This window comes from Flavobacterium sp. PL002, from assembly GCF_054165825.1.
Map to the genome: position 1 here is coordinate 290,858 of NZ_CM135110.1, position 57,671 is coordinate 348,528.

Below are 57,671 nucleotides of genomic sequence, written 5' to 3' on the forward strand. Positions count from 1 at the left end.
TTTACATAAATAAAACATTTAACTATTAATCAATTGCTTACCTTTATAAATTAACTGATTTTTTTAGCTCTAAACATTTCTCTTTTACCTGGAGGCCCAGCTAGTTTTTCAACAACAAACCCTACTTCTATCATGCTTCTTTTCACAACTCCACGAGCGGCATAAGTTACTAAAACCCCATCATCCTTGAGTGCGTCATACATTTTTTGAAAAATTTCAGTACTCCATAATTCTGGTTGTACTCTGTATCCAAAAGCATCAAAGTATATCAAATCAAATTTATTTTTATCTTCTATGTCTGCAAAAAACTGCTGCCTCTTAGTTAAGGTGAACCTATTACTTAAAATGGTTTTCTCATTCCAGGCCGAACCGTGCATTTGATCAAAAATATTTTCTTGATCTAAAGCATTTAATTCTGCTACGTAATTCATTGAAACAAGCTCTTCTGATGATATTGGGTACGCCTCCACTCCTACATAATCGATAATTTGATTCATTTTAGCACCTTCTAAATAGGTTATAAAAGCATTCAAGCCGGTTCCAAAACCTATTTCTAAAATAGCCAATTCTTTATCCTTGAACAACGATAGTCCGTTTTTTATAAATACATGTTGTGCTTCTTGTATTGCTCCATGCTTAGAATGATATGATTCATCCCACTCCGGAATATGGATTGTAGTGGACCCGTCTAGTGTTTGTATAATTTCTCTTTTCAAAATAGTTTTATTTTTTAAAACCCTAACAGCTCCATTAGCGCTAAGATTAGGTCAAAAATACTCAAAAACAACTATACAAATGCGCTTATACACAATTAGTTTTTTACTTCTAATTTATTGCTTGCAAGTGTAATTTTCGATAAAAACAATAGTGAAAAAAGTGGATTTACATCAAAAACAATCCCTTATAAATCTCCTAACAATGTATACGCATTTATTTTATTGGACTTAAAAACCACCAAAATTACATTTAACCAAATTACCCTTAATGGTTTTATAGTTAGTTTAAAATAGCCTTTATAATATTACATATTTAATATAAAACATACTATTTTAATTTAGTTTGTTATAATATCAATAAATCACAATTAAAAGCGCTAATTAATGGTGTTTTAGCAAGGAAATTACTGATTTTTATTTAATTTTGCAGAAGCCAAACTTCTTTATTCTAATATAATTAAGTAGACCCTTTTTATACCAAAAATAACCATCGTTAAAAGCGAAACAAATAAAATATTATTATGAGTACTACTCAAAATCAACAAATTGACATTACTAAAGCCGCTTCGTCTAAAATAAACGAAGTAGATTTTGACAACTTAACTTTTGGTTCTGTATTTACAGATCATTTATTTGAATGTGACTATATTGATGGTCAATGGCAAACTCCAGTTATCAAGCCTTACGCGCCGTTTTTAATGGATCCTTCTTCTCGCGTTTTTCATTACGGTCAAGCAATTTTTGAAGGTATGAAAGCCTATAAAGATGAACAAGATGCTATTTGGCTTTTTAGACCTGATGAAAACTACAAGCGTTTCAATAATTCAGCAACACGTATGGCAATGCCTGAAGTACCTGAAAATGTTTTTATGAATGGTTTACACCAATTATTAAAAATTGATGAAGCTTGGATTAAAAAAGGAGACGGAAGTTCTTTATACATTAGACCCTTTATGATTGCTACTGGAACCGGCGTTATGGCTAATCCATCTGATAATTATAAATTCATGATTCTTTTATCTCCAGCAAAAGCATATTATTCTGGTGAGGTAAAAGTACTTATCGCAGAGCATTTTAGTAGAGCGGCAAATGGTGGTATTGGAGCTGCAAAGGCAGCAGGAAACTACGCTGCACAATTCTACCCTACAAGCTTAGCTAATAAAGAAGGGTTCCAACAAGTGATCTGGACGGATGATGCTACACATACTATGCTTGAAGAAGCAGGTACAATGAATGTGTTTTTTAGAATTAACGATACCTTATATACAGCACCAACTAGCGAAAGAATCCTTGACGGAATCACCCGTAAAAGTTTAATCGAAATGGCTCAAAAAGACGGAATCGAAGTTGATGTGCGTCCAGTATTAGTTTCTGAATTGGTTGCTGCTGCAAAAGATGGTTCTTTGAAAGAAATTTTTGGTGCTGGAACAGCTGCTGTAGTGAGTACTATAGCTGGTTTTTCTTACCAAGATGTTTACTACGAATTGCCTAAAACAGCAAATTCATACGCTGCACAATTAAAAACTAAATTAACCAACTTACAAAACAAACTTACCGAAGATACTTTTGGTTGGACTGTGAAAGTATAGTACGTTACAACATACAAAAAAGCGATTTTCAATATCTTGAAAATCGCTTTTTTTATGCCTTTTTTTAAATGTACTAGCGTGCTAAAATTTTAGAAAAATCCGGTTTAAAATAATTAGGCCCTTTTAGTACTTTCCCATCTTCTCTATAAATAGGATTTCCGTTTTCATCTAACTTACTCATATTACTACGCTGAATTTCATCAAACACAGCTTCCATTTTATCTTGCAGTCCGTGTTCTATAATTGTTCCGCATAAAATATACATCATATCACCTAAAGCATCAGCTATTTCGATCAAATCCTCATTTTTTACTGCTTCAAGATATTCTTCATTTTCCTCCTTCATTAATTCATACCGAAGATTATTTTTTTCGGCGCCTAAATTGGCTTTCGGTTCTTCGCTATATCCTATTTTAAATGCAGTATGAAACTCCTTGACGGCATTGATTTGTTTTTGCATGATTTTTATTTTAAGAAATGAAACGGCAAATTAGCAACTATTGGTAAACTATTAACTAAATTTGCTAAAAATAATTTACACTATGTTTAGTCAAGGACAATTGATATTTGCTGGCTGTTTTTTTATTGCTTTTGTTATCGCAATGGTAATTGCTTATAGAAAAGATATAAATACACACAGAGAATTTTACAAAGGGAATTATAAAATCCTATTGGGTTTTTTACTTTTTATTGGAATTTTATTTTTGATAAAAATATTCTTCAAACGTTAATTCACTCGTTTCAATGCACAAAAAAGCCCGCTACAAAGCAGGCTTTTTTTATGCAGTAAATTATTCGAGTATTAATTTTCTAAAGGTAAAAAACTAAAATCTTTTGAGTAATTAAGCATTTGCTCTTCAAATGATTTAGGTTGCTCTACAGCAATAGAAATAATATTTCCTTTCGCATCCATTTTTGGAACTAAAACTGGATTTACAAAACCACTATAAGGAGCCGAAGCAAACTGCTTGTTACGTGCTAAAACCTCAGCATGTAACTTTTGATCTACTTTTACACCGTAGTTTTCTACTAAAGCTTTTCCAGCTTCATAATCTCCCTCTGACTTGATGCGTTGCACTTCACGCAATAAATCTCCAAAGATGGCATGTAATTTTACGTAATCAGTAATATTGAAATAGGTTTTTCCGTTGCGAGTTAATTTCTCAATAACGTTATCTTTCTTTCCTTTTTCAAAAGCCCATGCACTCACCCACTGACGGTTTCTCATGTGTGCTTCTTCAATATTTGCACCTAAGTCTAAACGAACTAATTGCGTCATTAATCCATTACGAATGTAGCTATCATAAGATTCCATTCCTGTTTTTTTCCAGTCATCAACTAATCCTAGTTCTTGAATTTTAGGATTGTATAAATAGTACAAACCAACTAAATCAGCTCTTCCTTCTTCTAAAGTAGAAGCATAACTTTTTAAAGTTTCTTTTGGTGTACCCACTCCTTCGTTAATTTGCCCAGAAGCATGACCTACAACTTCATGTAAAGCAGTGTGTAATTTATCACCTATTTCAGCATATTTTTCAGCCAAAGCAATTTCTTCAGCATCATTTGCAAATTCTTGTAACTTTCCTTTTCCGCCTGCATTAGAGTAAGCATCAATGATATTCCCTAAAGAAACAGACTTAGAACCATGCTCTGCACGAATCCAGTCAGCATTAGGCAAGTTCACACCAATAGGCGTACTAGGAGAAGAATCTCCTGACTCACCAGCAACAATAACAGTTTTGTATGAAACTCCTACTACATTTTTCTTTTTATGTTCTGGCATTAAAGGAGAATTATCCTCAAACCACTGTGCACTTTCAGAAACCACAGCCATTTTTTTAGACATATCAAAATCCTTAATTTGCACCACACCTTCATAAGAACCTCTATATCCTAAAGGATCATTATATACTTCTATAAAACTATTGATGTAATCAATATTCCCCTCTGTAGCGTCAAGCCATGCAATGTTGTATTCATCCCATGTTTTCAAATCTCCTGTTTGGTAATATTTAATCAACAATCCTAAAGCATCGGCTTGTTTTTGATTTTCAGCAACTCCTTTAGCTTTCTCTAACCAAAAAATAATTTTGTCGATTGCTGCACCATACATTCCGTTACTTTTCCATACTTTCTCTTCTAATTCACCATTAGCATTACGAACTAACTTAGAGTTCAAACCGTAGGAAAGAGGCTTTTTAGGATCTGCATTTGTTTTTTTAGCGTAAAAATCTTCAGCTTCTTTAAGCGTGATCCCTTTATCATAAAAGTTAATTGCTGAACCAGCTAACAATCCTTTTGACTCATCAAGATTCACTTTTTTATCATCTACATCATTAAAAAGAACGTCTACAACAGCTGCTTCTAAAACAGTATTAGTTGTTTTCATTAAATCAGCAAAATACGCCTGATTAAATTCAGGTTTAATTTTATCATTTGAATAATGGTGGTGTATTCCGTTAGAAAACCACACTCTTTTTAAATAGATTTCAAAATTAGCCCAGTCTTTACTTTCTTTATCTCCAGCATAATTTTGATAAATATTTTCAAGTGCTTTTCTAATTTTTAAGTTATTTCTATAGTTTTGATCCCACATAATATCACGTCCAGAAGTTCCTGCTTGTGTAAGGTAGTAAACTAATTTTTGCTCTTTTAAGGTTAGATTTTCCCAACCTGGAATTTGGTAACGCAACACTTTAATGTCGGCAAATTGCTCTACAAGATTATCAAACGCTTTTACATCTTGCTTTGCAGTAGCAGTGCTCGCTGCAGGTTTTTGTGTATTACAAGCAACAAAAACTCCAGCCGTAAGGATTAATCCAGCTATTTTTTGTAATTTCATTATTAATGGTATTTAGTTTTCAATATATTATTATTTACAAATATACATATTCTTTAAAGAAGTTATAAAAATCAACATTCGCAAGCGCAATAAATTGCCGAATTATTAAAATATCAGTCAAAAACAAGCTTTCATTGAATTACAATCATAGTACTTTTATTACGCCAAAAGTGTCCGTTATTGCAAGCTTTTTTAGAATTATAAGATTATAAATGCGCTCAACAAATTAAAAAAGCAGGCATTTTATATTTTTTCTATACTTAGTATAGCATATTAATAAAATTTCTAACTTTACAACACCAAATAAACCACTTAACATGAGAATTTTAAAATATCTATTTCTTTTATTTTTACTAAGTTTAGTAGCCTTGTCCATATTTATTGCTACGCAAAAAGGGGATTTTCAAGTGGAAAGAAGTAAAATTATAAATTCTCCTAAAGCTGTAGTCTTTAGCTATGTAAATGATTATAAAAACTGGAGCGAGTTTGGTTCTTGGGCAACTGAAGATCCTGAAATAAAAATGATTTTCCCTGAAAACACCATTGGTAAAGGAGCTGCATATTCTTGGGAATCTAAAGATGGTGATGGTGACATGAAAACTCTTTTTGCTAAAGAAAATGACAGCATTTCTCAAAAAATGAATTACAACGGAACTTTATCTTCTGTTTATTGGACATTTAAAGATGCAAAAGGCGGCACAAAAGTTACGTGGAATATTAAAGGTAAAATGAGTTTTGCCTTCAAGGTATATACCGCTTTAAATGGAGGTGTCGATCGAGTTATAGGAAGTATGTTCGAAAAAAGTCTTGAGAACCTAGACAAATCATTAGTATACGAAATCAATACTTTTAATGTAAAAGTAGATGGATTAGTACAAAAACCTATGACCTATTATTTAGGACAAACATTTACAACGGAGATTTCGAAAATCAATAAAAATTTCAAAATTGTAGTTCCAAAGATTAAATCTTTCTGTCAACAAAATGACATCAATACAGTAGGAAGGCCTTTTATTGTTTACCATACCTATGATGAACAAACACAATTAGCCCGCATCACAATAGCTGTACCTATCGAGAGAGAAATATTTATAAGTTCCGGTAGTGACATTATTTCTTCTAAATTAGCACCATTTGAAGCTGTAAAAGCAACTTTAACTGGAGACAATTCACATAATAAAGCTGCTTATGATAAAGCTCTCGCTTATTTCAATCAAAACAAACTTACGCACGATCCTACTATTACCCATATAGAAATATACAATACTAATAAAACAGAGGTAAAAGATCCTTCAAAATGGATCACCGAAGTATACATCCCTATGCCTCCTAAAGTTGTCGTGCCTGTAAAAACATACACACCAGCCCCAGTTGAAACAGAAACAGATTATACTCGTGATGCTGAGACTAACACTAATCCTACCACGCCTAAAACTACAGTAGTTAAACCTACCACTCCAAAAGTTGGAACTCCAAAAGCGGTTACACCCAAAGCTCCAAAACCAGAAGCTGAGAAAGTGGTAAAACCAGAAGTGCCTAAAAAAACCGTAATTGAAAAACCCGTAACAGAGGAAGATGAATTCGAATTTTAATTTATTTTTTAAATCACATTAAACCTTTATTATAAATTCTATTCTAATATAAATAAAAGCATACTTTGTCAGAAGAAGAAGAATTTATACAACAGTTATTGAATAGTAAAACGCAAAACGAAGCGTTTCAAAAACTCTTGTTAACCTATCAAAAACCGCTTTACAATCACATACGTAACATTGTTCTCAACCACGATGATACTGATGATGTTTTGCAGAACACTTTTGTGAAGGTTTTCCAAAATCTTAAAAATTTTAAAGGAGAGAGTAAGCTCTTTTCTTGGATGTACCGCATTGCCACAAATGAAGCGATTAGTTTTTTAAATATAAAATCTAAAAAAAGTGGTATAAGTTCCCAGACACTTCAAGATAAAGCAATCGATAATCTTAAAGCAGATGACTATTTTGACGGAAATGAAATACAAATCAAACTCCAAAAAGCCATAGCCAAGCTTCCAGAAAAACAACAACTAGTCTTTAAAATGAAATATTTTGAAGAATTAAAATACGAAGAAATTTCAGAAATTCTAGGCACATCCGTAGGAGCATTAAAAGCTTCATACCATCATGCTGTAAAAAAAATAGAAAGCTTTGTTACATCAAATTAAACCTTTTACTCATTTTGAAGTCAAACTAATGTTATGAAAGAATTTAAACTCGAAAATAGTACAAAAATTGAAACCGGATTTTCAACTCCAGAGAATTACTTTGAGGATTTCTCAGCAAAATTAATGCTTAAAATCCCTCAAAATGATACCGCTGAAGCAAAAGTGATTCCGTTTTTCAAAAGACGAAAAACTAGTATCATGTTAGTTGCAGCATTACTTGTAATTGGCTTGATGATCCCCATCGCTTTCAATCAAACAAAAAAGATTGCTACTACTGAATTAGACGATACCACTTTAGAAAATTACCTAAGTTATCAAAGTAATATGAGTCAATATGATTTAATCAACTCACTAGAATCAGAAGATTTACAAAATATAGAGACAGAAAATACCACATCCTTAGAACAAGAAACTATAGAAGATCTATTAGTTGACAATGGCAATTTAGAGCATTATATAATAGAATAACCTTCTTTATTGCCTATTATGATCCATGATAATTTTAAAAATAAACAACATGAAATTTAAAAAAATACTACCACTATTACTGCTTCTTACTTCTTTTAGCATTTTTGCACAAAGCGAAGGAATGAAAGACAAAAAAGAACAAATAAAAGCTATGAAAGTCTCTTTTATAACTTCTGAATTAGACTTATCTACTAAAGAAGCACAACGTTTTTGGCCTGTTTATAACTCCTTTGACGACAAGCAGTTTGAAATCAGACACGAGAAAATGAAAATGTGTAAAACACAATTAAACGACATCACATTAAATAAAATAAACGAAAAAGATGCTTTGAGTTTAATTGACAAAATGGAAGACTCAGAAGATGAATTATACAGCTTACGCAAAAAATACATCAAAGATCTTAAAGAAATTCTTCCAGCTGCAAAAATCTTAAAACTGCGAAAATCAGAAGATGATTTCAACAGAAAACTTTTGCATCAATATAGAGATAAAGCCAAAAGGAAATAATCAATACCACACTATGAAACACAAAACCCTAAACAATTTGTTTAGGGTTTTGTGTTTTTACATCATAAATAATTAAAACATCACTTTATTGCAATCCTTTTAAAGCATCAATAAGCAAGTCTATATCTTCTTTAGTATTATAATGGCTAAAAGATATTCGAAGACTCGGTTTTTTTAAATCTTCGAGCGAAAGCATTTCAGCAAGTACATGAGAAGGCCTAATACTACCGCTTTGACAAGCGCTACCTCTTGATACCGCAATTCCTTTCATATCTAAATGAAAGAGTATCATAGCTGTTTTATCTGCTGCGAAAGGCAATAATACATTTAGAATATTATAAAATCCATTAGCGTCTCCATTTACAATAAAACCAGGTAACGAAGCAGTCAATTGTTCTAATAAGTAGGTTTTTAATCCTTGAATGTGCTTTTTTTCCTGATCAAGGTTGGCATAAGAAAGTGTCAATGCTTTTGCCATTCCTGCAATTTGATGCACTGCTTCTGTTCCTGCGCGCAATCCTTTTTCTTGCTCACCGCCAAAAAACATTGGCTGCAGCCCAGAGTTTTTCCTAACAAAAGCAAAACCTACTCCTTTAGGACCATGAAATTTATGTGCACTTGCCGCAATAAAGTCAATAGGAATTTCTTGTAAATCCAAGACTTGCTTTCCTATAGACTGAACAGTATCCGAATGAAATAACACATTGTGTTCCTTACATATTTGACCTACTCTAGCCAAGTCTAAAACAGTTCCTACTTCATTATTAACATGCATTAAACTCACTAATGTTTTAGCTGGATTAGCCAGTAACTCTACTAAATTAGTAATATCAATACTACCGTCTGGTTTGACCGCAACGTAGTCCACTTGAATTGCAAATTCCTTCTCTAATAACATTACTGTATGCAAAACCGCATGATGCTCAATCTTACTAGTGATGATTCGGGTTACTTTCAAGTCTTTTACCGCCGAACGTAAAATCCAGTTGTCTGCTTCAGTACCACAAGAAGTAAAAATTATTTCTTGAGCAGGGACATTGAGTTCTTTAGCAATTGCTTTTCGAGACAATTCTAATACACTTTTGGCATTTCGACCAAAACTGTGTGTAGATGATGGATTACCATAATCCTCAGCCATAACTTTAGTCATTTCTTCAATGACCTCTGGTCGTATTGCTGTTGTTGATGCGTTATCGAGGTATACTTTTTTCATTGCTGCAAAGTTAATGAAATATCAATTATGAATTCTCCAATATTAATTGTCATTTTTTTAGCTATTTTTGTATCAAATTAAATATACAATGAAAAGAGTACTAGGTCTATTGGTTTTTGTGATGCTTTTTAATAGCTGCGATGATGGAAATTTAATACAAGAGGACATCAGTTTTGAAGATGTTACAGCAACACAAAGTTGTACTGATAATGATGTAATTTATAAATTAAAAGATAATGAAGCGCTACTAGTTGAAATTCCGAGCGTAAATTTCACTGATGAAGATTCTGATCTTACTGAAACAACATTAACAATAAGCAGCACCACTAATCGCGTAGTATATCGTTTTTACAATGGTACAGTAACGGCAGATAATATTTGTGAAACTATCCCGCCAATAACTCCCGCTGTTACTGATCAATGGATAGCAACTGGTGGTACAATCGTTATCACCAAAGAAGCCAAAAAAGAAACCGATGCTACTGACAACAGCACTAGAATTTCAGGATACAGCCACAATATAGTTTTTAAAAACATTACTTTTTCTAAAAGTACAGGAGGAACACAAGTATATGATGTCTTTAATTTTGGAAGTTATGTGACTACTGCAACAACATTACCTTTTGGTTTTGACGAGACAAAAGCGTTAAATAAATGCAGTACCAATGATCAAGTTTATAAATTTACTACCGGCGAAGCAATGGAGCTTTCTATTGATCCATCATTAATTATTAATGAAATCACTGTTGCTAATTCCCCTCGAAAAGGAATTATTGGAACCACTCAAAACAAACTAACATACCGTTTATTTACAGCTGGTTTACTAACTGCAGACTATTTTTGTAACGCAACAACTCCTGCTACTCCAACAGTAAATCAAGAATGGAATGGTGTAGCTGGAGTTACTGACAAAACCGGACTTATTGAAGTAACCACCACCACTAGTGGGCCATCTAGTTTCAAGCATACCATTGTATTAAAAAATACTACTTTAAGTAAAGGGAATTACAGTTTTTCACTTGGAGATAATTATACTTTGGGCGTACTTTATACGAGTAATTAATTACTCAAATTAATAATGTACAAGCATAAAAAAACCATTTTGTAGTACTACAAAATGGTTTTTTTTATATGAATATTAAAGCTCTTATTTACTGTTTTGCTTGATAAAAACTTCAGTAGCTCCTTGACCATATTTTTGGTAGTTAGCTTCTTTAAAATCAATATTATCATACCTACCTAATAAAAAATCCAGTTCAGCTTTTAAAATTCCTTCCCCCACGCCATGTATAAAAACAATCTTTGGGATGCGATTACGAATTGCAAATTCAATATGTCTTTTTGCCGTATCCGCTTGTAAAGTTAGAATATCATAATTAGACATTCCCTGTTTATTTTTCACTAGCTTTTCTATATGTAAATCAAATTCAGGAACAATACCTTCGCCTTTATCTTTGCGTTCTTTAACAAAACTTCGTGGTTTTGGGATCTCTTTCTCCTTTGTGATTTCATCTATATTGATTCTTTTAATAGAATCCATTAAATTACTGGCTCCGTTCACCTTAAGCAACTCGTTGACAAGAAACGTCATCATGAACCCATCCTCAGTTTCTATAGTAACATCGTTCCCTTTTACTGAAATCACTATGCCATTTATTGCCTCATCAAGTACTGAAACACTATCTCCTTTACTAAACATCTTTATCGTCTTTTTCTTGATTTTTACTCGGTGTTTTTGCACTTAATTGCATCATTCCAAACATAAAGATGGCAATAGCAATTACGGTTACATATACATTCTTGTCAGTGCTCACTTGCTCATAAAAAGCAACAATGATCGCAATTATCATTATAGGAATTATAAACTTTTTCATATCTTTATCTATCAGAATCCAAAAGTAACAAATTTAATATAGCTTCGTTTATTTAAGCATATCTTTCCTGAAATTTTATAAACGCAATTTTAAAAACAATTGATGAATTTAGAAAAATACATGCTGCCTTGTTTAAGTAAAACACTCTTTGGAGTAGAATGTTTGGGTTGTGGATTTCAACGTGCTTTTTTACTTTTATTTCAAGGAGAATTTATTGCTTCTTTTAAAATGTATCCTGCCATTTTTACCACCTTAATTTTTCTATTTTCTTGGGGATTAACATTTATTTTTAAAGGAATTTTTTCTCAAAAAACCATTCTAATTTTAGCCTTTATAAATGTCGTTTTTATGATTTTAGGATATGCTTATCGCCACTATTAAATGTGATTCTTTTTAAAATATTATTTATTGATCTTACTCAAAATATCATTCATCATTTCGATTTGGATTTTTTGAATCTCAATTAATTCTTCTTGCTGATGCATCACTAAATGATCTAATTTTTCATGGAGTAATCTAATTTCAAGTTCTGATTTTAGATTGATCATATAATCTTTTTTGCCACGTTCTCTATCTTTTTCTTCTTGACGGTTTTGACTCATCATAATTATTGGCGCTTGAAAAGCAGCAACACATGACAAAATTAAATTCAATAAAATAAATGGATAGGGATCAAAACCATTATTGGACAAAAAATAAATATTAGATAAAATCCATATCACAATAAAGAAACCAAAAAGCGAAATAAAACGCCAACTTCCACCAAAGTCGGCTACTTTATCAGCAATAACTTGACCGTACGATCTTAGTTCAACTTCATCTTCAACTTGAGAGACTAAAGACTCTTCTTTATTAAAATCAATCACAAGATCCGATTCTAAACTCGACAACTCCCCTATTTCTTTTTGTAAAAAATTAGCAATGTATTTCTCTCGATACAAGTTCAGCTCTCCCACTGATAAAGATTGTGCATTATTAAAATCTGGATAATCTTTATTAATTAATGCCATGATTGGGTTTCTAATCATCGTTCCTAGCACCCTTTGACTTATAGAAAATTCTTTATTTGAGAGACCACTTATGAAAGTCGTTTTTAATTTCATTATACTTTTTTTATACCTATTTAATGTAACAGTCGTTCTAAACAAACAACTTCTCTTTTGGATTAAAAGTACAAAAAAAAGAGTCTGTTCTAAAACAATTTAAACTACAGTTGTTAAATAAAAACTAAAAAGAGCGCAAACAAAAAAGTGCCTAACGTTAAGCATACTAAAATCCAAAATAGTTCAATATATTTGTAAAGCATTATATTAGAAAAAGCAATTATGTACCGCAGCAACCTTTTCACTAACACCTCTAAAAGCTTAATAGCTTTCTTGCATTATTGTTGTTGCTGCAACTAATACAATGCCTTATTCATCCTTTTTTATATTAACAATTCAATCCTATAATCGTGACGAAAGATCAGATTATCCAAAATATTAGTGCTTTAAAAAGCCATACTTCTATCAACTACGGAATAAAAACTAAAACAGAAGTTTTTACAGAACAATTATTCTATACTTTGTTTGACACCAATGCCCCTCTTGAAGAAAGCATTGACGAACTCGAAAAACGCTTTAAAGAGGTTGCCTTAATTGCATGTAAAAAACCCAAAGGAGATTGTGAATCTATGTGGAAAAGTTTTCTAGACCAATTGCCTCTTGTACTAGAAATGCTAAATAAAGACGCCCATTATATTTTAGAAAACGACCCTGCCTCAAACAGCATCGAAGAAGTCTATTTAGCCTATCCCGGTTTTTATGCTATTGCAATCTACAGGTTAAGCCACGTTTTATACAATTTAGATTTATTACTATTTTCTAGATTGATGAGCGAATATGCTCATCGCATCACTGGAACAGATATTCACGCTGGCGCAAAAATTGATTCTCCTTTCTTTATCGATCACGCCACCGGAATCGTAATTGGAGAAACTGCAGAAATAGCTAAAAATGTCAAAATATATCAAGGAGTAACTCTTGGCGCACTAAGCGTTAGCAAAGAAATGAAAAACGCTAAAAGGCACCCTACCGTTGAAGAGGGTGTATGTATTTATGCCAATGCCACTATCCTTGGTGGAACGACCGTAATAGGTAAAAAAAGTATCATAGGAGGAAATGCTTGGGTAACTAAATCAATTCCACCAAAATCAATGGTGCTAAATACTACAACAACCGAAGTAAAAATTAAAGAGATCAAATAATATGAAACCTCAAAATATATTAGACCTTATAGGAAACACTCCGCTAGTCGAGACTGTTAACTTGGTTAAAAATAAAAATGTAAAACTTTTACTAAAACTTGAAGGTAATAATCCTGGCGGAAGTGTGAAGGATAGGGCTGCCTACAACATGATTGCATCGGCTCTAGAACGTGGCGATATTAAAAAAGGGGACAAGCTAATTGAAGCCACCAGCGGAAATACCGGAATTGCCTTAGCCATGATCGCACAGTTAATGAATATTGATATTGAATTAATCCTTCCGGAAGATTCCACTAAGGAACGCACACAAACTATGAGAGCGTATGGAGCTACAGTAATCTTAACTCCCGCCAAAGAAGGAATTTTAGGCTCTAGAGACTATGCCGATAAAAAAGTAGCCGAAGGAGGTTACATCATGCTCAACCAGTTTGCGAATGATGATAACTGGAAAGCGCATTACAAAACTACAGGTCCTGAGATATGGAATGACACCGAAGGTACTGTAACGCACTTTGTATCTGCAATGGGAACTACAGGAACAATCATGGGAACCTCAACTTATTTGAAAGAGAAAAACCCAGCCATACAAATCGTAGGAGCACAACCTAGTGATGGCTCGCAAATTCCAGGGATTAGAAAATGGCCAAAAGAATACTTGCCGAAAATTTTTGATTCCTCAAAAGTGGATCGTGTGGTTGAAGTAAGCGAAGATGAAGCACGCGCTATGACCAAACGTTTAGCTCTTGAAGAAGGTGTTTTTGCTGGAATGAGTAGTGGTGGTTCTGTAGCAACAGCGCTTAAAATTGCCGAAGAATTAGAATCGGGTGTAATCGTAGCTATTATTTGCGATCGCGGTGATCGCTATTTATCCTCAGACTTGTTTGACTAAATCCTATTTCTAATGATCCAAATTATACGAACAACCCCAGACAATCCTGACTTCATTCAATTAATTGCCTTACTTGATAAAGACATTCAAGAACGAGACGGTGATGAACATGTTTTTTTTGCTCAATTCAATAAAACAGATAACATCAAAAATGCTATTGTTGTCTACGACAACCAAATTGCGGTAGGCTGCGGTGCTTTTAAATTTTACAAAGAAGATGTTGCCGAAATAAAAAGAATGTTTGTAGATCCAAAAACTCGAGGAAAAGGAATTGCTTCAAAAATTTTAACCGAATTAGAATCTTGGGCAAGAGAAGAAAACTATAAAAGTTGTATTCTAGAAACGGGGCATAAATATCCCGAAGCCGTTGCTCTCTATATAAAAAATGGTTTTGCTATAACAGAAAATTATGGTCAATATGAAAATATCGAAGATAGTATTTGTTTCCAAAAACAGCTTTAGTAGTATAAAAAACAAGGCATCACTGAATTTAGTAACGCCTTGTTTAATAATAATAACAGCTTAAGCCAATGTAGCTGTCGATGTAATTTTAGTATTCAATAACTTCGAAATTGGGCAATTTTTCTCTGCCTTTGTTACTAATTCTTGAAAATCAGTATCGGTGATTCCTTTAATTTTTGCATGAACCGTTAAATGGGATCCTACAACGCTTCCATCTTGGAAATCGATGTCACATTTTGTTGTTATACTTTCAATTTCGTGTCCTGCTTCACCCACAAAAGCCGATAATTGCATTGTGAAACAACCTGAATGCGCTGCTGCAATTAACTCTTCAGGGTTTGTTCCTACTCCATCTTCAAAACGAGTTTTAAAAGAATATTGTGCATTATCTAATGTTTTACTTTCTGTTGATATTTTTCCAGCACCCTCTTTTAGAGAACCTGTCCATACTGCGGTTGCATTTCTTTTCATAATATTTTTTTTTTAATTTACTCAAATTTAACGCTTTAAAACGTACTAAAATACTCTAGATTCAGTTTTAACGTAAATTTAAAACAGCTTTACAAATGATAACGCAACTCTTAAACAAGAGTCCCTTTTGCAACAGCGTTCTAAAAAATAAAGAAACTTTAAGATTTAAAGCAACTACAACTATTAAGTTTTCTTTAACTAACCAAAATATTATACTGAACGCACAAACTTGTTTATTACTTTAAAATAAAAAACCCAATCCTAAAATCAGGATTGGATTTTTAAATAAATTATAAATTACTTTTATTTTAAAACAGTAAATATAATTTTCGAATCATCATACACTCGCTGTGTTTGCTTTTTAAAATCTTCGGGTTTTGCATAGAAGATATTATCGACATAAGTTTGCGGGTTTAAGTCAATCAAAGGGAACCAAGTACTTTGAATTTGGATCTGGATTTTGTGTCCCTTCTTAAACGTATGCATCACATCCTGTAATTTGATATTCACAGCTGTTTTTTGATTGGCTACAAAAGGTTCTGGATTGATAAAACTATTTCTAAAACGACCACGCATCACCTCGCTACGTACCATCATGTGGTAATTGCTCATTTTTAAATAAGGAGCTACATCGGCAGTTTCTGGTTCATCGTCTGGAAAAACATCAATTACTTTTACAATCCAATCCGAGTCGGTTCCTGATGTAGAAACTTGTAATTGTGCCAAAATTTCTCCAGCCAAAGTCGTTGCTTCGGTTAACCTTTCAGTTTCAAAAACCAAAACATCTGGGCGTCTTGCAGCAAAACGCTGATCGTCGGTCATGTATTTTCTAGGTGTAATCCCTTTTTGATTGATGTCTTCAGTAAAAGGCACCGGTTTTTTAGGATCACTAATAAATTCTTGAAATGCACCGTCTTTTTTATCTGTGGCAGTTAATTTATTTTCAGCCAAATAAAAGCTTTCTTTTGCTGTATTTTTTGGAGGCCAAACATCATAGGTTTTCCAATCTTTAGAACCTGTATCAAACACATACGCTTCTGGTAGTTTGTTCTCCCCTTTTCCGTTGTCTTTTAAAAAATGATGAAAAAAGTTGGCTTCAATATTTTTTTGATAAAAACCAGAAATACTATCCCCAAATTTTATATTTCCAATTGTAGCTGTCGCCGAATTTCTAGCCCAATCGCCATGACTCCAAGGTCCCATAACGATAGTATTGTAGTTTTTACTCGTTTTTTCAATAGCTTGGTAAGTGTTTAAAGGACCATATAAATCCTCGGCATCAAACCATCCTCCTACAATCATTACGGCAGGTTTAATATTTTTTAAATGTTGTAGAATGCCGCGCTTTTGCCAGAAATCATCATAATTAGAATGGTCTTTAAGCTGTTGCCAAAATTCATTGTCTTTTCCATAATATTTATCCAAGTTTGTCAATGGACCAGCATCAAGGAAGAACTGGTAATCGTCCTTTGTTCCTATATCTGGCAATTGGTACCAAGACTTGGTCGTTTTCTCCGTTTTTTGAATACCAAATAATGGTGTTGCTTTCCAATAACTCAATAAATAAGCTCCATTGTGATGGAAATCATCAAAAAAGAAATCGCTAATACACGCCTGAGGCGAAACCGCTTTTAAAGCAGGATGATTGCTCAACAGCGAATAAGTAGAGTAAAACCCTGGGTATGAAATTCCCCACACTCCTACATTTCCATTGTTGTTCTCCACATTTTTTATTAACCAGTCAATAGTGTCGTAAGTATCCGAGGCTTCGTCTACTTGTGTTTTTTCTTTTTTATTTGGTATAAAAGCGCGCATATTGTCATACAAACCGTCGCTCATCCATCGCCCGCGTACGTCTTGATATACTACAATATAACCTTCCTTCATCATCGTTTCACTGGGACCAATGCTCTTTTTGAACTCGGTTGCACCATAAGGAGCACAGCTATATGGCGTGCGTTGCATGATGATAGGATATTTTTTTGAGGTATCTTTTGGGCTGTAAATGGCCGTAAACAAGGTGTTCCCGTCGCGCATTTTAATACTAACTTCTTTTTTAGTGTAGTGCTCCCCTACCGTACTTGGTGTATTGTCCTGAGCAAAAACAGTGGCCGTAATTGCGAAAAACGCAATAAATAATAGTTTTTTCATGTAAATAATAGCTAATTATAGAAACGTAAAGATATTACGTTTAATGCTATAACAAAACTTAGTGTAAAAGAATTTATCAGCATTATTATGGATGTTATAATTAAAGTAGCTTATAGTCTATATATTTGGCTGTGTCCCTCTTTCACTATCGTTACAGTGGGTCGGGTCATTCGCTGTATCTTTTATTGCATTCCATTTCATAAAAGGATGCCGCTGCTACCCCTCACAGAAAAATGATTCCGTATCATAAAACCCTAAACATAAAAATGGCTATACCTCCTAGAAAGTATAGCCATTTGTACCTATGAATCTAGTACGTTAATTTACCAGTATTTTAATCACTTTGTATTGAGACACTTTGCTATTTATTTTACAAAAGTAGATTCCTGAACTCAAATTAGCTTTAGTAAGCTCCACTTGATTTTGACCTTCCTGAGCATCAACAGTGATTTTTTTAACTACTTTTCCTGAAACGTCATTGATATCGATACTAATTTTTTCTTGCTCCTTTGCATTAAAATGAAGTACGGCTTTATCAGTAATTGGATTTGGTGTTACAAAAACCGAATTCCTATTTTCTCCATCATATTCTGTTACAGATAAACTCACTTCTTTAGAGAATTGAATCGCTTGTAAATCCATTTCCTTAACGGTTGATTTTCCGTCAGCGGCAGTCATTTTGAACACAATTGTTTTAACATCGTCTAAAACTAAAGGCGTTCCAGAACTTGAAGTAAACTCAGAAAACGGAATAGCAAAATCTTGTAGATTATCCGTCAAAATAATGCTTGCCTTGTATTGGTCTTCCCAATTTTGAATACTGTTTTTTACAAAAGTGATTTCTAATATTCCAGTTCCTTTTCCTTTTAATCGAAAGCTTTTATAAGCCGATAAATCAACCGGTCTAAATCGAGCAGTTAAAGCTCTATAAGCAGCAACATAATCCGTAGTAGTTGCGGTTAAACTTAAATTCCTTTCAATTGGAAAACTTTCACTATCAAATGCGGTTTCATTAGGTATTATAGCATAATGACCTACAACTGTATTTGCCTCAGGAGCATCAACACCCCACGGTCCATCTGACATAAATAAATCATCAGGAGTTGCTACGCCATCTCCTATTCTAAACCCAATATCAAATAAGTTTCCTGTTTCAATATCTAGCGTACTGATGTATTTTTTATCTAAATCTATCGAAGATGTGATTTTTACCTCATCACTTGTTTCTGTCTTTCTCAGTCCTGCATCAAAATTAACTAGATTTGTTGCATTTGTATTTACAATTTGCATCTCTAATTTTCCATTGTTGTATTTTCCTTTTCGAACAAAAACCGTAGGTGGCGATGAAAGCTCATAACTCGAAATTTCTTTTTGAGCATTTATTAAATAAACCACCTGATCTCCTAAGCTATATAAATCATCGATAGAATTACTCCAAATTTGGAAATTATAAAAACCAATATTTTTCTCGTATTTATCTAAATTCCAATGACTCTCCAAACCAAAGTTAGCACCTCCATTAGTGTTTTTTACAGCAATACTCAATACATACTCAATCGTATTGTCGGCATTTTTAATTATGGTTTTAATAAAAGGTTGTTCCTGAATATCAATTGTAGAAACTGAAATTATTTGGGCTCCTAACAAGCGATCACAAATAAACTTAGTATGCTCATAAACGCCGTTGTCTGTTTTTAAGGCTAGTATAGAAGCTACTGTTTTATTATTTCTGAGATAATCTACAGAGTAAACTTCAGATGCATTTGTAATTGCTAATAAATCCTCTGGTGTAGATTCAATCACACCATCTTCTTTTATTACTCCAAAGGGGATGTAATCTTTTAATGTTGAGCTGGCTGTTTTACGAGCATATTTAGAAGATTTAGAAACTTTTTTAGCTGTTGTTTTATCAAACTTATACGCTTTTTTTAGACGATCAAAATTTCGTTTATTTATTTGTTCCGAAAGGCGACTATTACTTTCTAATCCCCCGTCATTTCCTCCAGAAACATTTGTTTCAAGAACAGGACAAGAAGCATACCCTGAGCACGAAGGGTCATCGCAATCAATCAAACCATCACCATCATCATCAATACCGTTATCACATATTTCTTGAGGCACTGAAGCTGTGGGACAGCGAGCACCATCGTTACTAGAACTTGAAGGTCCAAAAGCAAATAAGTTAGAATTCATTGTAGTAGTACCATCTAAATCTTGAACTGCTCTAATTACATAAACCGTCCCCGTTTGATTTGCCGAAACATAAAAGCTTCCTGATAAATCAAAATAAACGGCCCCGTAGGTATATTTATTTCCGTTAAGAATAGGCACAACACCCAGATCATCAACTAAGCCAGTTTCTGGATGAATACGGTACAAAATATTTGTGGTTTGCTCCACAGTATATAAATTTCCATCCAAAGAATTAAAAGCCCAGTCATGAACATTCATGCTTGTAGAAAGTTCAAATTCTCCTAAATATTGTGTGTATGTAGCAGATGCTGGATCTAGATCTACTTTATAATATGTTTTACCACCCGCCTTAAAAAAATAAATTCCGTTAGGACTTACATCCCCCACGTATTTATTACCACTAGTTAGCTCTGGTATTGTGAAAACGGTAGTTGTAAAGTTTTTACCTATCCTAACAATCGAATTTGAAGGTGAAGATAAAAACCCCCATATATAACCATCTTTAGGATTATAACCCGCGCCATTGATGTTTCCTGGAGTAACATCAGCAGCAACTAATATGGAATTACCCGAAGCTAAATCTATCGCATAAACATCATTATTCTGGAACAGATAGGCATTAAAATCACAGTTAAAAGGAATCTCCTGTGCGCTAGCTTTACCGCTATAAAAAGCAAAAATACCTAACAATATTGTTTGCATTAATTTGTGTAAAATTCTATTCATAATATATCTTTTAAGATTAAATCAGAATAAAATTACCAAATATTTATGTAAATCGGTTTAGTTATTAGTCCTTATCAAAGCAAATCAACGATGAATAACCATTTACTGTCGATGAATTGCGTTAAAAAATATTTTTTGCTAAAATTTTCTTACCAAGGAATTGGCCCGTAGTCTTTTAAGAATTTCCCGCTCCAGTGTTTCCCCGTATTGATACCGTCAAATAAAGGGTCCATTACTCTGGCTGCTCCATCTACAATATCTAATGGTGGCTGAAAATCCTCAAGGTCTTGTTTCTTTTTAGCCAATTCTGCTGGATCTTCATCAGTTACCCAACCTGTATCTACTGCATTCATGAAAATTCCGGCTTTCGCCAATTCACCTGCGGCAGTATGTGTTAACATATTTAAGGCTGCTTTAGCCATATTAGTATGTGGATGGCGCGCTTCTTTAAAAAAGCGGTGAAACTTTCCTTCCATTGCTGATACGTTTATGATGTGTTTTTGTCCTGTATTGTCTTTCTTCATCAGTTCCGAAAGACGATTGCATAATACAAAAGGAGCAACGGAATTAACTAATTGTACTTCTATCATTTCAGTTGTTTCAATCTGACCCAATTTTAATCTCCAACTATTAGTTTTACGTAAATCTACTTGTTGTAAATCAGCATCAAGTTCTCCTTCCGGAAAAACTTCTGTCGCTACAAGTGCATTGTCAAAGGAATACGGAATTTGTGATAATTTGGCGGAAGCCCGCAACCCTATCCCAGGCTCAGGACCATGCCAAGTCACCGGCATATTTTGGTTAGAAGAAGCACCAGAAGTCAGCACTTTCAACTCATCTAAACAGTTGGTATGATCTAGTAGCAATCCTTGTACGGCTATGGGTAAAGAAGCAATAGGACGCTCCTCATTTGCAATCATGTGTGTATAAAATCCTGCAGGACGACGCACTGTTTGCGCTGCATTATTAATTAAAATGTCCAGACGATCGTATTTTTGTTCGATAAAATTACAGAAAATTTCTACTGACGGAATGTGTCTTAAATCCAAGCCGTGAATTTTTAAGCGGTCTCCCCAATCCATAAAATCTAGTTCTTTAGAAAAACGCAAAGCCGAATCTACAGGAAAACGTGTGGTAGCAATAACTGTTGCCCCTCCGCGTAAAAGCATTAAAGAAATATGATAACCAATCTTTAATCTAGAGCCTGTAATCACTGCTACTTGGCCTTTGACATCAGCTGTTTGAAAACGCTTGGCATAATTAAAATCCCCGCAATCTGTACACATTGTGTCATAGAAATGATGCATTTTAGTAAATGGTGTTTTACATACGTAGCAATTTCTAGGCGTTTCCAGTTCCTGTTGTTCTTTACTTTCTAATTCATTAAAAACAAGCAATTTTGGTGCTACAAAAACACTTGCCTCACGAGCATATCTAATTCCCGTTTCTTTACGTGCTGTTCTATCTTGCTTTTCCTTTTTACGCTTAGCAACTGCTTTACCGTCTTTTTTACGACGAGAAAGTTCGTCGCGATCTGGTCTTGAAAAAAGTCCCGCAGCCATAATCAAAGCAGTTCTTTGGTCTTTTGGAATGTCAAATATTTGCTCTGTATTTGCGTTCAACTGTGTGAGAACGGCAATACAACGGCTTATCTCTTCCGATGTGATTACTCCTTCATGTATTTGTTCTTCATTCATCATCTTCTGAAATTTTAATGCTATTGATTTTGAGAGCGCAAATATAGTTTTTTTTGATCTGACTCAATTTTGAACTGATAAGTATCTTTTAAACTTTAAAAAGCCAACTCACATTCACTCATAAACTTTGTACCTTTGTGCCTTTTGAAGTTTATAAAACTATGTGGTTCCAAATAAAATCTTACCTAAAATTCCTTTGGCATTCTAAGAACGAACATGCCGTGCATTCGCCTTTTGTATTTACATTAATTACTAAGTGTTTTTATGACAAAAAGGAGAAACCGGAATACGCGGTTTTAAAACAATACCGAAAAGCACTTTTAACCAATACAAATACTATTGAAGTAACCGACTTTGGTGCGGGATCTCGTGTTTTCAAATCGAATACTCGAGCGGTAGCACAAATTGCAAAGACAGCAGGGATTACGAAAAAAAGAGCCGAATTGTTATTGAGAATTGTACGTTATTTTGAATCGGATACAATTTTAGAAATAGGTACTTCATTAGGATTAGCCACCGCAGCTTTATCACTGGGAAATAAAAACGCAACAATAATAACACTTGAAGGTTGTCCTGAAACGAGCGGAGTTGCGCAAAATCAATTTAAAAATTTCAATTTAACCAATGTTAATTCGGTAGTAATTGAGTTTACTTCTTATCTAGAAAAAAAAGATTTGGCATTAGCGTCAGCAACAACTAATTCAGAAAAAAATAAAGAGGGTTATTCTTTAATCTATTTTGATGGCAATCACTCTAAAAAAGCAACTTTAGATTATTTTGAACTTTTATTACCAACTATTACCAATGAAACGGTCTGGATATTTGATGATATTCACTGGTCAGCAGCCATGGAAGAAGCTTGGGAAATAATAAAGCAACACCCTAAAGTTTCCGTAACGATTGATACCTTTCAATGGGGATTAGTATTTTTTAGACACGAACAACCCAAAGAGCATTTTATAATTAGAACCTAGTCAATTATTTTTACATCTAAAAACAAGTTATGGATATCAAACAAATTTTTCAAAACAATAGTGATTGGGTTGCCAAACAAATGCAAACGGACAAAAATTATTTTGATAAATTAGCACAAGGACAGTCACCTGAATTCTTATACATTGGCTGTTCTGATAGTCGGGTTTCTGCCGAAGAACTCATGGGTTTAGAACCAGGAGACGTTTTTGTACACCGCAATATTGCTAATATGGTTCCCAATACAGATATCAATTCTATGTCGGTTATTAATTACGCCGTGATGCATCTTAAAGTAAATCACATTGTGGTTTGTGGTCATTATGGTTGTGGAGGTGTACATGCAGCCATGCAACAATCAGATTTAGGAATTCTAAATCCTTGGCTGAGAAACATACGTGATGTGTATAGAATACACCATAAAGAACTTGATAAAATCACTGCTGAAGAGGATAAATACAAGCGCTTAATTGAATTAAATGTTCAAGAACAGTGTATTAATATCATTAAAACTGCCGAAGTTCAAAAAGCAAATAGGGACCGAAGTCTAAAGGTATACGGTTGGATTTTTGATATTCACACTGGAAAATTAATAGACCTCAATATAAACTTTGACGAGATATTAAAAGACATCATGGCAATCTATAAGATTACAGACTAAATCTTTGCCTGATTGTTGCGCAAAAAAAATGACAGCCGTTACTGACTGTCATTTTTAGTGAATTAACAACTTGTTATTTTTTTGCTTGATCCATTTCTTCTGATTTTGCACCAATTCTGTTTACTGTAAACATAGGAGCAAATTTCAATTTTAATCCCGCAATTTTCATATTATCCTCTGATGAAAGTCCTTCTTTTTCAACAGTATTTTTTCTACTATCTAATGCTTCATACATTAATTTGATTTCATCCCAGTCCTCACGAGAATAGCTGTCTTTATTATCTTCAACTGTATGCACAAATTGTTGGTAAACACCGTGAATATTTGCTGCATTTACCCATGCAAAACTCATATCATCTCCTACTTTACCTTCACCAAACAATGAATTTCTCATTACTTGTTTTTTACTAGGCATTGCATCTTGCATTTTTGCTTTCATCGCTTCATATTTCATTTTAGAAGCTTCTATTCTTTCTTTTGCTTTAGCATTATCACTTAAATCTGCCATTGCTGTTTCAGCTTGACTGCTTTTAGCATCATAATTAGCTTCAATTGTTTGCCAGTTTGCCATAGCATCTTCAGTAGCAACATTTTCTAATGAGTCAACATATACCACATAAGTATCTACAGTTTTTTCAGCTTGAGTTTCTTTTTCATTCTTACAAGATGTAAATCCTAAAGCGATAATCGCTGCTCCTAAAAATAATTTTTTACTTTCCATAATGTTTGATTTTTGATTTATTAAATATTATAAGACAAATGTACAGGGAGTGTTATCTTATTCAATATAAACATGTTAATGTTATAAATAATTATCATAATTATGAAATTAGCAACTATTTGTGTGAAAAACACAATATTACAGCACAATGTCATAAAACATTTTTTAGCCATTATAAGTATTAATAAAACACCAAAAACTAAAAATAGCGACCTATATAGGTACACTTCATAATCTCTTAATTTATTTTTGTAACAAAAATCTATTTTAAGCAACTTATACTTAATTCAAAAGTCTTTTGTACTTTTAAACTTAGAAATCTTATTCAAACCAATTATATAGCAATGGCAAACCCATTAATAAAAATTACTGATATCAAAAGAAACTTTGTTCTTGGAGACGAAATTGTTTATGTCTTAAAGGGAATTGATTTAGAAATAAACAAAGGAGAATATGTGGCACTTATGGGGCCTTCTGGTTCTGGTAAATCTACCTTAATGAACCTTTTGGGTTGTTTAGACACTCCTACTTCTGGAACTTATATCTTAAATGGTAAGGATGTAAGTAAAATGAAAGACGACGAACTAGCCGAAATCAGGAATAAAGAAATTGGTTTTGTATTTCAAACCTTTAATCTATTACCTAGAACAACAGCGCTTGATAATGTGGCATTACCCATGATTTATGCCGGCTACTCTAAGTCAGATAGAAACGCTAGAGCTGAAGAGGTTTTAAAACAAGTAGGCCTTGCTGATCGAATGGACCACCACCCTAACCAACTCTCTGGTGGACAAAGACAACGTGTGGCAGTTGCTAGGGCGCTTGTCAACAAACCGTCTATTATTCTTGCTGATGAACCTACAGGAAACCTTGATAGTAAAACATCTATAGAAATCATGGCCCTTTTTAACGAAATCCACGCTAACGGAAACACGGTGATTCTAGTTACCCATGAAGAAGAAATTGCTGAGTATGCGCACCGCATCATTCGTTTACGCGATGGTGTAGTAGAAAGCGATACGATAACACAGCATAAATAATTAGTATAATAACCTCTTTTAAATAAAACCAACTTACAATTAACAAACAAATAAACATGAAAAAAACGATTCTAGTACTACTCACATTATTTATAAGTGTGGTAACTACTGCTCAAAATCAGTTTGAATGGAAAAAACAAACAAGCAACGGTTACGAATACAAATATGTAAATAATGATCCTGCAAAAGCGCGATTTTACACATTAAAAAATGGCTTAACCGTTATTTTAAGCCCAACGAACAAAGACCCAAGAATTCAAGCTTACGTTGCTGTAAAAGCAGGTAGCAAAACAGATCCTGCTACACATACTGGTTTAGCGCATTACTTAGAGCATATGCTTTTTAAAGGTACAGACAAATACGGTACTCTTGATTGGAATAAAGAAAAAGTTGAACTTGATAAAATTGCTGATTTATATGAGCAATACAACCAAACTAAAGACGATGCTAAAAGAAAAATAATCTATAAGGCTATCGATTCTATTTCTGGAGCTGCAAGTAAATTTGCTATAGCTAATGAATACGACAAAATGATGTCAGCAATGGGTGCGCAAGGTACAAATGCCTTTACATCATTCGAACAAACAGTCTATACGGATGATGTTCCTAGTAGCTCATTAGATAAATATTTAGCCGTTCAAGCAGAACGTTTTAGAAATCCAGTTTTTAGAATATTCCATACCGAACTAGAAGCTGTTTATGAAGAAAAAAACAGAACTTTAGATAGTGATGGTAGTAAAGTATTTGAAGAGTTGTTCTCTAATTTATTCAAAAAACACAACTACGGAATCCAAACTACAATTGGAACTGTAGAACATTTAAAAAACCCTTCATTAGTAGAAATTAGAAAGTATTTCAACAAATATTATGTTCCTAATAATATGGGAATCATTTTATCTGGTGATTTTAATCCTGATGAAGTAATTGCTAAAATTGATAAGACTTTTGGTCAAATGCAAGCCAAGCCTTTTGAGAAATATACTTTTGAACAAGAAGCACCTATCACTGCACCTATTATAAAAGAAATTGTAGGTCCTGATGCCGAAGATTTGACATTAGGATATAGATTACCAGGAAACAAAGACAAAGATGTTCTTTTAGCTGATTTAGTTGGTAAAATTCTAACAAATGGTAAGGCAGGACTTTTAGATCTTAACTTAGTTAAAAAACAAAAATTACTAAATGCAAGTGCGTTTACGTATACGCTTATTGATCACGGAATTTTATATTTATCGGCTGCTCCTACAAACGGGCAATCGTTAGAGGAAGTGAAGTCATTAGTTTTAAATGAAATTGAAAATCTTAAAAAAGGAAACTTTGATGATCAGTTGATTACTTCAATCATTAACAACATCAAAAAAGATAAAATTTACGAAACTGAAAAATATTCTGACAGAGCTAGCCTTTTAATGGATGCTTTTACATCAGAATTGGACTGGAAAGATCAAGTGGCTTATGTAAATGATTTATCTAAAGTAAAAAAAGAAGATATTGTTGCTTTTGCAAACAAATACTTGGGAGATAATTATGTGGCTGTTTTTAAAAGAAAAGGAGAGAAATCTGCATCTGAAAAAATTGAAAAACCACAAATTACTCCAGTAGAAACAAACGCTGATAAACAATCTCCATTTGTACTTACTATTGATGCGATGCCAAGTAACGCTAGCAAACCTGTTTTTTTGAATTTTGATAAAGACATTCAAAAATCAAACATTGGCGCTGCTACTGTTTTATATGTTGCCAATAAAGACAACCAAATCTTCCGTTTGAAATACCGATATAAAGTAGGAACACTAAATGATCTAAAACAGTCATTAGCTACTCAATACATTAGTTTTTTAGGAACTGATAAAAAATCATCTGAAGAAATTGCTAAAGAATTTTACACAATCGCGTGTAGTTTCAATGTAAATACTGGAGAAGAATATACAACGGTTACGATCGAAGGATTACAAGAAAACTTTGATAAAGCAGTAAAACTTTATGAAGAAGTAATTACTAACGTACAACCTGATGAAGCAGCTTTAAAATCATTAATTGCTAGAATTACAAAGTCAAGAGTTGATGCAAAAGCGAATAAAAATGCAATTATGCAAGGATTAACTAGCTATGCTATGTATGGTGCTAAAAACAAATTCAACAACAACCTTAGTGATGATGCTTTAGCAAAAACAACTGCGGCTGAATTAATTGAGACCATCAAAAATACTAACAATTATGAGCAAACAGTTATTTATTACGGACCTAAAGACATTAAATCGTTAGTAACTGATTTACAAAAAATTCACAAAATCCCTTCTAAATTTATCGTTGCAAATGCTGCAAAAGTATTCAAACAAGAAGCACAAACTAAAAACCAAGTACTTTTTGCTGACTATGATATGGTTCAAGCAGAAACAAGATGGATTAGAAACACAGATAAATATGACGCAAAACAAAACACTGTTGTAAATGTATTCAACAACTATTTTGGTGGCGGAATGGGGTCTATTGTTTTTCAAACTATTAGAGAAAGTAAAGCATTAGCTTACAGCACTTTTGGGTACTATGTTAGTCCACAAAAGAAAGACGATCAATACTATTATATTGGATACGTAGGAAGTCAAGCAGATAAATTCAAAGACGCTACAGCAAGTATGAATGAATTGTTAGACAAAATGCCGGAATTAAATGGAAATTTAGCTTTAGCAAAAACACAAGTAAAGAAAGATATCGAAACAGAAAGAATCACACAAGACAACATCATCTTTAGCTACCTAGCAGCAAAAGAATTGGGTCTTACTGATGATATCAGAAAAGAAACGTATAGTACAGTTGACGGAATTAGCATGAGCGATGTAGTTTCATTTGAAACAAAACAAATCTCTAACAAACCTTATACTTACGCCATTGTAGCCTCAGAAAAAAACTTATCATTAGAGGAAATGAAAAAACTAGGTGAAGTTAAAAAACTAAGCTTAGAAGAAATTTTTGGATATTAATCCAACTTCAATTTAATTATCAAAAAGCTATTCGAAAGAATAGCTTTTTTTTTACTGTTATATAACTAAAAATCATTTTTTCCTTCTCTAGCATTCCTTTATCTTTGAGGGAATTTATAAGAATAATTAGTACTGATTTTTATAATCTATCTAAACCAGCTTTAAGATACAGTATATCGAAAGTTGATTTTATTAGCTTAAAATATAATTTATAAACCAGCCTTTACCCCTTAATATTATGAAAGTATATACTAAAACTGGCGACAAAGGAACCACTGCCCTATTTGGCGGAACCAGAGTCCCAAAAGACCATATTCGTATAGAAAGCTACGGCACCGTAGACGAACTTAATTCGCACATAGGATTGATTCGTGATCAAGATATGGACGCACATTATAAAACGATCTTAATCGAAATTCAAGACCGTTTGTTTACCGTAGGAGCTATTTTAGCTACACCACCTGAAAAGGAAGTGATGAAAAACGGAGAATTGAGATTACAAAAATTAGGCATTGAAGAAAGTGACATTGAATTACTAGAAAACGAAATTGACAATATGGAAGCTGCGTTACCGCCAATGACCCATTTTGTGTTACCTGGTGGTCATACTACCGTGTCATATTGTCATATTGCTCGCTGTGTTTGTCGCCGCGCAGAACGATTAGCAGTACATTTAGACCATAATGAACCCGTTGCACCTGTTGCTATCAAGTACCTAAACCGACTTTCTGACTACTTATTTGTCTTGGCACGGAAGTTGTCTCATGACTTGAACGCTGAGGAAGTTAAATGGATTCCCAGAAAATAGTAAGTAGTTATTTAAGTATTCAGATTGCAGTTAAAAAAATCGAATATTATGATCTATTTTCAGTTTAAACTGAATATTAAAAACTGATAACTAAGCGCTAAAACAAAAACGTTCTTAACTTTTTTATAAAATAAATGATTTTTTACTTGTCTTTTTCAGTAAAAAATTTATTTTTGCACAAAACTAAATTGACAAAAGATGTATTGGACATTAGAATTAGCATCCTATTTAAGTGATGCACCGTGGCCTGCTAACAAAGACGAACTTATCGATTACGCTATACGTGCTGGTGCTCCATTAGAAGTGGTAGAAAACCTACAGTCTATTGAAGACGAAGGCGAGATATATGAATCAATGGAAGAAATTTGGCCGGATTATCCTACTGACGAAGATTATCTTTGGAACGAGGATGAATATTAAAAAATTACCTAAGAAAAAGTCTCAAAAGAGGCTTTTTTTTTGGTTAAATTTACAACAGAAAATAAATTAGAAATACAACCATATTATGAGTTTCATAAATAGCATTATTAAAGCCTTTGTCGGAGACAAGTCCGAGAAAGATGTTAAGGCACTACAGCCTTATTTAACTAAAATAAAAACTTTTGAAAGTAGCTTAATCGCTTTGTCTCACGACGAGTTAAGAGCACGTACTTTCTTCTTTAAAGATCAGCTGAAAGAAGCTAGAGCAAATATCGATGAGAAAATTGCCACTCTTAAAAAAGAAGTTGAATCTATTGAAGATATCGACAAAAGAGAAGATATTTATGTATCTATTGATGCTTTAGAGAAAGAAGCTTACGAAATCTCTGAACAAACATTATTAGAAATCCTTCCTGAAGCTTTTGCAGTTGTAAAAGAAACAGCAAGACGTTTCAAAGACAATTCAGAAATTAAAGTTACCGCTTCAGCAAAAGACAGAGAATTCTCTGGAAGTAAAGCATATGTATCTTTAGAAGGCGATCAAGCTGTTTGGCAAAACAAATGGAATGCTGCCGGTAAAGAGATCACATGGGACATGATTCACTATGATGTTCAATTAATTGGTGGTATGGTTTTACACCAAGGGAAAATTGCAGAAATGCAAACAGGTGAGGGAAAAACGTTAGTAGCGACTCTACCGCTATACTTGAATGCTTTAACTGGAAACGGAGTACACTTAGTAACCGTGAATGATTACTTAGCAAAACGTGATAGTACTTGGAAAGCACCTTTATTTGAATTTCACGGAATGACTGTTGATTGTATCGATAATCACCAACCAAGTTCAGAAGGAAGAAAAGCGGCTTACAATGCTGATATTACTTACGGTACCAATAACGAATTTGGTTTTGACTACCTAAGAGACAACATGACGCACTCGCCTAATGATTTAGTACAAAGAAAACACAACTACGCAATTGTCGATGAGGTGGATTCAGTATTAATTGACGATGCAAGAACGCCATTGATTATCTCTGGTCCAGTACCACAAGGAGACCGTCATGAGTTCAATGAATTGAAACCAAAAATTGAAAACTTAGTTTCGATTCAACGCCAGTTAGCAAACGGATTTTTAGCGGAAGCTAAAAAATTAATCAAAGAAGGAAAAACTAAAGAAGGTGGTGTTTTATTATTAAGAGCCTACAGAAGTTTACCTAAAAATAAAGCGTTAATCAAGTTCTTGAGTGAAGAAGGAATTAGACAATTACTTCAAAAAACAGAGAACCAATACATGCAAGACAACAATCGCGAAATGCACAAGATTGATGAAGCTTTGTATTTTGTAATTGAAGAAAAAAACAACCAAGTAGAATTGACTGATAACGGAATCCAATTCCTTTCAGGTGATACTGACGCTGACTTTTTTGTACTTCCAGATATTGGAACTGAAATTGCAGCTATCGAAAAGAAAAACTTGGAGAAAGATGCTGAAGCAGAAGAGAAAGAAAAATTGTTTCAAGATTTCGGAATCAAAAGTGAACGTATCCATACGTTAACACAATTATTGAAAGCCTATTCTTTATTCGAAAAAGATAATGAATATGTAATCATGGACAATAAAGTCATGATTGTAGATGAGCAAACAGGTCGTATTATGGATGGTCGTCGTTATTCTGACGGGTTACACCAAGCGATTGAAGCTAAAGAGAATGTGAAAATTGAGGCAGCAACGCAAACATTTGCTACCGTGACTTTACAAAACTACTTTAGAATGTACAACAAACTAGGTGGAATGACCGGAACTGCGGTTACAGAAGCTGGGGAGTTATGGCAAATATACAAATTGGATGTAGTAGAAATTCCTACTAACAGACCAATGGCTAGACAAGATAAAGAAGATTTTATTTATAAAACTACTCGTGAAAAATTCAATGCAGTAATCGAAGATGTTACGGCATTATCTAAAGCAGGTAGACCAGTACTTATTGGTACAACCTCTGTAGATATCTCCGAATTATTGAGTAGAATGCTAAAAATGAGAGGAGTTCAGCACAATGTATTGAATGCTAAAATGCACAAGCAAGAGGCACAAATCGTTGAAGAAGCAGGGAATCCAGGAGTAGTGACAATTGCAACCAACATGGCTGGTCGTGGTACCGATATTAAATTATCTGCAGCCGTAAAGGCTGCAGGTGGATTAGCTATTATAGGTACAGAGCGTCATGACTCTCGTCGTGTAGACAGACAGTTGCGTGGTCGTGCTGGTCGTCAAGGAGACACAGGAAGCTCTCAGTTTTACGTTTCTCTTGAAGACAACTTAATGCGTTTATTTGGTTCTGAAAGAGTTGCTAAAGTAATGGACAAAATGGGATTAGAAGAAGGAGAAGTAATCCAACATTCTATGATGACCAAATCTATTGAGCGCGCTCAGAAAAAAGTAGAGGAAAACAATTACGGTGTTCGTAAACGTTTATTAGAATATGATGATGTTATGAACGCACAACGTGAAGTAGTTTACAAACGTCGTCGTCATGCCTTATTTGGTGAGCGTCTAAAATTAGACATTGCAAATATGTTGTACGATACTTGTGAATTGATAGTTCAAGACACAAAACCATCTAACAACTTTAAAAACTTCGAGTTTGATGTGATTCGTTATTTCTCAATTACATCTCCTGTTAGCGAAAGTGATTTTGCTAAAATGACAGAAATTGAATTAACTGGAAAAGTATACAAAGAAGCTTTAAAATATTATACTGAAAAAACAGAGCGTAGTGCTAGAGAAGCTTTCCCTATCATACAAAGTGTTTACGAAGATCAAAACAATCAATTTGAGCGTATCGTGGTTCCGTTTACAGATGGTGTAAAATCCCTAAACGTAGTAACCGACTTGAAAAAAGCGTATGAAAGCAACGGAAAACAGTTAGTAGCTGATTTCGAAAAGAACATCACATTGGCTATTGTTGATGAAGCTTGGAAAAAACACTTACGCAAAATGGACGAGTTGAAGCAATCAGTTCAATTAGCCGTTCATGAGCAAAAAGATCCTTTACTTATCTACAAATTTGAAGCCTTCAACTTATTCAATGCCATGTTAAACGGTATTAATAAAGAAGTAATTTCGTTCTTGTTTAAAGGAGATTTACCTGCACAGCAAAACCAACAAATTCAAGAAGCTAAAGAAGTCGTTCAAAAAGAAGACTACCAAACTTCAAAGGATGAAATTGTAAATAGTGAAAAGGCAAACCGTGAAGCTGGAGAAACTCAGCAACGTCCAGTAACAGAAACAATTGTTAGAGACATGCCAAAAATTAACCGTAACGATACGGTAACTTTAAAGCAAGTAGCAACTGGAAAAACAGAAGCGATGAAGTTTAAAAAAGCCGAAAGCTTACTAGCAACAGGAGAATGGGTTATCGTTAACGAATAAGCCCTCTCTTCATATTCTAAATCCCCAATTACGAAAGTATTGGGGATTTTTTTTTGCACTAGTTTGACACATCAGTACATTGTTTTATTTAGGAGCTATTTCCTGCTATTCGTTGCAATCTTTTACTTTTTAAAAGAAAAAAACAACAAGGATACTTTAATTACCTACACAGTATTATGTTGTCACAAACCAACTTGACGCAAGCCGAAAAATATTTCAAAAATGCAATTGAATTAAGACTATCAATGGACATAGATTTGGCCATAGCCAAACTCAACCTTGCCGGTGTAGCCATGACCCGCAGACGTAAACTTGAAGCTACCAACCTATTGAACGAAGCCAAAAAGCTTGACAAACAAGGTATACTAACCGATCAAATCAAAATGATGAAAGATCAAATGAAAAAAATGTAAGCAACACTCCATATATACACCAAACCACTTAGCGCAATCTAAGTCGTTTTTTTGTGGGCTGTTGGGAAAAGAATATGCTATAACACGAATTTCATAAATTTTAGGATTTGTGATATTTGGGCGTGCCAGCACTAAGCAAAGGGGCTTACTTTACTTTGGCTAGATAATGCCCCTTAACTTATTGCTGTCAGGCTTTCGGCGCTACTTCGGTAGCTTGCCTCTATCCTTCACGCGAACGCTGCTAAATTGTTGATTTTTCTTCAAATTACTATTATTGGTATTAATTGTAAGAAAAAAATAATATATTTGAATTATAAATAAACTATGGTTCTTATCATACCTAATATACTAGTTAGCAGATATTTTTGAAAAAAATGAAGAATCAGACAAAATTAAAAGACAAACCAACTCACGAAGAAATTTATGAAAAATTATCTTCTCTGTTAAATATCAAATTTAAAGTCCAATTAAAAGATAGTCCAATTGTTTTTGAAAATTTTTTGCAAGTTAAGGATGTCGTTTCGGAAAATGAAAATTATGTAATTCTATTTCGAAGTGAGAAAGAGATTCTAAAATTTAAAGATAGAAATGAGTTCATAGCTAACTTTATAAGTTTTATTGATATTAGAATCAGAGAATTTAATGAGGAATTTGAAGATTTACAAAACTTTGAAAGTAGGTCTATGGGAATTAAATATGACGAAAATGAAGTTTATATGCGTCACGAAAGTATTGGTCATGGAACTTTTAAATTGAATCAAATTCGTAATAAACTTATAAACCTAAAATAAAAATTTAAAACCAAATTTCAACTATGCTATTTTTATATTTTGACCCAGAAATTTGGGGAACCGTTTCAGATTGGTTTGTGGCAATAGTAACATCAATTACTGCTTATTATTTATATCAAACACTTAAATCTCAAAAAGAAGTTCAAGATACACAAACTAAACTTTTTGAAATAGAAAAAACACGATTTTTAGAAAGTATAAAACCTATTTTAAAGTTTACCCAGCCTACAAAAGAACAACAAATAATTACTGAAGATACAGATAAGTCTATAAACAGCATTATAGTTACTAATGAATCTAGCAATAATGCTTTAAATGGTTCTATTACTATGTTGTCAGAAACTAAAAATATTGAAATTATTAATCGAAAAGCTTTTGAATATTTTCATTTAAGAAAAAATAGTACTTTAAGGTTAAATTTTATTTTACATGATACAAAAAGTTCGGAAAATCTTTTAATATTATGTTTTAAATATCAAGACATTGCAAACAATAGATACGTTCAATATATAAACTGTGATTTAAAAGCTAATGGATATTCAAGAATATATTATGCGTTTCCTGAAACTGACACTGAAAAATAAAAACATCTGCTAACAGCAAAGGTTTCGTTGGGCTTGAAAAGCCAACAATGAAACCGCGGTTGAACGGAACCGCTCTACTGCCATCATGAAATAAAATCTAAACTTAAAATGATTAAAAAAATTACAGAAATATTTTTAATTACCATTACTCAAGTTTTGTGTGTAGTATTTATTAACAATGTACTTAATAGTTACTATCCTATACAACACAAAGAAGTCGGATTTGGAATAACTGCATATTGTTCATTTCTTATTTTTACTTTCTCATTATTAGTTTGTAACTATTATGTAGAATTTTTCACAAAGAGAAAACTTATAATAGTTTTTGGTTTGATTCTACTAACTATATATCTTCCGTTAGAAGCATTAAGTTTTAGACCTTTTAGAAGTACATTATTAATTACTCTCTATATTTTGGGTTTCATTTCAACAACATTAATTACTAAAAGGAGAAAACAAAACCCCTCAATCAAAACCCCGATCGCGAAGACTTACGGATAATAGTTAGCGCAGGTATTTACCTGTGCCCACAATCAAAATCCATAAACACTAAATCAAAAAAATCATTACAAAATCAAAGAATGGAATAATAAAGTATTATGCAGCAAACGTGATTGCTTCCTTCGTCGCAATGACTTTGTAGATGTTCTTTGTGCTTTTTCCGAAAAATCGGGAAAACTCTTCGTCGCAATGACTTTGTAGATGATCTTTGTGTTGCTGGACTTACATGACCTTCTATCTCTTATATGGTTTGAAAAACTTTGTGGATCTAGCAAACGTGATTGCCACGCTCGCAATGACTTTGGCGAGTTTGTTTCTATAACAGTACTTACTAAAGCTACTGAGTGTCTTTCGCTGAAAAAACTATTATATAATCATAACTCTATAATTATAATTTTAACTGTTCAAAGGCGCTTTTAAAATTTTCAGCGCTTTGAGCTCCAATAACCATAATTTTATTATTAATGATAAAAATTAGAACACTAGTGATCTTATTATCGCTACAAAATATTTTATTGGATTCTAATATTTCTTTATACTTGTTAGTAGCAAAAACATAATCAACTTCTGCTTCAGAGATACCTACTAACAATGCCATTTTTTTTATTTCAGGAATCAAACTTATGTTTATATCTTTAAAAAAGAACGCTTCGTACATTAGCGTATTAAAAGCATCCGATTTGTTTACCTCTTTTGCATACTCTGCAACTTGTAATGCTTTGTTTGAATTAGGCATAGCAGTTATATCAGCAAATTCATAACCGATTTGGCGTCCAAATTCTTGTAGCTGAACATTTTTCTGTTTTGCATTTGGGAAATAATCTTTAGACGGAATTCCATTTTCAGGTATGTCTGGATGAATTTCATATCCTTTAAAGTTAATTTCAATATCGTATTCTTCCCTCAGACTATCAACAGTTCCTTTTGCAATGTAGCAATAAGGGCATTGAAAATCGGAAAACATTGTAATTTGGTATTTCATTTTATCTCGTTTTTCTTATTACTATTTATATTGAATTCTTATTTTCTTTATTCTCTTTTAATATTCGTCTAAGCGCAAACACAAAACTTTCAGGGCTTTCCTCCTGCGTAAAATGATCTGCATCGGGAAATAATTGAACATTTGCATTTGGGTAAAAAGAACGCCACTTAGCAATAGATTCCGGATTTCCTAATGTTCTATTTTTCTCCCCAAGGATCAACTCCACCGGTTTGTCTGCTAAAAGCTGTAATTTTTCTTCTATTTCTTGAAACCAAGATTCTGAGAGTGTTATTTGTTGTGGAAAAACCAGTGTGCCTTTTCTTGATTCTGGTGTTCGAAATGCCATTTCGTAAGCAACAATAATCGCTTTATTATTACCCCATTTTTTATTCATACTTTTTAAAAGCAAGGTTCTCACAAAATAATTTTCTTCGTAAATAAGTCTTTGTCCTTCTTCAATTTTAAAAAAATTAGAAAATTTTTCTGATTCAGAATTTGCTTTCCACGCCCAAGTACTAGAAATAACAATTCCTAAAATACAATCGGGTTGATTAACAGCAAGATGCAATGCCGTTGGTCCGCCCCAATCTTGCACAACCAAAATAAACTTATGACAATTCCTAAAATAGGTTGACAAAAAATTAAACACTTTTAGCAACTTATGACACTAACAAAAAAACAATCCTTTCCAAAAATTGAGTACAAAAAAATTGATTTCTATTAAAAAACTTCAATCATTAACTGAATTTTAAACGGTCAGATTTCTAAAAATCACGCTTCAAAATTACATAGTATTTCTCGCTCCTAAGTTACCTATTGAATGAAAAAAATGCTATTCTTAGAAAAAAAATTCTAAAACAATGAGTAAAAGTCAAGGACTTAAAAAATTCATTACCAAAAGCATTGTACAAAGATGTGGAGAAGAAAATGAAATCCTTTTAAAAGAGAAATGAATCCACCAATGCTTCGGAAAAAGCAAAAAGCTTATTGCTAAAGAATCAAAAAAAAGAATTTGGATAAAAAAAAACGATTCCAAATCTTAAAACGGATGAAAATAGTCAAACAAGCTATTGAAATCTATAACAACCATTTAATACGCTACTCATTAAAATTAAAATACACGGTTTTACCCACAAAACCAACAATATAAATATAAATCCTATTGAAAAAAAACTACTTTAGCTGCGTAACGAATGTTGAGCGTTTTTCATAAGAAAATCATCAATATTCCAATTACAAAATACTATTTTTGAATATCAATTTGAGAATAAAATTTATCAACCTATATCAGGAAAAGAAAGATATTGAGTAGTTTAAAAAATACACCTACATGAGTATAGCTTACATTTTGATAATAATTGTTATTCTAACCGTTTCAATTATAATACTAAGAAAATTAATTAATAAAAAATGATTAAACTCTTGTCTTGTGGACCAATTATCGAGCCTATAATTGGAATATCTATTTCAGTAATAATTTGTGGATTTTTACTCTTTTATACTTTTAAAAGAACTAAAGAAAATGTTTTTTATAAAAATGATTTCAAACAACTTTCTAATTTAAAAAAATCTATTTATAGCATTTTATATTTAACTATTGTAATATGTTGCTTGTGGTTGACTTTTTTTATTTTGGCAATGATTTTTTCAACTATATTACTAATGTTTTAAAAATAATTAAACTCTTTTTAACGTTACTGTAAGTTCCTAAACTTAATATTTCATGTTATTTAAAATAGTAAAGATTAACCTTGATTCACAGTAACCCACAAATCAATACCTCATTTAATTGTAAAAAAAGCAATCATTTACTATATTAGTATTTTACAAGTAAATATTAGCAATAAAATTAAAAACTACGATGAATTTAGATAAAATCACCAACTTAATTACTGATAAATTATCCACTTGGGCTGAAGCTTTAATTAAGTTACTACCCAATATAGTTATGGCTGCAGTTGTCATGGTAATTGGTTTTTACATCGCAAAATTTATACGTAAAATAACAACAAAACTAATTTCAAAAATTTCGCATAACGTTACTCTCAATAACTTATTTAGTTCAGTAGTTTATTTTTCATTTATCGGAATCGTACTTTTCACTGTATTGACAATTTTAAATCTCGATAAGGCAGTAACTTCTATATTAGCAGGTGCAGGAATATTAGGATTGGCATTGGCATTTGCTTTTCAAGATATTGCTGCTAACTTCATGTCGGGAATATTTATCTCCTTTAGAAAACCATTAAAGGTTGGAGATATCGTTCAAATAAAAGATTACATGGGAAAAGTTAAAGAAATCAATCTTCGTGATACTATTGTAGAAACTTTTCAAGGAAAAACAGTTATAATCCCCAATAAAGAGGTCTTCCAAAACCCTATCGAAAACTATACAATTTTGCAAAAAAGAAGATTTGACTTAAACGTAGGAGTTTCTTATGGTGAGGATTTAGAACGAGTAAGAGAAATCACATTAAAAGCAGTTAGCGGTATCGAAGAACTATCTAAAGATGATCAGGTGAATGTCTTTTTTATGGAATTTGGAGATAGTTCTATCAACTTAACAGTTACAATGTGGGTCAATACACCAGAACAATTTATATATAATAAAGTAAGAAGTGAAGCTATTCTTAAAATCAAGAAAGCCTATGACGCTAACAATATTATGATCCCTTTCCCTATCAGAACATTAGACTTTGGAATCAAAGGCGGAACTACATTGAATCAAATGCCTATAAATATTGAAAAATAAGAAAACGAAATACTGTACCTCACTTTGAGTATATAAACAGTACTACTTCTTTTCAAATTAAATTTGACCAAACAGCAAGAATAACATACCATATTGAATGAAAAAAAATGTGGTATTTTTTGAAAATAAATTGTTTGAAAGCAAATCCAAAATACTTCGAGTTTCGAAACTCCTATTTTAAGGTAAACTCGGCGATGATAACAACAAAGAAAATACAGCAATAAAACACAAAAAAAATTAATTGAGATTAAAATTACATTGCTAAAATCGCTTATAAACTAATAGACTTTGCCTTTTTAGAGAATACAGTAAACTACTAAAAAGCAATATATTATAATTAACTCTCTTCCCTATTTTCAATATTAAAACTCATTTTTTTTGACTTACTCTCAACAATTTTCGCTATTTTTGAGAGAAGTATAAAGGAGATTTTATGTCCTAATCTGTAAAAAATATTTTAGATAAATAACACCTTGTTAATCCTTTAATTGAACTAAATATTAACTATACAAGTATTCTATAGAAACAAAATAGTTGATAGTTTTTGTTTATGATATAATAAAATATGAAGATTACTGATTGCAATACACTGTAGACAATTATCCTAATTTTGAAAAAACAAAAAAACTAAATCTATAAATATTTTAAATATGGAAAATAATAACAATGCTGATCAAGGTAAATGCCCCGTAAATCATGGACAACTTTCACAAAACGAAGCTCCAACTATTGTTGAAGGAAACCACGATGCGGGAGCTGGTAAATGTCCTGTAATGCATGGCGGAAACACGGCATCAAGTAATAATGTGATGTCTTGGTGGCCAAACGCCCTCAATCTTGAAATATTGAGTCAACATGATACAAAAACCAATCCTTTAGGAGAAGCGTTTAATTATCAAGAAGAACTTAAAAAATTAGATATTGAAGCCCTAAAAAAAGACATGCACGCGCTAATGACAGACAGTCAAGATTGGTGGCCTGCAGATTGGGGACATTACGGAGGCTTAATGATTCGTTTGTCTTGGCATTCTGCCGGTTCGTACCGTACTTCCGATGGTCGTGGTGGCGCTGGTTCTGGAAACCAACGTTTTGCACCCTTAAACTCTTGGCCAGACAATGTAAGCTTAGACAAAGCAAGAAGATTATTGTGGCCTATTAAGAAAAAATACGGAAATAAACTAAGTTGGGCCGATTTAATTGCCCTAGCTGGTACCATCGCATATGAAGATATGGGATTAAAAACTTTTGGATTCGCTTTTGGTCGTGAAGACATTTGGAGCCCAGAAACAGATACCTACTGGGGAGCTGAAAAAGAATGGTTGGCACCAAGTGACGAACGTTATGGAAATGTTGAAGATCCAAAAACAATGGAAAATCCTTTGGCAGCCGTTCAAATGGGATTGATATACGTGAACCCAGAAGGAGTAAACGGAAAACAAGACCCAATGAAAACTGCCGCTCAAATACGTGAAACTTTTGCACGTATGGCCATGAATGACGAAGAAACAGTTGCGCTTACTGCTGGTGGACACACCGTAGGTAAAACACATGGTAATGGTGACGCCAGCCTTTTGGGCCCTGAACCAGAAGCAGCAGACGTTGAAGAACAAGGATTAGGTTGGAAAAACCCAAGTAATTCAGGAAAAGGACGCTATACGGTAACGAGCGGACTAGAAGGTGCTTGGACAACACACCCAACCAAATGGGATGGTGGCTTTTTTGAAATGTTGTTCAATCACGAATGGGAACCACGCAAAAGCCCAGCTGGAGCATGGCAATGGGAACCAATCAATATCAAAGATGAAGACAGACCAGTAGATGTTGAAGACCCAAGTATTCGTCACAACCCAATGATGACCGATGCAGATATGGCCATGAAAGTTGATCCTATTTATAGAGAGATTTCGTTGAAGTTCATGAACGACCAAGCGTATTTTTCAGAAACTTTTGCTCGTGCTTGGTTCAAATTAACACACCGAGATATGGGACCAAAAGCAAACTATTTTGGAACTGATGTACCTCAGGAAGAATTAATTTGGCAAGATCCAATTCCAGTTGGAACCACAGGTTATGATATCGCAGCTGTAAAAAACAAAATAGCAGCCTCAGGATTATCTATTCCAGAAATGGTAAATACAGCTTGGGACAGCGCGCGTACCTACCGTGGGTCAGACATGCGTGGTGGTGCCAATGGTGCACGCATCCGTTTAGCGCCTCAAAAAGATTGGGAAGGAAACGAACCACAACGTTTGGCACATGTTTTATCTGTTCTTGAACCAATAGCTGCTGAGTTTGGTATTAGTATCGCTGATACAATTGTTTTGGCCGGTAATTTAGGTGTAGAACAAGCTGCAAAAGCAGCTGGTATTCAAGTTAGCGTTCCATTTTCCGCAGGTCGTGGAGATGCTACCGATGAAATGACAGATGCAGAGTCTTTCGAACCTTTAGAGCCTTTAGCTGATGGTTACCGTAATTATAGTAAAAAAGATTATGTAGTAAGTCCAGAAGAATTAATGCTCGACCGTACCCAATTAATGGGATTAACAGCACCAGAAATGACCGTTCTTGTTGGAGGGATGAGAATGTTAGGCACCAATTATGGCAACACAAAACATGGTGTTTTCACCAATACTATTGGCGCATTGACAAACGACTTCTTTGTTAACCTAACCGATATGGGTAACAGTTGGAAACCAACAACAAAGGGACTTTACGACATTTGTGACCGTAAAACGGGAGTGGTAAAATGGACTGCAACACGTATGGACTTAGTATTTGGTTCTAACTCTATTTTACGTTCTTACTCTGAGTTGTATGCGCAAGACGACAACAAAGAGAAATTTGTAGCTGATTTTGTTAAAGCATGGGCGAAAGTAATGAACGCTGATCGTTTTGATTTAAAACAATCGTAAACATTTATAAAATTTTTTTAATAATTCTAAAATCCTCAATTACTCTTGTAGCTGGGGATTTTTAGTATTACTGTTCTGTAGCAATTCCCGCCTTCCGTTACAAGCTATTTGGTTTCAACCTCTTTTTCTAAGTGCTGGCAGGAGCTTCCTCTGGTCGCTCTGCCACCACAAGAAAAAGTAATTCTCAACTTCAATAGGCTTTACACTACTGTCGGGGCTATTAAAAAAATCAAAATAAACAAATTCACTTTTAATAAAAATGTACATTTGATATAAATACTAACTATTACAAATAATAGTATTACAATAAATTTTTACGAACTAAAGCACTATACAAATGCAAAAAGCTATTTTCTTACTACTACTGCTTATTCCTAGCTATATCATATGTCAAACTAAATTCACAGTTAAAAATGGTTCGAAAATATACAATGCAGCAATGACTGTTAATTGCGCTGATGGTAATTGTAGTGGCGAAGGAACTATAACAATAACCCGAAAAGAAGACAAAAGCTTCAAACAAGTACTATCGTCAGAAGATCTATATTTTGATTTAAATAAAGATCAAAAACCAACAGTCAATATAATTCAATTGTACAATGAGCAGAGTCCTTTAATTTTTGAAGATTTTAATTTTGATGGTCATGAAGATTTAGCAATACGTAACGGCAACAACAGCGGTTATGGTGGACCTTCTTATGACGTTTATGTTTTTAACATCACAAAAACCAAATTTGTTTTAAGTAAAGAATTAACTGCTCTTGCGTTTGAAAATCTTGGAATGTTTCAAACGGATACTAAAAGGAAAAGAATTATAACATTTGCAAAAAGTGGTTGCTGTTGGCATATAACAACTGAGTATGAAATAGTTCCAATGAAAGGATTACATAAAGTCTATGAACTGGAAGAAGATGCCATGAATGATGCAGGCAATTCAGTGATTGTAACCACCCGAAAATGGATAAATAACAAATTAAAAACGGAAGTTAAAAAATATAAAACCGAAGATTATTACAAAGAATAAAGCAGTAATAGTAACCCAAAAAAAATAACAAATTGAAGTAAACCAATTAGTTTACTTTCTTACGGATGGCTACACCATCGCATCGATAAAAAGAGGAAATTATCGAGACACTAAAAGCCTCTTACATGATCCTCAAGAATACACCGCTGCAAACGATCTGGAGTAGGTTTTTGATATATTCGATACACTACTAGACTTCTTAATTCCTGGAGAACTCGCAGACATAGCCATTACGTGTGATAAAATTGATTAAATCCATCAAATTATTGATGAAAGTTTTGATGAATTCCCAGATTTTCCATTTGAATTAAAATTAAATGCAAAAGAATATTTTAAATGGTTAGCGCTACATATCGACAATAATGAAATTTTGTTTCTAGGCGATTTTGGTAGTGATGAAATAATTTTGTTTTTGGTTTACAAACATAATACAGATGAAGTACTGGAGCTATCAAAAAAACTAACCGTAAAATGTCAAAAAGTCCATGAGTATTTTGCTACTAAAAAAAATTCGCATTTCAACGAAAACATTTCTATACTTATTTAACCTTAGGTAGTTGCAAAATCACCTAGGATTTTCTTCAAAATAACGAGCTTCAATTCTTTTGATATCTTTGATAGAACTTTTTGCCCATGCCAATCTTTTGACTAACATTTCTTCTTCGGATAAATGCCAATTAACATCAGAATTACGCAATCTATTGGTTAGATTTTGAATAATAATGGCTGCCGAAACAGAAATATTCAAGCTCTCGGTAAAACCTACCATTGGGATTTTTAAAAAACCATCGGCACGTTGCATGATTTCGTCAGACAATCCATCACGTTCGGTTCCGAAAAACAAAGCACTTGGTTTGGTAATATCAAAATCCTCCATTAAGCAATCATTTTCATGCGGTGTAGTAGCAATGATTTGGTAGCCTTTGCTTTTTACAGCATCTAGGCAACTTGTTACCGAATCGAATGTATTGATGTCCACCCATTTTTGGGCACCCATGGCGATTTCTTTATCAATACTTTTTCCGTACCGTTCCTCTATTACATTAAGTTCTTGAATGCCAAAAACCTCGCAACTACGCATTACTGCACTCGTATTGTGCATCTGAAAAATATCTTCTACAGCAATAGTAAAATGATTGGTTCTGTTTTCTAAAACTTTCAAAAAGCGCTCTTTGCGATTATCTGTCAAAATGTTTTCAAGAAATTCTAGATATTTTAAATCAATCATATTTATTTTATTTGCTGCAAAAATAGTAAAAAAGACTAGCTTTATGCTTTCTAAATCAGATTGAGAATGCGATTCTTGATTTGGTTGAAACAAACATTAAAAATGTGTACAGAATTGCGTGAGGGATTGCCGCGGTATCCTTTATGGGCTTTTTTGCCCAGAAAGATATAGCAGAAAGCCAGACCCTTGTGGTCACGCCCAAATTATTATAAAATGAAAAAGAAATTAGTAGTTTTAACCGGAGCTGGAATCAGCGCGGAGAGTGGTATTAAAACTTTCAGAGACAGCGATGGACTCTGGGAGGGTCATAATGTAATGGATGTAGCCACACCCGAAGGTTGGTATAAAAACCCTGCTTTGGTACTTGACTTTTACAATCAAAGACGCAAGCAACTTAAGGAAGTGAAACCTAATTTGGCGCATCAAATTTTGGCTGAACTAGAAAATGATTTTGATGTACAAATAATCACGCAAAATGTAGATGATTTACACGAACGCGCTGGAAGTAGCAAAGTTTTGCATTTGCACGGCGAGCTTTTAAAAGTACGTAGTACCGTTGCTCCAAATTATATTTTAGATTGGCGAGATGATTTAAATTTTGGTGATTTTGATCCCCATAATAATCAGTTACGCCCACATATAGTTTGGTTTGGAGAGGAAGTTCCCGCTCTTGAAGAAGCCGTTGCTATGACTGAAACGGCTGATTATTTTGCTGTTATTGGAACTTCGTTACAAGTATATCCCGCAGCAGGATTAATTGATTTTACAAAAACAGCGACTCCTGTTTACTATATTGATCCCAAACCTATTAAAATTGCGAATTTGAGAAATCCTTTGCAGGTAATTCCCGAAGTAGCATCAGAAGGAATGAAACAATTGCAAAAGATTCTTACTGGTTTGATTTAAAGAATTATTCCTTTTCGATATTGCTACTAAAGGTTTATATTTGTCGTTTTCCAATAAATAACACAACAATGACTACTTTAAACGAATTGAATGCTATTTCTCCAATTGATGGAAGATATAGAAGTAAAACCCTTTCTTTGGCTCCGTTTTTCTCTGAAGAAGCTTTAATCAAATACCGCGTATTAGTTGAAATCGAATATTTCATTGCTTTGTGCGAAGTTCCTTTGCCACAACTAGCTGGGGTAAACTCGGATTTATTTGAAAGTTTACGCAACATTTATAAAAAATTCTCAACCGAAGACGCACTTTGGATTAAAGAAACTGAAAAAGTAACCAACCACGATGTAAAAGCGGTAGAGTACTTCATTAAGGATAAGTTCGAAAAGTTAGGTTTATCACAATACAAAGAGTTTATCCATTTTGGATTAACATCTCAAGACATCAATAATACTGCGATTCCGCTTTCTACAAAAGAAGCGTTTGAAAAAGTATACATGCCGTCATTAATTACGTTAACCTCAAAGTTAAAAGACTTAAGTGTAGAATGGGCAGCCATCCCTATGCTAGCGCGTACACATGGACAACCGGCCTCTCCTACTCGTTTGGGTAAAGAAATAGGTGTTTTTGTAGAACGTCTTGAAGAGCAAATGCGTTTGTTATTCAACATTCCGTTTGCAGCTAAATTTGGTGGAGCAACTGGAAATTACAATGCGCATCATGTGGCATATCCACAAATTGACTGGAAAAAATTTGGAGGCAATTTTGTCGAAGATATTTTAGGCTTACACCACTCTTTTCCAACTACTCAAATTGAACATTACGATCATTTTGCAGCGTTTTTTGACGCTTTAAAAAGAATCAACACGATCATCATTGATTTAGATAGAGATATTTGGACGTATGTTTCGATGGAATATTTCAAACAAAAAATAAAAGCAGGAGAAATTGGATCATCAGCAATGCCACATAAAGTGAATCCAATTGATTTTGAAAACTCAGAAGGAAACTTAGGAATAGCAAACGCTATTTTTGAGCACCTTTCGGCAAAATTACCATTGTCTAGATTGCAACGTGATTTAACAGACAGTACCGTTTTAAGAAATGTAGGTGTACCAATAGGGCATACAATCATTGCCTTTGAAGCGACTTTGAAAGGATTGAACAAATTATTACTAAACGAATCTAAGTTTCATGAAGATTTAGAAAAAAATTGGGCTGTAGTTGCTGAGGCAATCCAAACAATTTTGCGACGTGAAGGTTATCCTAATCCTTATGAAGCATTGAAAGGATTGACAAGAACAAATGAAGCAATTGATAAGAAAGCAATTCATGGTTTTATAGCGACACTTGATGTTTCGGAAGCGATTAAAGCGGAGTTAATGCAAATAACACCTAGCAATTTCTTAGGAATTTAAAAAATGGATTAAAAATCACTAAAAACTTTGTTTCTATTTCTCTGAATATGATAAAAGTGACTTAGCACGATTGATTTTTAGTATAAAATATGTAAAAAAAGCTATCTTTATCGATAGCTTTTTTTATGAGTTGGCTGTTTATGCTAACTGATGAAAACTGAACATTATTATTTTAAAACTTACTAGCCCAGATTGCAATGGAAAGCCTTGCGGGAGAAAAAACTATTTTTATGGCAATTGGTAGAGTGACCAGAGGAAACTCCTGCCAACTGCCTAATAAAAAAGTATTTTAACCAAAAGCTTGAAATGAAAAGCTGGAATAGCTACAACAATAAATTATGAGTACCGCAGCAACAGTAGCAGAAGCATCAACACATTTAGAACCACTTATTACCGATTTAGGACTGATCCTAATGACGGCTGGAATAGCAGTTTTATTATTTAAAAAACTAAAACAACCTTTAGTTTTAGGATATTTGATTGCTGGATTTTTAGCAGGAACACATTTTGACCTTTTCCCATCAGTTACTGATATTAAGAGCGTTGAAGTTTGGGCAGAGATTGGTGTGATTATTTTACTTTTTAGTTTGGGACTCGAATTTAGTTTTAAGAAATTAATGAAAGTGGGAGGCACCGCCTCGATAACTGCAGTCACCCAGATAATATCCATGGTTTTAATGGGTTTTTTAGTAGGTAAATGGATGGGCTGGGGTCAAATGGACTCGATATTTCTAGGGGTAATTCTCTCGATTTCATCCACTACAATTATTTTAAAAACATTTGACGAATTGGGTGTAAAAGCCAAAAAATTTGCTGGAATTGTAATAGGATCCCTTATTGTACAAGACATTGTAGCTATTTTAATGATGGTATTGTTGTCAACTGTAGCGGTAAGTCAAAAATTCTCTGGAACCGAATTAATAATGTCGGTTTTAAAGCTAGTTTTCTTTTTAACAGCTTGGTTTGTAGGAGGAATATTTTTCATACCTTCATTATTAAAAAAAGCCAAACATTTATTAACCGATGAAATGCTACTGATAATTTCGTTAGCACTTTGTTTAATGATGGTGATACTAGCATCAAATGTTGGTTTTTCACCTGCATTAGGAGCCTTTATTATGGGTTCTATAATTGCCGAAACGACGCAAGCAGAACACATTGAACATTTAGTAAAACCAGTAAAAGATTTATTTGGTGCGATTTTCTTTGTATCAGTTGGTATGTTGATTGATCCCGTGATGCTATACGAACACGCTATACCAGTAGTGATTTTGACATTTGTGACCATTTTTGGGCAATCAATTAGTTCAACTATTGGCGCTTTGATATCTGGGCAACCTTTAAAACAATCTGTGCAAACAGGAATGAGTTTATCACAAATTGGAGAATTCTCTTTTATTATTGCCACACTAGGAATGTCACTCAATGTGACTAGTTCCTTTTTATACCCAATTGTAGTTGCTGTATCTGCAATTACTACTTTTACGACTCCTTTTATGGTAAAAATGGCGGTTCCGTTTTCAGAATTCTTAGAGCGAAAACTACCTAAAAGATGGGTTAAAAAAATTGCTCGTTACAGTACTAATGCACAAGCAATTCGATCAGTTAGTACATGGCAAATTGTGATACGTGCCTATTTAATTCAGATTATATTGAACACTATCATTATCACATCAATAATATTATTGTCAGATAATTATATTTTACCTTTAGTTGAACATTCAAAATTTGGTAATGCGATTGCTGCACTTATTACATTAGTCGCTATTTCTCCGTTTTTATGGGCCCTTTCTTTGCGTCGTGTGGCGGTAGAACAGGTAGATGCTTTGTATAAAGAACGTAAATATCGTGGTCCAATATTGATGATGATCTTTTTTAGAATAGGACTGGCTATATTTTATATTGGATTTTTATTGAATATCTTTTTCTCACCTATAATTGCTTTTGTTGCACTAGTTGCTTCGATTATTATATATTTATTTTTTCCGAAAAAACTGCATGCCCTTTATCATAAAATTGAAAATCGTTTTCTAAAAAACCTCAACAATAGAGAGATTAAAAAAGTAGATCGCCGCCATGCAAATCTAACGCCTTGGGATGGTCATATGTCTACTTTTGAAATCGCACCCGAGTCAAACCTTGCTGGAAAAACACTTCGTGAATTAAAAGTAAGAGAGGATTTAGGAATCAATATTGCATTTATAAAACGTGGAGAGTTAACGATTCAAATTCCAAATAAATTAGAACGCCTGTTCCCTGGTGACGAAATATGCGTTATTGGAACTGATGAACAAGTGGAGCAATTTTCGACTTACCTTAAATCAAATGAAATTGTAGATCCCATAAAAGCAGATAATAATCTTGTTTTAAAACAAATAGAACTCAACAACGCTGAATTTATAGGAATAAGCGTAGGTCAATCTAAACTAAGGGAACGCACCAACGGTTTACTTGTAGGAATTGAACGTAACGGACAACGAATCCTGAATCCAGAATCTAATATTGTGTTACAAAAAGACGATATTTTATGGATTGTAGGTAACAATAAATTAATGAATGCTTTGTTTACGGAGTAAAAACAAAAAAAGGCAAAAGTGAAACACTTTTGCCTTTTTTTATAACTATAGAATAGCTTAATTATCTAGAATAATTAGGTGCTTCTTTAGTGATGGTAACATTATGAGGATGACTTTCATTAATTCCGCTTGCAGTGATGCGAACAAAACGTCCTGTTTCTTGCAAAGTTGGAATATCTTTTGAGCCACAGTATCCCATTCCGGCACGAAGACCACCAATGAACTGTAACATACTTTCGTTTAATTCTCCTTTGTAAGGTACACGCCCTACGATTCCTTCTGGAACTAATTTCTTTACATCATCTTCAACATCTTGAAAATAACGGTCTTTTGATCCTGTTTCCATTGCTTCCACAGAACCCATTCCTCTATACGACTTGAATTTTCTACCTTCGAAGATGATAGTTTCTCCTGGAGATTCTTTAGTTCCTGCAAGAAGTGACCCTAACATAACACAGTCAGCACCTGCTGCCAAAGCTTTAGGAATATCTCCTGTATAACGAATTCCACCGTCAGCAATAACTGGAACTCCTGTTCCTTTTAATGCAGCTGCTACTTCTAACACTGCCGAAAACTGAGGAAAACCAACACCTGCAACGATACGTGTTGTACAAATTGAACCCGGTCCAATTCCAACTTTTACACCATCTGCTCCATTTTCAACTAAAAATTTTGCTGCTTCAGGAGTCGCAATATTACCAACGATTACATCGATTTGAGGGAATTTAGTTTTTACCTCTTTTAATGTTTTTACAACACCCTCAGTATGTCCATGAGCTGTATCGATGATAATTGCATCTACACCTGCATTTACTAAAGCTGCTGCTCTTTCTAATGCATCACCGGTTACTCCAATGGCAGCTGCTACACGCAAACGTCCATAAACATCTTTGTTCGCAATTGGTTTTTGAGTTAATTTAGTAATATCTCTAAAAGTGATTAAACCAACTAATTTATAATTAGCATTCACTACAGGAAGTTTTTCAATTTTATGTCCTTGTAACACCACTTCAGCTTGTTCTAGTGAAGTTCCTTCGGCAACGGTAACTAAGTTTTCAGTTGTCATTACCTCAACAATAGGTCTTGCATTGTTTTTTTCAAAACGCAAATCTCTATTGGTTACAATTCCTTTAAGAATTTTATTTTCATCAACGATAGGAATACCGCCTATACCAAATTCTTTCATGGCATTTTTTGCATCGGCTACAGTAGAAGTAAGAGGCAAAGTTACTGGATCAATAATCATACCTGACTCAGCACGTTTTACTTTACGAACTTTGGCTGCTTGCTGCTCGATAGTCATATTTTTATGTAGAACACCTATTCCACCTTCTTGAGCCATAGCAATTGCCATTGAACTTTCAGTAACAGTATCCATAGCAGCAGATACTATAGGAACGTTTAGTGTAATATTTCTTGAAAATTTAGATTGGATACTCACTTCGCGAGGAAGAACATTTGAGTAATTAGGAACTAATAATACATCATCGTAAGTTAAACCTTCACCGATAATCTTGGAGTTATGTGCTATCATGTTGCAATTTGTAGTTGAATTGCGAGCAAATATAGTCAATTTTTGAATATAATTTTTAAAAACTACTCAATTAATATTCTCAATCGTTTTCGTTTATCCTTAATTTTTATAAAAAAATTCTATTTAACAGGAATACAACTATCCGATTTTTAACAATTATTCTGAAGTAAATAAAAACTTTTTTTTCTAATGGAATTCTCCAAATAACTTTGAAGCTTCATTGTATGCGCTTTCAAAACTGAGCGGATTTAAATTAGTAACCACTTTGTTTGCTGTAAAATAAGACAACAATTTCTCTGTAGGCATATTTCCTGTCAAGTCATCTTTAGCCATTGGGCAACCGCCAAATCCTTGAATTGCACCATCATAACGAGTACAACCTGCTTTGTAAGCCGCATCAATTTTCTCAAACCACTTATCAGGAGTAGTGTGTAAATGCGCTCCAAATTCGATTTCAGGGTATTTTGGAATCAAATTAGAAAATAAATAACTAATCACATCAGGTGTTGAACTTCCTACAGTATCCGACAAAGAAAGGATTTTTACGCCCATATTTGACATTTTTTCTGTCCACTCCCCTACTATATCTACGTTCCAAGGATCACCGTACGGATTACCAAAACCCATAGAAAGATAAGCAACTACTTCCTTATTGGTTTGATCTGCGATTTCTAAAATTTCAGTTAAAGTAACTAAAGATTCTGCTATGGTTTTATGTGTATTTCTCATCTGAAAATTCTCGGAAATCGAAAACGGAAAACCTAAGTATTGTATTTCCTTATGTTTTGAAGCCATTTCAGCACCTCTCGTATTGGCAATAATCGCCAAGAGTTTACTACTAGTTTGGGATAAATCCAGTTGTGCCAAAACCTCTGCAGTATCTACCATTTGCGGAATCGCTTTTGGAGAAACAAAACTCCCAAAATCAATCGAATCAAATCCTACGCGTAACAATGATTGTATGTAAGCAACTTTCTTCTCTGTAGGAATAAAAGGCTTAATGCCTTGCATGGCATCCCGTGGACATTCTATAATTTTTACTGGCTTCATATAATTTCAAAGATAGAAAAACAATTAGGATTATTAAATAATGCTCTTTAAATTTTTACTTTTTAACGTATTCTATAAATTTGTAATAAATCTAATTATTACATAATTTGGTAATATGTATAATTATTACGTTATTTGGTAATAAATAGTTTTATTTAAAAGTACAAATAGCATTTTATTTTAATTATATTTGAATATGATAAGTATAATCACAGGAGATATAATCAATTCTAGAAAAACAACTTCCACTGAATGGATACTGGGATTGAAGCAGTTACTAAACACTTTAGGCAACAATCCAGAGCAATGGGAAATTTATCGTGGTGATGAATTTCAACTAGAAGTCGCTACTCCTACTGAGGCTTTACATCATGCCTTATTGATTAAAGCTTATCTAAAAAGCATTAAACTCGATGCAAGAATGAGTATTGGTTTTGGAGAAAAAAACTATGCTGCTAAGAAAATTTCGGAGAGTAATGGCTCTGCATTTATACGTTCAGGTGAACTTTTTGACACATTAAAAAAACAAAAGAGCAATCTGGCAATCAACACTAGCGTTATAGACTTTGATGAAGAAATTAATTTAATGTTGCGTTTAGGACTCACATTTATGGATAATTGGTTAGCTCAGTCGGCAGAGTTTGTTTTGACTACACTACAAAACCCTACCCTTTCACAAGACGAAATTGGTCAATTATTGAACATCAATCAAGCTGCTGTAAGTCGCCGAAGAAGCCGAGCCAAATTCGACTTGGTTCTCGAATTAGATGACTATTTTCAAAAAAAAATAAAAAACATTACCGTATGATCCTACTTATAAAATTATTTTTGGCACATATTCTGGGTGACTTTACACTACAACCAAACTCATGGGTAAAAGATAAAGAAATTAAAAAAGAAAAAAGTATTCACCTATATATTCATACTGCGCTACATGGTCTTTTAGCCTTTGTTTTTGTTGGCGAAAGTGATTTCTTAGGGTTCGCAATCGTACTTGCAGTAACACATGGCCTTATTGATTACGCTAAACTACAATTCCAGAAAAAGAAAACGAAACGTACTTGGTTTATGGTCGATCAAGCATTGCATATTCTTGTCATTGCTAGCATTACGTTTTTATACACCAATCAAAGTTTAGACTTAACTCCCGTCAGTAATTCTATTTGGATTTTTATCACTGGAGTTATTTTCCTAACTAAACCAACATCTATTATTATAAAAAATGCGATTTCGATCTGGACACCTGAAAAAAGAAATCACCAGGACAATTCTTTATCAAATGCTGGAAATTATATTGGAATTCTAGAAAGACTATTTGTATTTTGTTTTATAGTTACGGGACATTTTGAAGCCATCGGATTTTTATTGGCAGCTAAATCTATTTTTCGTTTTGGGGATTTAAAAGAAGCCAAAGACCGTAAATTAACCGAATATGTTTTAATTGGCACTTTACTCAGCTTTGGAATCGCTTTAATAACGGGCCTTTTAGTGCAAGCTATTTCAATCTAAGGCATAAAAAAGTCCGTTAAATGAAATTTATAACGGACTTGATTACTTTGCAAACGAATTATTTCATTCGCGCTACAATCTTTTTATTTATTGCTTTTACTAAAGCGGGACCTTCATATATAAAACCGGTATATAATTGTATTAAGCTAGCTCCTGCTTCTAGTTTTTCGATAGCATCATCAGCAGTATGGATTCCTCCTACTCCAATAATAGGAAATGCTTTATTACTTTTATCAGATAAAAAACGAATTACCTCAGTAGAACGTTTTGTCAATGGTTTACCTGATAATCCGCCCATTTCGGCTTTGTTTTCAGACTGTAATCCTTCACGGGATATGGTAGTGTTCGTTGCAATTACTCCCGCAATTTTTGTTTCGGCAACAATATCAATAATATCTAGCAACTGTTCATCTGTTAAATCGGGAGCTATTTTTAATAAAACTGGTTTTTGCTTTGGCTTAGCCAAATTCTTATTTTGAAGTGTTTGCAACAATTGCGTCAACGGCTCTTTGTCCTGTAGCGCACGTAAATTGGGCGTATTTGGCGAACTTACATTCACCACAAAATAATCTACATAATCGTACAAAGCATCGAAACATATTTCATAATCAGAAGTCGCTTCCTCATTTGGTGTCAACTTATTTTTACCTATGTTTCCTCCAATTAAAACACCATTATTGGCTTTTAACCTTTCTACTGCCTCAAGTACTCCCCCATTGTTAAAACCCATTCGGTTAATAATAGCCGAATCCTCTTTTAATCGAAATAAACGCTTTTTTGGGTTTCCATCTTGTCCTTTTGGTGTCAACGTTCCTATTTCGATAAACCCAAAACCAAAATTAGACAACTCCTTATACAACTTGGCATCCTTATCAAAACCAGCCGCTAATCCAACTGGATTTTTAAACTTTAAACCAAAAACTTCCGTCTCTAATCGTTTATCATCTACTAGATATAACGAACGGTAAAGTGCCGAAAAACCAGGGATTTTAGACGTGAAACGCACTAATGAAAAAGTAAAATAATGTATTTTTTCAGGATCGAATAGAAAAAATAGTGGACGAATAAGTAGTTTGTACATAGCTTTTTAGTTGTGAGTGCAAAAATAGAATTATCTCAGCGATAAATAAATAATTCTGATAAAAATTAAAGAAGCTATTTAAGACCGAACAAATAGCCCGGTTTTCAATATTATACAATAAATTAGCGATTCTAAATTTCCATCTATGAAAAAGTATATTTGTTTCTTAATATTTCTAGCTTCGATTACTGTTTTTGGTCAATCAAAAGACGAAATCAGAATAATTATTGTTCGTCATGCTGAGAAAATGACAGATAACCCAAAAGAAAAAGATCCCGAACTCACAACAAAAGGTAACGAAAGAGCAGTAGATCTAGCTACAAGATTACATGAATCAGGCAAAATAGACGTTGCCTACACGACAGATTACAAGCGTACTAGAAATACTGCACAGCCAACAGCTACATCAAATAAAATTACGCTTCAAATTTATGACGCCAGTAAACTACAAGAATTTGCTAAAAATGTATTAACAAAAGATTTTAATAAAACGGTATTAATTGTCGGACATTCAAATACAGTTTTAGAGACAATCGAAGCTCTAGGAGGAAAAAGACCTATAGATTCAATTGGAGATCAAGAATACGATAATGCTTTTTTAATGTTGATAAAAGCAGATGGAAGTATTAAAACCGAAGTCTTTAAATATGGTGCTCCAAGTTCTAATACTGAAGGTCCACAAATGATGCATTAAAAAACTACAATGCTAAAACACCACTGATAATTGATCTTTTGAAGGCTCAATTCTAAATAAACAGTACCTTTGTACCCACATTAAAAAAACACTTTTATGCAACATATTATTGATCGTTTCATCAGTTATGTAACTGTAGACACAGAGTCAGATCCAAATTCAACTACAACACCAAGTACTGCAAAACAATGGGATTTAGCCAATAAACTGGTTGAAGAACTTAAAAAAATTGGAATGCAAGATGTTACCATCGATGATAAATCTTATATCATGGCAACCTTACCTAGCAATGTTGACCATGAAGTTCCTACCATTGGTTTTGTAGCACACTTTGATACTACACCTGATTTTACAGGTGCTAATGTTAATCCACAAATTATAAAAGATTACGACGGAAAAGATATTGTTTTAAATGCAGAACAAAACATTATTTTGTCTCCTAATTATTTTAAAGATTTATTGCAATATAAAGGACAAACTTTAATCACTACTGACGGAACTACCCTTCTAGGTGCTGATGACAAAGCGGGAATTATAGAGATTGTTACTGCAATGGAATTCCTAATTAATAATCCCGATATCAAACACGGAAAAATTAGAGTTGGTTTCACACCCGATGAAGAAATTGGTCGTGGCGCACATCATTTTGACGTAGCAAAATTTGGAGCAGAGTGGGCTTACACTATGGACGGAAGTCAGATAGGTGAATTGGAGTACGAAAATTTTAATGCGGCTGGAGCCAAAATCACTTTCAAAGGTAAAAGTGTACATCCTGGATATGCCAAAGGTAAAATGATCAACTCGATGTTAATTGCTAATGATTTCATCAATGCTTTACCATCTGATGAAACACCTCAAGAGACTAAAGGTTACGAAGGTTTTTATCATGTGCACCATTTAACTGGAAGTATTGAAGAAACAGTTTTAGAATTAATCATTAGAGACCACAGCAAGAAAAAATTTGAAAAAAGAAAAGAAAAAATTGAAAAAATAGCAGCAAAAATCAACAAGAAATTTGCCAAACAATTTGGTGAAGACATTGTGATTGCTGAGATAAAAGATCAATATTACAATATGAAGGAAAAAGTAGTTCCTGTAAAACATATTGTTGACATTGCCGAAAAAGCAATGAAAGAAGTAAACATAAAACCATTAATTAAACCTATTCGCGGCGGAACTGACGGTTGCCAGTTATCTTACATGGGATTACCTTGTCCTAACATTTTTGCAGGTGGACATAATTTTCATGGTAAATATGAGTACGTACCCGTAGAAAGCATGCAAAAAGCAGTAGAAGTGATTGTGAAAATTGCTGAGCTGACTTCATTGCCTAACTTTGGACTGGAAGTTTCTAAAACTAACAAGAAGAAATAATTAACCTTATTATATGTGATTAGGTCAAATTAGTGCTTTGGCGAAAGCCTAAAAGTAAAAAATATTCCTAAACATGTCACGATTAAAATTGCCCTCAAAAAGTAAAATACTATTTGAGGGCTTTTTTTGTCAATAAAACACGAATAAATACAGCAGTTTTAAAAATTTTATACTTTTGCAATCTTTTCGTGATAACTTCAAACGTAATTTGCATTAACAAAACAAAAGAGTCTTTTTAAGATTAAAAAAGAGTTAACCAAATTATAAAAAATTATCATGAAAAAAACAACATTATTATCCTTAGTAAGTGTTTTAAGTTTAGGGCTTTTTGCAAGCTGCAACAACGATGACAACCCAGCAAATACAAGTAAAGATTTAAAACTAAATATCTCAGGCCTAGAAGACTTAGGAGCTAATTATAAATATGAAGGCTGGATTATAGCAAACGGTCAACCTGTTTCTACAGGTGTTTTTACAGTAAGTAGTGATGGAACAATGTCTAAAACATCTTTTACTGTTGCTAGCGCAGATCTAGACATTGCAACAAAATTCATCTTAACAATTGAGCCCTTTCCTGATACTGATCCAGCGCCTGCAAAAACACATCTATTAGCAGGTGATTTCTCTTCAAATTCGGCTACTTTAACTATTGGAGCGCCAGAAGCTTTAGGAAATGATTTCTTATCTGCAAAAGGATCTTATGTACTTGCAACTCCATCAGACGATGATGATACAAACGAAAAAAGCGGACTTTGGTTCCTAGGTACTTTACCTCCTACAGCAGGTTTAGAATTACCTACACTTCCTGAAGGTTGGAAATACGAAGGTTGGGCAGTAATCGATGGTGTACCAGTAACTACAGGGACATTTACATCTGTTTCAGGAGTTGATGACTTTAGTGGATTTAGCGGAGCATTAGGAACACCTCCATTTCCTGGTGAAGACTTTCTTGTAAACGCACCAACAGGAGTAACATTTCCTACTGATTTATCTGGTAAGACAGCTGTAATTAGTATTGAGCCTTTTCCTGATAATAGCACAAAACCTTTTTTACTAAAACCATTAGTT

At 33.5% G+C, this 57,671-nt stretch carries 48 protein-coding genes and 1 pseudogene (1 of these 49 cut by a window edge); 31 read left to right on the plus strand and 18 right to left on the minus strand.

What is annotated here, in order from left to right; all coding sequences use genetic code 11:
- Nucleotides 1-50: 50 nt before the first annotated feature.
- Complete coding sequence (gene mnmD, locus ACVEGE_RS01215) at nucleotides 51-716, minus strand: tRNA (5-methylaminomethyl-2-thiouridine)(34)-methyltransferase MnmD (RefSeq protein ID WP_173854267.1); 666 nt, start codon at nucleotides 714-716, stop codon at nucleotides 51-53.
- A 521-nt stretch (nucleotides 717-1,237) separates the two neighbouring features.
- On the opposite strand from mnmD, the gene ACVEGE_RS01220 reads away from it, so the two are divergent.
- On the plus strand, nucleotides 1,238-2,305 hold the full coding sequence (locus tag ACVEGE_RS01220) for a branched-chain amino acid aminotransferase (protein ID WP_192500266.1): 1,068 nt from the start codon (nucleotides 1,238-1,240) through the stop codon (nucleotides 2,303-2,305).
- Between the two features lie 73 nt (nucleotides 2,306-2,378).
- On the opposite strand, the gene ACVEGE_RS01225 is transcribed toward ACVEGE_RS01220, so the two are convergent.
- Nucleotides 2,379-2,765: a pyrophosphohydrolase domain-containing protein gene (locus ACVEGE_RS01225; protein ID WP_192500267.1), complete on the minus strand. Its 387-nt coding sequence runs from the start codon at nucleotides 2,763-2,765 to the stop codon at nucleotides 2,379-2,381.
- Between the two features lie 342 nt (nucleotides 2,766-3,107).
- Nucleotides 3,108-5,147 carry a dipeptidyl-peptidase 3 family protein gene (locus ACVEGE_RS01230; RefSeq protein ID WP_192500268.1) on the minus strand — a complete coding sequence of 680 codons (2,040 nt, stop codon included), beginning with the start codon at nucleotides 5,145-5,147 and terminating at the stop codon, nucleotides 3,108-3,110.
- Nucleotides 5,148-5,464: 317 nt separating this feature from the next.
- On the opposite strand from ACVEGE_RS01230, the gene ACVEGE_RS01235 reads away from it, so the two are divergent.
- The 4 genes from ACVEGE_RS01235 to ACVEGE_RS01250 all read left to right on the plus strand — a co-directional run bounded on the left by ACVEGE_RS01235 (nucleotide 5,465) and on the right by ACVEGE_RS01250 (nucleotide 8,323).
- Complete coding sequence (locus tag ACVEGE_RS01235) at nucleotides 5,465-6,739, plus strand: SRPBCC family protein (RefSeq protein WP_192500269.1); 1,275 nt, start codon at nucleotides 5,465-5,467, stop codon at nucleotides 6,737-6,739.
- 65 nt (nucleotides 6,740-6,804) lie between these two features.
- Nucleotides 6,805-7,347 (plus strand): RNA polymerase sigma factor, encoded by a 543-nt coding sequence (locus ACVEGE_RS01240; protein WP_173854277.1) that lies wholly within the window; start codon nucleotides 6,805-6,807, stop codon nucleotides 7,345-7,347.
- Nucleotides 7,348-7,380: 33 nt separating this feature from the next.
- Entirely contained in the window at nucleotides 7,381-7,815 is a 435-nt protein-coding gene (locus tag ACVEGE_RS01245; protein ID WP_173854279.1) for a hypothetical protein, read from the plus strand.
- Between the two features lie 49 nt (nucleotides 7,816-7,864).
- Entirely contained in the window at nucleotides 7,865-8,323 is a 459-nt protein-coding gene (locus tag ACVEGE_RS01250; RefSeq protein WP_173854281.1) for a sensor of ECF-type sigma factor, read from the plus strand.
- An 85-nt stretch (nucleotides 8,324-8,408) separates the two neighbouring features.
- On the opposite strand, the gene ACVEGE_RS01255 is transcribed toward ACVEGE_RS01250, so the two are convergent.
- Nucleotides 8,409-9,536 carry a cysteine desulfurase family protein gene (locus tag ACVEGE_RS01255; protein WP_173854283.1) on the minus strand — a complete coding sequence of 376 codons (1,128 nt, stop codon included), beginning with the start codon at nucleotides 9,534-9,536 and terminating at the stop codon, nucleotides 8,409-8,411.
- A gap of 88 nt (nucleotides 9,537-9,624) precedes the next feature.
- On the opposite strand from ACVEGE_RS01255, the gene ACVEGE_RS01260 reads away from it, so the two are divergent.
- Entirely contained in the window at nucleotides 9,625-10,599 is a 975-nt protein-coding gene (locus ACVEGE_RS01260) for a hypothetical protein (protein WP_192500270.1), read from the plus strand.
- 84 nt (nucleotides 10,600-10,683) lie between these two features.
- On the opposite strand, the gene ACVEGE_RS01265 is transcribed toward ACVEGE_RS01260, so the two are convergent.
- Both ACVEGE_RS01265 and ACVEGE_RS01270 read right to left on the minus strand, forming a co-directional pair.
- Nucleotides 10,684-11,235, minus strand: a complete 552-nt coding sequence (locus tag ACVEGE_RS01265; RefSeq protein ID WP_192500271.1) for a Smr/MutS family protein — start codon at nucleotides 11,233-11,235, stop codon at nucleotides 10,684-10,686.
- A complete protein-coding gene (locus ACVEGE_RS01270; protein WP_192500272.1) occupies nucleotides 11,228-11,410 on the minus strand; it encodes a hypothetical protein in 183 nt (60 codons plus the stop codon). The genes ACVEGE_RS01265 and ACVEGE_RS01270 overlap by 8 nt, the downstream gene beginning before the upstream one ends.
- 102 nt (nucleotides 11,411-11,512) lie before the next feature.
- Between ACVEGE_RS01270 and ACVEGE_RS01275 the strand changes: the two genes are divergently transcribed.
- Complete coding sequence (locus ACVEGE_RS01275) at nucleotides 11,513-11,791, plus strand: DUF2752 domain-containing protein (RefSeq protein WP_173854290.1); 279 nt, start codon at nucleotides 11,513-11,515, stop codon at nucleotides 11,789-11,791.
- Nucleotides 11,792-11,811: 20 nt separating this feature from the next.
- Here the strand turns inward: ACVEGE_RS01275 and ACVEGE_RS01280 are convergent, their stop codons facing one another.
- Nucleotides 11,812-12,513 carry a DUF1003 domain-containing protein gene (locus tag ACVEGE_RS01280; RefSeq protein ID WP_173854292.1) on the minus strand — a complete coding sequence of 234 codons (702 nt, stop codon included), beginning with the start codon at nucleotides 12,511-12,513 and terminating at the stop codon, nucleotides 11,812-11,814.
- A 350-nt stretch (nucleotides 12,514-12,863) separates the two neighbouring features.
- On the opposite strand from ACVEGE_RS01280, the gene epsC reads away from it, so the two are divergent.
- Genes epsC through ACVEGE_RS01295 form a run of 3 tightly spaced genes read left to right on the plus strand, consistent with a single transcriptional unit; the run spans nucleotide 12,864 to nucleotide 15,006 of the window.
- Nucleotides 12,864-13,655: a serine O-acetyltransferase EpsC gene (gene epsC / locus ACVEGE_RS01285; protein WP_173854294.1), complete on the plus strand. Its 792-nt coding sequence runs from the start codon at nucleotides 12,864-12,866 to the stop codon at nucleotides 13,653-13,655.
- A 1-nt stretch (nucleotide 13,656) separates the two neighbouring features.
- Entirely contained in the window at nucleotides 13,657-14,544 is an 888-nt protein-coding gene (gene cysM / locus ACVEGE_RS01290) for a cysteine synthase CysM (RefSeq protein WP_192500273.1), read from the plus strand.
- Nucleotides 14,545-14,556: 12 nt separating this feature from the next.
- Nucleotides 14,557-15,006, plus strand: coding sequence for a GNAT family N-acetyltransferase (locus ACVEGE_RS01295; RefSeq protein ID WP_192500274.1), 450 nt, complete (start codon nucleotides 14,557-14,559; stop codon nucleotides 15,004-15,006).
- Between the two features lie 60 nt (nucleotides 15,007-15,066).
- Here ACVEGE_RS01295 and ACVEGE_RS01300 read toward each other — a convergent pair whose 3' ends face one another.
- The 4 genes from ACVEGE_RS01300 to ACVEGE_RS01315 all read right to left on the minus strand — a co-directional run bounded on the left by ACVEGE_RS01300 (nucleotide 15,067) and on the right by ACVEGE_RS01315 (nucleotide 22,244).
- A complete protein-coding gene (locus ACVEGE_RS01300) occupies nucleotides 15,067-15,477 on the minus strand; it encodes an OsmC family protein (protein ID WP_192500275.1) in 411 nt (136 codons plus the stop codon).
- A gap of 303 nt (nucleotides 15,478-15,780) precedes the next feature.
- Nucleotides 15,781-17,628, minus strand: a complete 1,848-nt coding sequence (locus ACVEGE_RS01305; protein ID WP_192500276.1) for a CocE/NonD family hydrolase — start codon at nucleotides 17,626-17,628, stop codon at nucleotides 15,781-15,783.
- 318 nt (nucleotides 17,629-17,946) lie between these two features.
- On the minus strand, nucleotides 17,947-20,547 hold the full coding sequence (locus ACVEGE_RS01310) for a T9SS type A sorting domain-containing protein (protein ID WP_192500277.1): 2,601 nt from the start codon (nucleotides 20,545-20,547) through the stop codon (nucleotides 17,947-17,949).
- A gap of 149 nt (nucleotides 20,548-20,696) precedes the next feature.
- The gene (locus tag ACVEGE_RS01315; RefSeq protein ID WP_192500320.1) at nucleotides 20,697-22,244 is read right to left on the minus strand and encodes an SDR family NAD(P)-dependent oxidoreductase; all 1,548 of its coding nucleotides are present in this window, start codon (nucleotides 22,242-22,244) and stop codon (nucleotides 20,697-20,699) included.
- A gap of 161 nt (nucleotides 22,245-22,405) precedes the next feature.
- On the opposite strand from ACVEGE_RS01315, the gene ACVEGE_RS01320 reads away from it, so the two are divergent.
- On the plus strand, nucleotides 22,406-23,218 hold the full coding sequence (locus ACVEGE_RS01320) for an O-methyltransferase (RefSeq protein ID WP_192500278.1): 813 nt from the start codon (nucleotides 22,406-22,408) through the stop codon (nucleotides 23,216-23,218).
- Between the two features lie 29 nt (nucleotides 23,219-23,247).
- A complete protein-coding gene (locus ACVEGE_RS01325) occupies nucleotides 23,248-23,877 on the plus strand; it encodes a carbonic anhydrase (RefSeq protein ID WP_173854308.1) in 630 nt (209 codons plus the stop codon).
- Nucleotides 23,878-23,950: 73 nt separating this feature from the next.
- Here the strand turns inward: ACVEGE_RS01325 and ACVEGE_RS01330 are convergent, their stop codons facing one another.
- Complete coding sequence (locus ACVEGE_RS01330; protein WP_173854310.1) at nucleotides 23,951-24,598, minus strand: DUF6565 domain-containing protein; 648 nt, start codon at nucleotides 24,596-24,598, stop codon at nucleotides 23,951-23,953.
- A 344-nt stretch (nucleotides 24,599-24,942) separates the two neighbouring features.
- Here ACVEGE_RS01330 and ACVEGE_RS01335 point away from each other — a divergent pair, with 344 nt between their 5' ends.
- The 8 genes and pseudogenes from ACVEGE_RS01335 to ACVEGE_RS01370 all read left to right on the plus strand — a co-directional run bounded on the left by ACVEGE_RS01335 (nucleotide 24,943) and on the right by ACVEGE_RS01370 (nucleotide 35,065).
- Complete coding sequence (locus tag ACVEGE_RS01335) at nucleotides 24,943-25,638, plus strand: ABC transporter ATP-binding protein (protein ID WP_173854312.1); 696 nt, start codon at nucleotides 24,943-24,945, stop codon at nucleotides 25,636-25,638.
- 56 nt (nucleotides 25,639-25,694) lie between these two features.
- The gene (locus ACVEGE_RS01340) at nucleotides 25,695-28,619 is read left to right on the plus strand and encodes a M16 family metallopeptidase (RefSeq protein WP_192500279.1); all 2,925 of its coding nucleotides are present in this window, start codon (nucleotides 25,695-25,697) and stop codon (nucleotides 28,617-28,619) included.
- Nucleotides 28,620-28,857: 238 nt separating this feature from the next.
- Nucleotides 28,858-29,427 (plus strand): cob(I)yrinic acid a,c-diamide adenosyltransferase, encoded by a 570-nt coding sequence (locus tag ACVEGE_RS01345; protein ID WP_173854314.1) that lies wholly within the window; start codon nucleotides 28,858-28,860, stop codon nucleotides 29,425-29,427.
- 198 nt (nucleotides 29,428-29,625) lie between these two features.
- Nucleotides 29,626-29,847, plus strand: coding sequence for a DUF2795 domain-containing protein (locus tag ACVEGE_RS01350; protein WP_007138072.1), 222 nt, complete (start codon nucleotides 29,626-29,628; stop codon nucleotides 29,845-29,847).
- A gap of 85 nt (nucleotides 29,848-29,932) precedes the next feature.
- Nucleotides 29,933-33,277 carry a preprotein translocase subunit SecA gene (secA, locus tag ACVEGE_RS01355; protein WP_192500280.1) on the plus strand — a complete coding sequence of 1,115 codons (3,345 nt, stop codon included), beginning with the start codon at nucleotides 29,933-29,935 and terminating at the stop codon, nucleotides 33,275-33,277.
- A 137-nt stretch (nucleotides 33,278-33,414) separates the two neighbouring features.
- Nucleotides 33,415-33,690 (plus strand): annotated as a pseudogene (locus ACVEGE_RS01360) (DUF2892 domain-containing protein); the annotation flags it as partial.
- A gap of 374 nt (nucleotides 33,691-34,064) precedes the next feature.
- Nucleotides 34,065-34,481, plus strand: coding sequence for a hypothetical protein (locus tag ACVEGE_RS01365; protein WP_192500281.1), 417 nt, complete (start codon nucleotides 34,065-34,067; stop codon nucleotides 34,479-34,481).
- A 23-nt stretch (nucleotides 34,482-34,504) separates the two neighbouring features.
- On the plus strand, nucleotides 34,505-35,065 hold the full coding sequence (locus ACVEGE_RS01370) for a hypothetical protein (protein WP_192500282.1): 561 nt from the start codon (nucleotides 34,505-34,507) through the stop codon (nucleotides 35,063-35,065).
- An 889-nt stretch (nucleotides 35,066-35,954) separates the two neighbouring features.
- On the opposite strand, the gene ACVEGE_RS01375 is transcribed toward ACVEGE_RS01370, so the two are convergent.
- Both ACVEGE_RS01375 and ACVEGE_RS01380 read right to left on the minus strand, forming a co-directional pair.
- The gene (locus ACVEGE_RS01375) at nucleotides 35,955-36,548 is read right to left on the minus strand and encodes a DsbA family oxidoreductase (RefSeq protein WP_192500283.1); all 594 of its coding nucleotides are present in this window, start codon (nucleotides 36,546-36,548) and stop codon (nucleotides 35,955-35,957) included.
- Nucleotides 36,549-36,573: 25 nt separating this feature from the next.
- On the minus strand, nucleotides 36,574-37,185 hold the full coding sequence (locus ACVEGE_RS01380; protein ID WP_192500284.1) for an alpha/beta fold hydrolase: 612 nt from the start codon (nucleotides 37,183-37,185) through the stop codon (nucleotides 36,574-36,576).
- Nucleotides 37,186-38,409: 1,224 nt separating this feature from the next.
- Here ACVEGE_RS01380 and ACVEGE_RS01385 point away from each other — a divergent pair.
- The 3 genes from ACVEGE_RS01385 to ACVEGE_RS01395 all read left to right on the plus strand — a co-directional run bounded on the left by ACVEGE_RS01385 (nucleotide 38,410) and on the right by ACVEGE_RS01395 (nucleotide 43,236).
- Nucleotides 38,410-39,300 carry a mechanosensitive ion channel family protein gene (locus ACVEGE_RS01385; protein WP_192500285.1) on the plus strand — a complete coding sequence of 297 codons (891 nt, stop codon included), beginning with the start codon at nucleotides 38,410-38,412 and terminating at the stop codon, nucleotides 39,298-39,300.
- Nucleotides 39,301-39,950: 650 nt separating this feature from the next.
- Complete coding sequence (katG, locus tag ACVEGE_RS01390; protein WP_192500286.1) at nucleotides 39,951-42,212, plus strand: catalase/peroxidase HPI; 2,262 nt, start codon at nucleotides 39,951-39,953, stop codon at nucleotides 42,210-42,212.
- A gap of 337 nt (nucleotides 42,213-42,549) precedes the next feature.
- Nucleotides 42,550-43,236 carry an XAC2610-related protein gene (locus ACVEGE_RS01395; protein ID WP_192500287.1) on the plus strand — a complete coding sequence of 229 codons (687 nt, stop codon included), beginning with the start codon at nucleotides 42,550-42,552 and terminating at the stop codon, nucleotides 43,234-43,236.
- A gap of 565 nt (nucleotides 43,237-43,801) precedes the next feature.
- Here ACVEGE_RS01395 and ACVEGE_RS01400 read toward each other — a convergent pair.
- Nucleotides 43,802-44,464 (minus strand): TrmH family RNA methyltransferase, encoded by a 663-nt coding sequence (locus tag ACVEGE_RS01400; RefSeq protein WP_192500288.1) that lies wholly within the window; start codon nucleotides 44,462-44,464, stop codon nucleotides 43,802-43,804.
- Between the two features lie 213 nt (nucleotides 44,465-44,677).
- On the opposite strand from ACVEGE_RS01400, the gene ACVEGE_RS01405 reads away from it, so the two are divergent.
- The 3 genes from ACVEGE_RS01405 (at nucleotide 44,678) to ACVEGE_RS01415 (ending at nucleotide 49,361) form a co-directional block, all read left to right on the plus strand.
- Nucleotides 44,678-45,370: an SIR2 family NAD-dependent protein deacylase gene (locus tag ACVEGE_RS01405; RefSeq protein WP_173856888.1), complete on the plus strand. Its 693-nt coding sequence runs from the start codon at nucleotides 44,678-44,680 to the stop codon at nucleotides 45,368-45,370.
- A 68-nt stretch (nucleotides 45,371-45,438) separates the two neighbouring features.
- A complete protein-coding gene (gene purB, locus ACVEGE_RS01410) occupies nucleotides 45,439-46,785 on the plus strand; it encodes an adenylosuccinate lyase (RefSeq protein WP_192500289.1) in 1,347 nt (448 codons plus the stop codon).
- 338 nt (nucleotides 46,786-47,123) lie between these two features.
- Entirely contained in the window at nucleotides 47,124-49,361 is a 2,238-nt protein-coding gene (locus ACVEGE_RS01415; protein ID WP_192500290.1) for a cation:proton antiporter domain-containing protein, read from the plus strand.
- Nucleotides 49,362-49,422: 61 nt separating this feature from the next.
- Here ACVEGE_RS01415 and guaB read toward each other — a convergent pair whose 3' ends face one another.
- Both guaB and ACVEGE_RS01425 read right to left on the minus strand, forming a co-directional pair.
- Nucleotides 49,423-50,895: an IMP dehydrogenase gene (guaB, locus tag ACVEGE_RS01420; RefSeq protein WP_173854343.1), complete on the minus strand. Its 1,473-nt coding sequence runs from the start codon at nucleotides 50,893-50,895 to the stop codon at nucleotides 49,423-49,425.
- Nucleotides 50,896-51,081: 186 nt separating this feature from the next.
- Nucleotides 51,082-51,945: a hydroxymethylglutaryl-CoA lyase gene (locus ACVEGE_RS01425; RefSeq protein ID WP_173854345.1), complete on the minus strand. Its 864-nt coding sequence runs from the start codon at nucleotides 51,943-51,945 to the stop codon at nucleotides 51,082-51,084.
- A 196-nt stretch (nucleotides 51,946-52,141) separates the two neighbouring features.
- On the opposite strand from ACVEGE_RS01425, the gene ACVEGE_RS01430 reads away from it, so the two are divergent.
- Complete coding sequence (locus ACVEGE_RS01430) at nucleotides 52,142-52,753, plus strand: hypothetical protein (protein ID WP_173856891.1); 612 nt, start codon at nucleotides 52,142-52,144, stop codon at nucleotides 52,751-52,753.
- The gene (locus ACVEGE_RS01435; protein WP_173856892.1) at nucleotides 52,750-53,454 is read left to right on the plus strand and encodes a DUF3307 domain-containing protein; all 705 of its coding nucleotides are present in this window, start codon (nucleotides 52,750-52,752) and stop codon (nucleotides 53,452-53,454) included. Before ACVEGE_RS01430 ends, ACVEGE_RS01435 begins: the two co-directional genes overlap by 4 nt.
- Before the next feature lie 58 nt (nucleotides 53,455-53,512).
- Here ACVEGE_RS01435 and ACVEGE_RS01440 read toward each other — a convergent pair whose 3' ends face one another.
- On the minus strand, nucleotides 53,513-54,535 hold the full coding sequence (locus ACVEGE_RS01440; RefSeq protein WP_173854351.1) for a quinone-dependent dihydroorotate dehydrogenase: 1,023 nt from the start codon (nucleotides 54,533-54,535) through the stop codon (nucleotides 53,513-53,515).
- 145 nt (nucleotides 54,536-54,680) lie between these two features.
- Here ACVEGE_RS01440 and ACVEGE_RS01445 point away from each other — a divergent pair, with 145 nt between their 5' ends.
- From ACVEGE_RS01445 to ACVEGE_RS01455, 3 genes are all read left to right on the plus strand, one after another.
- Complete coding sequence (locus ACVEGE_RS01445; RefSeq protein ID WP_192500291.1) at nucleotides 54,681-55,229, plus strand: SixA phosphatase family protein; 549 nt, start codon at nucleotides 54,681-54,683, stop codon at nucleotides 55,227-55,229.
- Between the two features lie 96 nt (nucleotides 55,230-55,325).
- The gene (gene pepT / locus ACVEGE_RS01450) at nucleotides 55,326-56,603 is read left to right on the plus strand and encodes a peptidase T (RefSeq protein ID WP_192500292.1); all 1,278 of its coding nucleotides are present in this window, start codon (nucleotides 55,326-55,328) and stop codon (nucleotides 56,601-56,603) included.
- A 276-nt stretch (nucleotides 56,604-56,879) separates the two neighbouring features.
- Nucleotides 56,880-57,671: the 5' portion of an anti-sigma factor gene (locus ACVEGE_RS01455; protein WP_173854358.1), read on the plus strand. 93 nt of this gene lie beyond the right edge of the window; 792 of the gene's 885 nt are visible here — the first part of the coding sequence; it begins with the start codon at nucleotides 56,880-56,882; the stop codon falls past the right edge of the window.

Coding starts and splice junctions, on each gene's coding strand:
- ACVEGE_RS01220 (WP_192500266.1), top strand. CDS start 1,238: ATGAGTACTACTCAAAATCAACAAATTGACATTACTAAAGCCGCTTCG.
- ACVEGE_RS01225 (WP_192500267.1), bottom strand. CDS start 2,765: ATGCAAAAACAAATCAATGCCGTCAAGGAGTTTCATACTGCATTTAAA.
- ACVEGE_RS01230 (WP_192500268.1), bottom strand. CDS start 5,147: ATGAAATTACAAAAAATAGCTGGATTAATCCTTACGGCTGGAGTTTTT.
- ACVEGE_RS01235 (WP_192500269.1), top strand. CDS start 5,465: ATGAGAATTTTAAAATATCTATTTCTTTTATTTTTACTAAGTTTAGTA.
- ACVEGE_RS01245 (WP_173854279.1), top strand. CDS start 7,381: ATGAAAGAATTTAAACTCGAAAATAGTACAAAAATTGAAACCGGATTT.
- ACVEGE_RS01250 (WP_173854281.1), top strand. CDS start 7,865: ATGAAATTTAAAAAAATACTACCACTATTACTGCTTCTTACTTCTTTT.
- ACVEGE_RS01255 (WP_173854283.1), bottom strand. CDS start 9,536: ATGAAAAAAGTATACCTCGATAACGCATCAACAACAGCAATACGACCA.
- ACVEGE_RS01260 (WP_192500270.1), top strand. CDS start 9,625: ATGAAAAGAGTACTAGGTCTATTGGTTTTTGTGATGCTTTTTAATAGC.
- ACVEGE_RS01265 (WP_192500271.1), bottom strand. CDS start 11,235: ATGTTTAGTAAAGGAGATAGTGTTTCAGTACTTGATGAGGCAATAAAT.
- ACVEGE_RS01270 (WP_192500272.1), bottom strand. CDS start 11,410: ATGAAAAAGTTTATAATTCCTATAATGATAATTGCGATCATTGTTGCT.
- ACVEGE_RS01275 (WP_173854290.1), top strand. CDS start 11,513: ATGAATTTAGAAAAATACATGCTGCCTTGTTTAAGTAAAACACTCTTT.
- ACVEGE_RS01280 (WP_173854292.1), bottom strand. CDS start 12,513: ATGAAATTAAAAACGACTTTCATAAGTGGTCTCTCAAATAAAGAATTT.
- cysM (WP_192500273.1), top strand. CDS start 13,657: ATGAAACCTCAAAATATATTAGACCTTATAGGAAACACTCCGCTAGTC.
- ACVEGE_RS01295 (WP_192500274.1), top strand. CDS start 14,557: ATGATCCAAATTATACGAACAACCCCAGACAATCCTGACTTCATTCAA.
- ACVEGE_RS01300 (WP_192500275.1), bottom strand. CDS start 15,477: ATGAAAAGAAATGCAACCGCAGTATGGACAGGTTCTCTAAAAGAGGGT.
- ACVEGE_RS01305 (WP_192500276.1), bottom strand. CDS start 17,628: ATGAAAAAACTATTATTTATTGCGTTTTTCGCAATTACGGCCACTGTT.
- ACVEGE_RS01310 (WP_192500277.1), bottom strand. CDS start 20,547: ATGAATAGAATTTTACACAAATTAATGCAAACAATATTGTTAGGTATT.
- ACVEGE_RS01315 (WP_192500320.1), bottom strand. CDS start 22,244: ATGAATGAAGAACAAATACATGAAGGAGTAATCACATCGGAAGAGATA.
- ACVEGE_RS01320 (WP_192500278.1), top strand. CDS start 22,406: ATGTGGTTCCAAATAAAATCTTACCTAAAATTCCTTTGGCATTCTAAG.
- ACVEGE_RS01325 (WP_173854308.1), top strand. CDS start 23,248: ATGGATATCAAACAAATTTTTCAAAACAATAGTGATTGGGTTGCCAAA.
- ACVEGE_RS01330 (WP_173854310.1), bottom strand. CDS start 24,598: ATGGAAAGTAAAAAATTATTTTTAGGAGCAGCGATTATCGCTTTAGGA.
- ACVEGE_RS01335 (WP_173854312.1), top strand. CDS start 24,943: ATGGCAAACCCATTAATAAAAATTACTGATATCAAAAGAAACTTTGTT.
- ACVEGE_RS01340 (WP_192500279.1), top strand. CDS start 25,695: ATGAAAAAAACGATTCTAGTACTACTCACATTATTTATAAGTGTGGTA.
- ACVEGE_RS01345 (WP_173854314.1), top strand. CDS start 28,858: ATGAAAGTATATACTAAAACTGGCGACAAAGGAACCACTGCCCTATTT.
- ACVEGE_RS01350 (WP_007138072.1), top strand. CDS start 29,626: ATGTATTGGACATTAGAATTAGCATCCTATTTAAGTGATGCACCGTGG.
- secA (WP_192500280.1), top strand. CDS start 29,933: ATGAGTTTCATAAATAGCATTATTAAAGCCTTTGTCGGAGACAAGTCC.
- ACVEGE_RS01365 (WP_192500281.1), top strand. CDS start 34,065: ATGAAGAATCAGACAAAATTAAAAGACAAACCAACTCACGAAGAAATT.
- ACVEGE_RS01370 (WP_192500282.1), top strand. CDS start 34,505: ATGCTATTTTTATATTTTGACCCAGAAATTTGGGGAACCGTTTCAGAT.
- ACVEGE_RS01375 (WP_192500283.1), bottom strand. CDS start 36,548: ATGAAATACCAAATTACAATGTTTTCCGATTTTCAATGCCCTTATTGC.
- ACVEGE_RS01385 (WP_192500285.1), top strand. CDS start 38,410: ATGAATTTAGATAAAATCACCAACTTAATTACTGATAAATTATCCACT.
- katG (WP_192500286.1), top strand. CDS start 39,951: ATGGAAAATAATAACAATGCTGATCAAGGTAAATGCCCCGTAAATCAT.
- ACVEGE_RS01395 (WP_192500287.1), top strand. CDS start 42,550: ATGCAAAAAGCTATTTTCTTACTACTACTGCTTATTCCTAGCTATATC.
- ACVEGE_RS01400 (WP_192500288.1), bottom strand. CDS start 44,464: ATGATTGATTTAAAATATCTAGAATTTCTTGAAAACATTTTGACAGAT.
- ACVEGE_RS01405 (WP_173856888.1), top strand. CDS start 44,678: ATGAAAAAGAAATTAGTAGTTTTAACCGGAGCTGGAATCAGCGCGGAG.
- purB (WP_192500289.1), top strand. CDS start 45,439: ATGACTACTTTAAACGAATTGAATGCTATTTCTCCAATTGATGGAAGA.
- ACVEGE_RS01415 (WP_192500290.1), top strand. CDS start 47,124: ATGAGTACCGCAGCAACAGTAGCAGAAGCATCAACACATTTAGAACCA.
- guaB (WP_173854343.1), bottom strand. CDS start 50,895: ATGATAGCACATAACTCCAAGATTATCGGTGAAGGTTTAACTTACGAT.
- ACVEGE_RS01425 (WP_173854345.1), bottom strand. CDS start 51,945: ATGAAGCCAGTAAAAATTATAGAATGTCCACGGGATGCCATGCAAGGC.
- ACVEGE_RS01430 (WP_173856891.1), top strand. CDS start 52,142: ATGATAAGTATAATCACAGGAGATATAATCAATTCTAGAAAAACAACT.
- ACVEGE_RS01435 (WP_173856892.1), top strand. CDS start 52,750: ATGATCCTACTTATAAAATTATTTTTGGCACATATTCTGGGTGACTTT.
- ACVEGE_RS01440 (WP_173854351.1), bottom strand. CDS start 54,535: ATGTACAAACTACTTATTCGTCCACTATTTTTTCTATTCGATCCTGAA.
- ACVEGE_RS01445 (WP_192500291.1), top strand. CDS start 54,681: ATGAAAAAGTATATTTGTTTCTTAATATTTCTAGCTTCGATTACTGTT.
- pepT (WP_192500292.1), top strand. CDS start 55,326: ATGCAACATATTATTGATCGTTTCATCAGTTATGTAACTGTAGACACA.